The sequence below is a fragment of the Pseudomonas sp. DY-1 genome (assembly GCF_003626975.1).
GTDB lineage: Bacteria > Pseudomonadota > Gammaproteobacteria > Pseudomonadales > Pseudomonadaceae > Metapseudomonas.
Window position 1 is genome coordinate 111,740 of record NZ_CP032616.1, and the last position, 56,623, is coordinate 168,362.

Annotated in this window: 49 protein-coding genes (2 of these 49 cut by a window edge); 23 read left to right on the forward strand and 26 right to left on the reverse strand. The window is 63.4% G+C overall.

All coding sequences use genetic code 11. The features are described 5' to 3' along the window. The 10 genes from D6Z43_RS00860 to D6Z43_RS00905 all read right to left on the reverse strand — a co-directional run. A protein-coding gene (locus D6Z43_RS00860; protein WP_120649834.1) for a thermostable hemolysin crosses the window boundary here: on the reverse strand, positions 1-320 show its start. Its footprint begins 355 nt before the window's first position; only the first 320 of its 675 coding nucleotides appear in the window; its start codon is at positions 318-320; the stop codon falls past the left edge of the window. A gap of 100 nt (positions 321-420) precedes the next feature. Then, entirely contained in the window at positions 421-3,093 is a 2,673-nt protein-coding gene (locus tag D6Z43_RS00865; RefSeq protein ID WP_120649835.1) for an EAL domain-containing protein, read from the reverse strand. 99 nt (positions 3,094-3,192) lie between these two features. Next, positions 3,193-4,092 carry a GGDEF domain-containing protein gene (locus D6Z43_RS00870; protein WP_120649836.1) on the reverse strand — a complete coding sequence of 300 codons (900 nt, stop codon included), beginning with the start codon at positions 4,090-4,092 and terminating at the stop codon, positions 3,193-3,195. A gap of 409 nt (positions 4,093-4,501) precedes the next feature. Next, a complete protein-coding gene (locus D6Z43_RS00875) occupies positions 4,502-4,987 on the reverse strand; it encodes an adenosine-specific kinase (protein WP_120649837.1) in 486 nt (161 codons plus the stop codon). 145 nt (positions 4,988-5,132) lie between these two features. Next, positions 5,133-6,209, reverse strand: a complete 1,077-nt coding sequence (gene hppD / locus D6Z43_RS00880) for a 4-hydroxyphenylpyruvate dioxygenase (protein WP_120649838.1) — start codon at positions 6,207-6,209, stop codon at positions 5,133-5,135. 143 nt (positions 6,210-6,352) lie between these two features. Further along, complete coding sequence (gene maiA, locus D6Z43_RS00885; RefSeq protein WP_120649839.1) at positions 6,353-6,985, reverse strand: maleylacetoacetate isomerase; 633 nt, start codon at positions 6,983-6,985, stop codon at positions 6,353-6,355. A gap of 287 nt (positions 6,986-7,272) precedes the next feature. Beyond that, the gene (locus D6Z43_RS00890) at positions 7,273-9,363 is read right to left on the reverse strand and encodes an LTA synthase family protein (RefSeq protein WP_120649840.1); all 2,091 of its coding nucleotides are present in this window, start codon (positions 9,361-9,363) and stop codon (positions 7,273-7,275) included. Positions 9,364-9,582: 219 nt separating this feature from the next. Then, the gene (gene sigJ, locus D6Z43_RS00895; RefSeq protein WP_120649841.1) at positions 9,583-10,464 is read right to left on the reverse strand and encodes an RNA polymerase sigma factor SigJ; all 882 of its coding nucleotides are present in this window, start codon (positions 10,462-10,464) and stop codon (positions 9,583-9,585) included. A gap of 1 nt (position 10,465) precedes the next feature. Continuing rightward, the gene (locus tag D6Z43_RS00900; protein ID WP_120649842.1) at positions 10,466-10,897 is read right to left on the reverse strand and encodes a carboxymuconolactone decarboxylase family protein; all 432 of its coding nucleotides are present in this window, start codon (positions 10,895-10,897) and stop codon (positions 10,466-10,468) included. Positions 10,898-11,107: 210 nt separating this feature from the next. After that, complete coding sequence (locus D6Z43_RS00905) at positions 11,108-12,022, reverse strand: LysR substrate-binding domain-containing protein (protein WP_120649843.1); 915 nt, start codon at positions 12,020-12,022, stop codon at positions 11,108-11,110. A gap of 174 nt (positions 12,023-12,196) precedes the next feature. Here D6Z43_RS00905 and D6Z43_RS00910 point away from each other — a divergent pair, with 174 nt between their 5' ends. The 3 genes from D6Z43_RS00910 to D6Z43_RS00920 all read left to right on the forward strand — a co-directional run bounded on the left by D6Z43_RS00910 (position 12,197) and on the right by D6Z43_RS00920 (position 14,817). Further along, positions 12,197-13,522, forward strand: a complete 1,326-nt coding sequence (locus D6Z43_RS00910; RefSeq protein ID WP_120649844.1) for an MFS transporter — start codon at positions 12,197-12,199, stop codon at positions 13,520-13,522. Between the two features lie 82 nt (positions 13,523-13,604). Next, the gene (locus tag D6Z43_RS00915) at positions 13,605-14,333 is read left to right on the forward strand and encodes a class I SAM-dependent methyltransferase (protein ID WP_120649845.1); all 729 of its coding nucleotides are present in this window, start codon (positions 13,605-13,607) and stop codon (positions 14,331-14,333) included. A 163-nt stretch (positions 14,334-14,496) separates the two neighbouring features. Further along, entirely contained in the window at positions 14,497-14,817 is a 321-nt protein-coding gene (locus D6Z43_RS00920; protein WP_120649846.1) for a DUF2025 family protein, read from the forward strand. A gap of 42 nt (positions 14,818-14,859) precedes the next feature. Here the strand turns inward: D6Z43_RS00920 and D6Z43_RS00925 are convergent, their stop codons facing one another. Together D6Z43_RS00925 and D6Z43_RS00930 are read right to left on the reverse strand one after the other, a co-directional pair. Next, positions 14,860-15,186, reverse strand: a complete 327-nt coding sequence (locus tag D6Z43_RS00925; RefSeq protein ID WP_120649847.1) for a multidrug efflux SMR transporter — start codon at positions 15,184-15,186, stop codon at positions 14,860-14,862. Between the two features lie 64 nt (positions 15,187-15,250). Then, positions 15,251-16,249 carry an SLAC1 anion channel family protein gene (locus D6Z43_RS00930; RefSeq protein ID WP_120649848.1) on the reverse strand — a complete coding sequence of 333 codons (999 nt, stop codon included), beginning with the start codon at positions 16,247-16,249 and terminating at the stop codon, positions 15,251-15,253. Positions 16,250-16,365: 116 nt separating this feature from the next. Here D6Z43_RS00930 and D6Z43_RS00935 point away from each other — a divergent pair, with 116 nt between their 5' ends. Beyond that, positions 16,366-17,325, forward strand: coding sequence for a GlxA family transcriptional regulator (locus D6Z43_RS00935; protein WP_120649849.1), 960 nt, complete (start codon positions 16,366-16,368; stop codon positions 17,323-17,325). A gap of 43 nt (positions 17,326-17,368) precedes the next feature. Here the strand turns inward: D6Z43_RS00935 and D6Z43_RS00940 are convergent, their stop codons facing one another. Both D6Z43_RS00940 and D6Z43_RS00945 read right to left on the reverse strand, forming a co-directional pair. Further along, positions 17,369-17,653 (reverse strand): hypothetical protein, encoded by a 285-nt coding sequence (locus D6Z43_RS00940; protein ID WP_120649850.1) that lies wholly within the window; start codon positions 17,651-17,653, stop codon positions 17,369-17,371. Between the two features lie 120 nt (positions 17,654-17,773). Further along, positions 17,774-18,430 carry an isoprenylcysteine carboxylmethyltransferase family protein gene (locus D6Z43_RS00945; protein ID WP_120649851.1) on the reverse strand — a complete coding sequence of 219 codons (657 nt, stop codon included), beginning with the start codon at positions 18,428-18,430 and terminating at the stop codon, positions 17,774-17,776. A 105-nt stretch (positions 18,431-18,535) separates the two neighbouring features. Here D6Z43_RS00945 and D6Z43_RS00950 point away from each other — a divergent pair, with 105 nt between their 5' ends. Further along, complete coding sequence (locus D6Z43_RS00950; RefSeq protein WP_120649852.1) at positions 18,536-18,895, forward strand: hypothetical protein; 360 nt, start codon at positions 18,536-18,538, stop codon at positions 18,893-18,895. Positions 18,896-19,029: 134 nt separating this feature from the next. Here the strand turns inward: D6Z43_RS00950 and D6Z43_RS00955 are convergent, their stop codons facing one another. After that, positions 19,030-20,010 carry a GlxA family transcriptional regulator gene (locus D6Z43_RS00955; RefSeq protein ID WP_120649853.1) on the reverse strand — a complete coding sequence of 327 codons (981 nt, stop codon included), beginning with the start codon at positions 20,008-20,010 and terminating at the stop codon, positions 19,030-19,032. 105 nt (positions 20,011-20,115) lie between these two features. Between D6Z43_RS00955 and D6Z43_RS00960 the strand changes: the two genes are divergently transcribed. Then, a complete protein-coding gene (locus D6Z43_RS00960) occupies positions 20,116-20,673 on the forward strand; it encodes a cysteine hydrolase family protein (protein ID WP_120649854.1) in 558 nt (185 codons plus the stop codon). A gap of 63 nt (positions 20,674-20,736) precedes the next feature. On the opposite strand, the gene D6Z43_RS00965 is transcribed toward D6Z43_RS00960, so the two are convergent. Further along, the gene (locus tag D6Z43_RS00965) at positions 20,737-21,339 is read right to left on the reverse strand and encodes an NADPH-dependent F420 reductase (protein WP_120649855.1); all 603 of its coding nucleotides are present in this window, start codon (positions 21,337-21,339) and stop codon (positions 20,737-20,739) included. Positions 21,340-21,357: 18 nt separating this feature from the next. Beyond that, complete coding sequence (locus D6Z43_RS00970; protein WP_120649856.1) at positions 21,358-22,107, reverse strand: SDR family NAD(P)-dependent oxidoreductase; 750 nt, start codon at positions 22,105-22,107, stop codon at positions 21,358-21,360. A gap of 116 nt (positions 22,108-22,223) precedes the next feature. Here D6Z43_RS00970 and D6Z43_RS00975 point away from each other — a divergent pair, with 116 nt between their 5' ends. From D6Z43_RS00975 to D6Z43_RS00995, 5 genes are all read left to right on the forward strand, one after another. Continuing rightward, a complete protein-coding gene (locus D6Z43_RS00975) occupies positions 22,224-23,165 on the forward strand; it encodes a LysR family transcriptional regulator (protein WP_120649857.1) in 942 nt (313 codons plus the stop codon). A 41-nt stretch (positions 23,166-23,206) separates the two neighbouring features. After that, on the forward strand, positions 23,207-23,992 hold the full coding sequence (gene hisN, locus D6Z43_RS00980; protein WP_120649858.1) for a histidinol-phosphatase: 786 nt from the start codon (positions 23,207-23,209) through the stop codon (positions 23,990-23,992). A gap of 304 nt (positions 23,993-24,296) precedes the next feature. Beyond that, on the forward strand, positions 24,297-24,506 hold the full coding sequence (locus D6Z43_RS00985; RefSeq protein WP_077525815.1) for a cold-shock protein: 210 nt from the start codon (positions 24,297-24,299) through the stop codon (positions 24,504-24,506). A 200-nt stretch (positions 24,507-24,706) separates the two neighbouring features. Beyond that, positions 24,707-25,378 carry a methyltransferase gene (locus D6Z43_RS00990; protein WP_256660931.1) on the forward strand — a complete coding sequence of 224 codons (672 nt, stop codon included), beginning with the start codon at positions 24,707-24,709 and terminating at the stop codon, positions 25,376-25,378. Between the two features lie 105 nt (positions 25,379-25,483). Then, complete coding sequence (locus D6Z43_RS00995; RefSeq protein ID WP_120649860.1) at positions 25,484-26,110, forward strand: isochorismatase family cysteine hydrolase; 627 nt, start codon at positions 25,484-25,486, stop codon at positions 26,108-26,110. A 273-nt stretch (positions 26,111-26,383) separates the two neighbouring features. Here the strand turns inward: D6Z43_RS00995 and D6Z43_RS01000 are convergent, their stop codons facing one another. After that, positions 26,384-30,511, reverse strand: a complete 4,128-nt coding sequence (locus D6Z43_RS01000) for a sulfite reductase subunit alpha (RefSeq protein WP_120649861.1) — start codon at positions 30,509-30,511, stop codon at positions 26,384-26,386. Between the two features lie 605 nt (positions 30,512-31,116). Between D6Z43_RS01000 and nirB the strand changes: the two genes are divergently transcribed. Together nirB and nirD are read left to right on the forward strand one after the other, a co-directional pair. Then, positions 31,117-33,678 carry a nitrite reductase large subunit NirB gene (nirB, locus tag D6Z43_RS01005; RefSeq protein WP_120649862.1) on the forward strand — a complete coding sequence of 854 codons (2,562 nt, stop codon included), beginning with the start codon at positions 31,117-31,119 and terminating at the stop codon, positions 33,676-33,678. Beyond that, positions 33,678-34,052 carry a nitrite reductase small subunit NirD gene (gene nirD, locus D6Z43_RS01010; protein WP_120649863.1) on the forward strand — a complete coding sequence of 125 codons (375 nt, stop codon included), beginning with the start codon at positions 33,678-33,680 and terminating at the stop codon, positions 34,050-34,052. The genes nirB and nirD overlap by 1 nt, the downstream gene beginning before the upstream one ends. Before the next feature lie 457 nt (positions 34,053-34,509). Here the strand turns inward: nirD and D6Z43_RS01015 are convergent, their stop codons facing one another. Continuing rightward, entirely contained in the window at positions 34,510-35,169 is a 660-nt protein-coding gene (locus D6Z43_RS01015; RefSeq protein WP_120649864.1) for a gamma-glutamylcyclotransferase, read from the reverse strand. Between the two features lie 466 nt (positions 35,170-35,635). Here D6Z43_RS01015 and D6Z43_RS01020 point away from each other — a divergent pair, with 466 nt between their 5' ends. Then, a complete protein-coding gene (locus D6Z43_RS01020; RefSeq protein WP_120649865.1) occupies positions 35,636-36,313 on the forward strand; it encodes a response regulator transcription factor in 678 nt (225 codons plus the stop codon). On the opposite strand, the gene D6Z43_RS01025 is transcribed toward D6Z43_RS01020, so the two are convergent. Continuing rightward, positions 36,310-37,839: a sensor histidine kinase gene (locus tag D6Z43_RS01025; RefSeq protein WP_120649866.1), complete on the reverse strand. Its 1,530-nt coding sequence runs from the start codon at positions 37,837-37,839 to the stop codon at positions 36,310-36,312. The two genes, D6Z43_RS01020 and D6Z43_RS01025, sit on opposite strands and share 4 nt — an antisense overlap. Positions 37,840-37,910: 71 nt before the next feature. Here D6Z43_RS01025 and D6Z43_RS01030 point away from each other — a divergent pair, with 71 nt between their 5' ends. The 5 genes from D6Z43_RS01030 (at position 37,911) to D6Z43_RS01050 (ending at position 47,980) form a co-directional block, all read left to right on the forward strand. Then, complete coding sequence (locus D6Z43_RS01030) at positions 37,911-43,877, forward strand: peroxidase family protein (protein WP_120649867.1); 5,967 nt, start codon at positions 37,911-37,913, stop codon at positions 43,875-43,877. Between the two features lie 347 nt (positions 43,878-44,224). After that, positions 44,225-44,881: a DUF3313 domain-containing protein gene (locus tag D6Z43_RS01035; RefSeq protein WP_120649868.1), complete on the forward strand. Its 657-nt coding sequence runs from the start codon at positions 44,225-44,227 to the stop codon at positions 44,879-44,881. Between the two features lie 189 nt (positions 44,882-45,070). Then, entirely contained in the window at positions 45,071-45,409 is a 339-nt protein-coding gene (locus tag D6Z43_RS01040; RefSeq protein ID WP_120655158.1) for a DUF3302 domain-containing protein, read from the forward strand. Between the two features lies 1 nt (position 45,410). Then, positions 45,411-46,370, forward strand: a complete 960-nt coding sequence (locus D6Z43_RS01045; protein WP_120649869.1) for an HlyD family secretion protein — start codon at positions 45,411-45,413, stop codon at positions 46,368-46,370. A gap of 98 nt (positions 46,371-46,468) precedes the next feature. After that, positions 46,469-47,980: a transglycosylase SLT domain-containing protein gene (locus D6Z43_RS01050; protein WP_120649870.1), complete on the forward strand. Its 1,512-nt coding sequence runs from the start codon at positions 46,469-46,471 to the stop codon at positions 47,978-47,980. Positions 47,981-48,035: 55 nt separating this feature from the next. On the opposite strand, the gene D6Z43_RS01055 is transcribed toward D6Z43_RS01050, so the two are convergent. Then, positions 48,036-48,536 carry an outer membrane beta-barrel protein gene (locus D6Z43_RS01055; protein WP_120649871.1) on the reverse strand — a complete coding sequence of 167 codons (501 nt, stop codon included), beginning with the start codon at positions 48,534-48,536 and terminating at the stop codon, positions 48,036-48,038. A 40-nt stretch (positions 48,537-48,576) separates the two neighbouring features. Beyond that, positions 48,577-49,254 (reverse strand): DUF3313 domain-containing protein, encoded by a 678-nt coding sequence (locus D6Z43_RS01060; protein ID WP_120649872.1) that lies wholly within the window; start codon positions 49,252-49,254, stop codon positions 48,577-48,579. A gap of 285 nt (positions 49,255-49,539) precedes the next feature. Between D6Z43_RS01060 and D6Z43_RS01065 the strand changes: the two genes are divergently transcribed. Beyond that, positions 49,540-50,397, forward strand: coding sequence for a winged helix-turn-helix domain-containing protein (locus tag D6Z43_RS01065; RefSeq protein ID WP_120649873.1), 858 nt, complete (start codon positions 49,540-49,542; stop codon positions 50,395-50,397). After that, positions 50,394-50,864, forward strand: a complete 471-nt coding sequence (locus D6Z43_RS01070) for a hypothetical protein (protein ID WP_120649874.1) — start codon at positions 50,394-50,396, stop codon at positions 50,862-50,864. The genes D6Z43_RS01065 and D6Z43_RS01070 overlap by 4 nt, the downstream gene beginning before the upstream one ends. 19 nt (positions 50,865-50,883) lie before the next feature. Here the strand turns inward: D6Z43_RS01070 and D6Z43_RS01075 are convergent, their stop codons facing one another. Further along, positions 50,884-51,063 (reverse strand): hypothetical protein, encoded by a 180-nt coding sequence (locus D6Z43_RS01075; RefSeq protein ID WP_120649875.1) that lies wholly within the window; start codon positions 51,061-51,063, stop codon positions 50,884-50,886. A gap of 606 nt (positions 51,064-51,669) precedes the next feature. On the opposite strand from D6Z43_RS01075, the gene D6Z43_RS01080 reads away from it, so the two are divergent. Beyond that, positions 51,670-52,746 (forward strand): hypothetical protein, encoded by a 1,077-nt coding sequence (locus D6Z43_RS01080; protein ID WP_120649876.1) that lies wholly within the window; start codon positions 51,670-51,672, stop codon positions 52,744-52,746. Then, on the forward strand, positions 52,746-53,168 hold the full coding sequence (locus D6Z43_RS01085) for a hypothetical protein (protein WP_120649877.1): 423 nt from the start codon (positions 52,746-52,748) through the stop codon (positions 53,166-53,168). Before D6Z43_RS01080 ends, D6Z43_RS01085 begins: the two co-directional genes overlap by 1 nt. 4 nt (positions 53,169-53,172) lie before the next feature. Here the strand turns inward: D6Z43_RS01085 and D6Z43_RS01090 are convergent, their stop codons facing one another. The 3 genes from D6Z43_RS01090 to ssuD form a co-directional block, all read right to left on the reverse strand. Beyond that, positions 53,173-54,294, reverse strand: coding sequence for a sigma-54-dependent Fis family transcriptional regulator (locus D6Z43_RS01090; protein ID WP_120649878.1), 1,122 nt, complete (start codon positions 54,292-54,294; stop codon positions 53,173-53,175). Continuing rightward, positions 54,291-55,475 (reverse strand): acyl-CoA dehydrogenase family protein, encoded by a 1,185-nt coding sequence (locus tag D6Z43_RS01095; protein WP_120649879.1) that lies wholly within the window; start codon positions 55,473-55,475, stop codon positions 54,291-54,293. Before D6Z43_RS01095 ends, D6Z43_RS01090 begins: the two co-directional genes overlap by 4 nt. Positions 55,476-55,544: 69 nt before the next feature. Then, positions 55,545-56,623, reverse strand: the 3' portion of a protein-coding gene (gene ssuD / locus D6Z43_RS01100) for an FMNH2-dependent alkanesulfonate monooxygenase (RefSeq protein ID WP_120649880.1). Its footprint extends 70 nt past the window's final position; 1,079 of the gene's 1,149 nt are visible here — the last part of the coding sequence; the start codon falls outside the window, past its right edge; the stop codon is at positions 55,545-55,547.

The following is a 56,623-nucleotide window of genomic DNA, read 5'->3' on the forward strand; positions in this document are numbered from 1 at the left end:
CGCCGTACCGACTGGCCCGCTAGATCGGCGATCAGCGATTCCGCTGGCCGCTCCAGGTATTGCTCGAGGAACAGCGGTCCGTGTTCGGCGAGGCGAATGCCGGTCGCGGCGCTGAGTGCCCCGTGGTGATTGCGCAGGCTGAGCAGCTCCGGCATGAACTGGCGGATATCCGCGCCATGGGCGCTGAGGAACCGACGATGGACGAAATCCTCGACCTGACTGCGTCCTGGAACGCCGGGCAGCAGAAGGGACAGGGAGTGTTGTTGCGAATTCAGACCGAAATGGAATGGGAACAGGGCGCTCCACTCGTCGCTGTTCATCAGTAGCCCTCCAGGAGCTTTGCGGATGGAGGGCAGTATCTGCGGGAAGTCTTAAGGGACCCTGAAGATGGCGGTGATGCGCGTTTACAGGAAAGGGCTGTCAGCTACTGAACTTCAGGGCGCTTTCGAGGCTTAGCCACTCATCGGTGTGCTGCCAGTGGGTTGCCCAGATTGCCAGTTGGTCTGCGGGCATGGGGCGGGCGATGCCATACCCCTGGGCCAGGTGACAGCCCATTCGCCGCAGCTGTCGGGCATGCTCGCGCGTTTCCACACCTTCGGCGATGACATCGAGCTTGAAGGTGTTCGCGAGCTGAATCACTCCTTCCACGATGCCGAGGTCTTCCGGATCGATGAGCATGTTGCGTATGAAACTCTGGTCGATCTTCAGAATCTGGACCGGCAGTTTGCGCAGGTAGGTGAGTGATGAGTAGCCGGTGCCAAAGTCGTCGATGGCAAAGCGCACACCCAGCGATCGACACAGTCGAAGCACGTCGATGGCTTGATCCATATCCGCTATGGCCGCGCTTTCGAGTATTTCGAGTTCGATGTGTCCGGGAGGAAGGGTGGCGTGATTGGCCAGGGTCTGGCGCATCAATTCGTGAAAGCCGGGATGCAGCAGCTGGCTGGCGCTGACATTGATGCTCACGCTGATATCCAGGTGCATGTCGTACCAGCGCGCTGCCTGGGCTACCGCCTCGCGGATCACCCACTCACCGATGGGACGCTCCAGATCGCTGCCATGGACGGAGGGCAGGAACTCGCTGGGGGAGCGCATCCCCTGTAGTGGGTCATGCCAGCGCAGCAGCGCCTCTACACCCAGGAGCTGACCGTTCTGCAGGTCCACCTGGGGTTGGTAATAGAGGCGGAACTGATTGCCGTCCAGGGCGGCTCGCAGGTGTTCCAGTTGGGTGCGGCGTTTCTGGGCCTTGCGATCACTTTCCGGGTCGAACAAGTGATAACGGTTCTTGCCCGCCTGCTTGGCCAGGTACATGGCCTGGTCGGCGTGACGGAGCAACGTGTCGGGGTCTGCCTGGTCGTTCGGATACAAGCTAACGCCGATGCTGGCGGAAACGCTGAGTCGCTTGCCGCCCACGTCCACCTCCTTGCTGGCCGCAGCAAGCATGCGATCCAGGGCCAGGGCACATTCCTCTGGCGAGGCGATATCCGAGAGCAGCAGCGCGAACTCGTCGCCACCCAGCCGCGCCAGCGTGTCGTCACCGCGTAGTACCTGCCTGAGATTTTCAGCGATGCCAATCAGGAGGGCATCGCCGTTGATTGGGCCGTAGTCGTCGTTGATGGCCTTGAATCCATCCAGATCCATGAAACACACCGCAAGGGTCTTGTTGCTGCGCGCGGCGCGCATGACTGCCTGCTGGAGACGGTCTGTGAGCAAGCGGCGATTGGGCAGGCCCGTGAGTGGATCGTAGTGGGCGATACGGTCGAGCTCCGCTTCGTGGGCCTTGATCTGGCTGATGTCGGTGAACACACCGATGTAGTGCTGCACGCCCCCGCTTTCGTTCCGAGCCACCGAGATGGACAGAATCTCCGCATAGATCTCGCCGTTCTTGCGCCTGTTCCAGATTTCTCCCCGCCAGAATCCGTCGTGGTCGAGGTTGCCCCACATCTTGCGATAGAACTCTGGACCGTGAACGCCGGACGACAGCACTTTTGGCGACTTGCCCAGCACTTCGTCAAGGGCATAGCCGGTGATGCGGGAGAAGGCTGGGTTGACCTTGGTGATGGACTTCCGCGGACTGACCATCATGATCCCCTGATGGCTGCTCTCGAACACCACGGCAGCCTCCGCAAGGTCCCGCTCGATGCGCTTGCGCTCGGTGATGTCGCGAGATATCCCGAACAGCCCGACACCCTGGCCATTCGCGTCGAGCATCGGCCCTTTGGTTACCAGGAAATCCAGTGCCTTGCCGTCTTCGGTGACCAGGTGTTCCTCATGGGTCACCGTGGTACCGGCCGCCATGACCTCCTTGTCCTTGGAGACGATCTCGTGAGCGGAGTCCGCGGGAAACAATTCGAAGTCGTCATGACCGACGATAGCCGCGGGGGGTTTGCCGACATAACGCGCGGCAGCATGGTTGACCAGCAGGTAGCGACCGCGCCTGTCCTTGACGAATACCGCGTCGGAGGTTCCGGAGACCACCGAGTCGAGAAGCCGGCGTTGGAGGTTGGCCTTGCGCAGGGAGCGTTGTAGGGATTCGGCGAGCAAGCTCACGATCAGGCCGTTGAGCACCAGTGCGCCCAGTTGTACCTGGTCGTCGGGGAGGTTTATGTAGAAGCTGTGACTGGGCTCCATCGTTAAATTACCGATCCCGAATGCGGAGAGTCCGGTGGCCAGCAGGCCCGCGCCCAGCCCACCGATCAGCGCGCTCATCACGATTGGCAGCATGAACAGAATGAGCAGCGACCTCTCGCCGAATGCTGAAGCCAGATGCTCCCGCGCAGCCAGCATGGCCAGGCTGAGTGCCCCGGCGAACAGGTAGGTCAGCCAGCGTGGATACCGGCGCTGGCCCGCACTCACGGTCACCGTCGGTGCGTTACCTGATTGCGCGGGGGGAACGGTATTGAGGGCGAAGTAGAGCAGGAAGCTGGTCGACAGGACGAAGAACGCACCTTTGCCAACGGAAAGCCAGCTCTGGATCTGGCCCTCCGTCAAGGTGAACAGCAGCCGGTCGGAGAGGGCGATCCACGTCAAGGCAAGCAAGCCGTAGCAAGTGGTGACCATCCAGATGAAACGGCGTCTTGGTGGCGTAACCATACGGGCTCGACCTTCCATTGATTGACTACAGGTCCAGGAGAACAATGCAGGTCGCAGGCCAGGCAGATTCTCGCCGGGCGCCTCACCGTTACTAGTGGTCTAGCTCGATAATTGGCTATTCGCCATCATGTGGGCGTTTCCCCCTCGTTGTTTCACCTGATACATCGCGGCATCCGCCGCCGCAAGAAGCGCTTCCGGGGCGGTACCGTTCTCGGGATAGCGTGCAATGCCGATGCTTGCACTGAGGGCGCAGGTCCGCCCGTCGATTCGATAGGGGCGGGCGATGCGCCGAACCAGGCCTGCCGCCAGGGCCTCCAGATAGGGCACCTCTTGTGGGCCGAGTATCAGAATCACGAACTCATCACCGCTGAGCCGGGCGACCAGGTCGCTCTTTCGTACGCCGCTACGCAGACGACCGGCAACGGCTATCAGCAGTTTGTCGCCGTAGGAATGGCCGTAGGCGTCATTGACCGGTTTGAACTTGTCCAGGTCGATGAACATCACGGCCAGTGCGACGCTGCTCTGCTTTGGGTCCTGCAGCACTTGCGCCATGCGATCAAAGAGCAGGCGCCTGTTCGGAAGACGGGTCAGTGCATCGTGCCTGGCTTCGAAGTTCACCAGGGATCGCTCGTGGTCGGCCTGGGTGAAGCTGTGCTGGATGGCCAGCAGGTGGCTCACCTGGCCCTGGTCATCCATCAGCGGCGTGATGACCTGGTTCACTCTGTAGTGATGCCCATCCCTGGCTCGCTCCAGTAGTTCTCCCTGCCAGGGCTCGCCTTTCAGCACGGTGTTCCAGAGTTGCTCATAGAACTCAGGGGGCTGTGCTCCCGAGTTGAGCAAGGCTGGCGTCTTGCCCAGCAACTCGTCGAGCGAGTAGCCGCTGTGCCGGCAGAAAGCCGGATTAGCCCATTCAATGCGTCCATTGCGGTCGGTGATCAAGATGGCATTGGCGGCGCCTTCCATAGCTTCGGCCAGTAGTTGCCTGTCGTACTCGTTCAAGAGAGGTACTCCAGCACGGCAAGAGGCTGTGTCTGTCTTCAACTCTAAGCGGTGGACAGTGAGATTTTTTTGACCGGCATCAGGGGATGGCACAGGGCCATTACCCGTCTGCGTGGGTGTGTCCATCACGGAAGGGCGTTTCCCGGGGTGCACTTGGCCAACGCGGGGGGGCTGACTTTGGCTTGCAGCGATTTGGTCATCGAATGGTCATGCGCATTGGTCATCCTGCAGGCAGGAACAGAAAGGGCACAGGAAGTGCCAGGGTGCAAATTGAAGCTGCCGGCGATGGCAGCTTTTTTTTGCTCGCGGCAAGGCGTAGGAGCGAGCTTGCTCGCGAAAGAACGCGTTCGGAAGGTTCGCGAGCAAGCTCGTTCCTACAAGTTGCGCGTCGAGCGTTACGCAGCCCTCATCAAAGCTTGTAGCCGATCTGCCTGAGCAGGCCCTTGCGCCAGGCGATGTCGTCTTCGCCTTCGATGCCCCTGGGTGAAAATCCGTCCACGACGCCGAGCACACCACGGCCCTGCTCGGTCTCGACGAGAATGACCTGGGTGGGATTGGCGGTGGCGCAGTAGATGTGGCAAATCTCCGGCACCAGCTTCAGGTTGTTGAGCACATTGATCGGGAAGAAGCCTTCGCCGAGGAAGACGATGAAGCTGTGCCCGGCACCTATGTTCAAGGCGTTGTTGCGGGCGAGTTCGAGCATCGCCTCATCGGTGCCCGAGCAACGCACCAGGCAGCTGCCGGAGGCTTCGCAAAAGGCCAGGCCGAAGCGGATGCCGGGCACGCTGCCCACCAGGGCTTCGTGGATGTCTTCGACGGACTTGATGAAGTGGGTCTGGCCGAAGATGAAATTGATCGATTCCGGCTTGTCGATGCTGACGCTGATGAGTTGCATGTGTGCGTCTCCAGCCCCCATGGCACAAGCATAGTCAGGGGATAGCCCGGTATCGGTCGGATATGCGTGGCAGCAGACCGTTCTGCGTTCGACCTGAAAAGCAGAAAACCCGGCATTGGCCGGGTTTTTTGCAGAGGTTGGCGCCTTATTCGGTACTCAGCACGCCGCGACGGATCTGGTCGCGTTCGATGGATTCGAACAAGGCCTTGAAGTTGCCTTCACCAAAACCGTCGTCGCCTTTGCGCTGGATGAACTCGAAGAACACTGGCCCCATGAGGGTTTCCGAGAAGATCTGCAATAGCAGACGCTTGCTGCCGCCTTCAGTGGTGCCGTCCAGCAGGATGCCGCGTGATTGCAGCTCGCCTTCCGGTTCGCCATGGTCCGGCAGGCGGCCCTGAAGCATCTCGTAGTAGGTGGCCGGCGGCGCGGTCATGAAGCGCATGCCGAGGGCTTTCAGTTCGTCCCAGGTCTTGATCAGGTCATCGGTGAAGAAGGCCACGTGCTGGATGCCTTCGCCGTTGAACTGCATCAGGAACTCTTCGATCTGGCCCGCGCCCTTGGAGGACTCTTCGTTCAGCGGGATGCGGATCATGCCATCCGGCGCGGTCATGGCCTTGGAGGTCAGGCCGGTGTACTCGCCCTTGATGTCGAAGTAACGGATCTCGCGGAAGTTGAACAGCTTCTCGTAGAAGTCCGCCCAGTAGGCCATGCGGCCGCGATAAACGTTGTGGGTCAGGTGGTCGATGAACTTCAGGCCGGCACCTTTCGGGTGGCGGTCGACACCTTCGATGAATTCGAAGTCGATGTCGTAGATCGAGGAACCTTCACCGAAACGGTCGATCAGGTACAGCGGCGCACCGCCGATGCCCTTGATCGCCGGCAGGCGCAGTTCCATCGGGCCGGTGGGAATCTCGATGGGCTGGGCACCCAGTTCCAGGGCGCGGGCGTAGGCCTGGTGGGCATTCTTCACGCGGAAGGCCATGCCGCAGACGGACGGGCCATGCTCGGCGGCGAAGTAGGCGGCCTGGCTCTTGGGCTCGTTGTTGAGGATCAGGTTGATCTCGCCCTGGCGATACAGGTGCACGTCCTTGGAACGGTGGGTGGCGACCTTGGTGAAGCCCATCATCGCGAAGACGGGCTCCAGGGCATTCGGGGTGGGGGACGCGAACTCGATGAATTCAAAGCCCATCAGGCCCATGGGGTTTTCGAACATGTCAGCCATTTTTTGGCACCTCAAGCAATTGATTGGAAGTTATAGGTCAATGCGAGGTGGCAGCCGGTGGCGCGCAGGAAATGCCGCGTACGCTGCGGGCGAGGTAGTCGCCGATGGTGACTTTGAATCCGAGGCTTTGCATGGACGTTGCCTCAGGCCGGTTTATCGGCTTGCTGGTCGGGGTGCGCCTGGATGAAGGCTGGATGCTCGAGGGCGAGGCCTTCTACCCGGGCGATCTTCGGATAGTGTGACAGGTCCAGCTCGAAACGGCGGGCGGCATAGACCTGCGGTAGCAGGTAGACGTCAGCCAGCCCCGGTTCGCCAAAGCAGAATCCTTCGTTGCCTATGAGGGCTTCGACCGCGCTGAAGCCTTCCGCGATCCAATGACGAATCCAGTTCATCACCTCGGCTTCCTCCACATTGAGGCCGCGCAGGCGGTTGAGCACCGCGACGTTGTGCAGCGGGTGGATATCGCAGCCGATGATGGCCGCCACCGCGCGCTGGCTGGCGCGTGCTTCCAGGCCCTGCGGCAGGAGAGCCGGCTGGGGATGGCGTTCTTCCAGGTATTCGATGATGGCGGGCGACTGGGTCAGTACCTGGCCGTCGTCGGTGCGCAGGCTGGGCACGCGACCCTGGGGATTGAGTGCCTTGTATTCGGGGCTGTGTTGCTGGCCGCCGTCCTGGATCAGGTTGACCGGGATATGCCGGGCTTCCAGTCCCTTCAGGGCCAGGGCGATGCGCACCCGGTAGGAAGAGGTGGAGCGGTAATAGGTGTAGAGGTCCATGGCAATCGCTCGGCGGCAGGCGTTCCGGTGTGAGGTCCCGGTGCCGGCATTATTGTTTTCGTAATCAATTTACACTTTGCGTAATTTGCGGGCTGGGGGCGGGGCTGTCAAGCGCGACGCTACGAGGGCACGGCCTTGTAGGAGCGATTTCAATCGCGAATCGAGCCGCAGGCACCGAAGGGTGCCGGGGTGCACCTACACGCGGCGCGTCGCGAATGAATTCGCTCCCACAATGGCGCCGGAAAAAAAGGCCCCGCATCGAGCGGGGCCTGTTCGTCAGTGGATCATCACTGGTTCTGCTTGGCGTCCTGTACGCCCGCCGTGTTGTTCAACAGACTGCCGGTGGCCGTTTGCAGGAAGGCTTCCAGGTACTTCTGCAGATGCGGGTCGCTGTCGCCGGGGACGCGCTCGACCTTGGCATCGGCACCCAATTGGTATTGGTACAGACGCGCCGGGAAGTCCTTTGGCTGCACCAGGATGCGGTCGCTGCTGACAATGGCCACGGTCTGGTCGCTGCCGGACGGCTTGATCACGCCGATGCCCGGATCGCCTTCCGGCAGGTTGAGCAGGTCGCGACCCCAGCACTGGTGGCGTACATCACCGCCCAGGCGGCCCATGATGGTGGGCACGACGTCGATCTGGGTGCCGACGGTGTGGTTGAGCTCGCCGAACTTTTCCTGCACGCCGGGGCCGATCAGCAGCAGCGGCACGTTGAAGCGGAACAGGTCCATCTCGGTGAGTTGCTTGTCGCTGCCGAAACCATGGTCGCCCACTACCACGAACAGCGTGTCCTTGAAGTAGGGCTCCTTGCGCGCCTTCTCGAAGAACTGGCCCAGGGCCCAGTCGGAGTAGCGCATGGCGGTCAGGTGCTCGTCATGGGCACCGTGGCCGGTGACCTTGTCCACCGGCAGATCTACCGGCAGGGCATAGGGCGTGTGGTTGGAAAGGGTTTGCAGCAGGGCGTAGAACGGCTTGTCTGTGGGCATCTTCGCCAGCTCGGCGGCGCCCCGGTCGAACATGTCCTGGTCGGATACGCCCCAAGTCTTGTCCATGAATACCGGGTTGACGAAGTCTTCGCGGCCAATGAAGCGGGTCATGCCCTGGTTGCTGAAGAAGCCGGACTGGTTATCCCACTGGAAGTTGCCGTTGTAGACGTAGAGGTCGTTGTAGTCGCGAGTGCTGAGCAGTTGTGGCAGGCCGGAGAACTTGTGCGCACCCTCCGGGGTACGCATCAGGTACTCGAAGCTCGGCAGGTTGGGGAAGCAGGCCATAGTGGCGAACATCCCCTGATGGGTATGGGTACCGTTGGAGAAGAAGCGGTCGAACAGCAGTCCCTCCTTGGCCAGCTTGTCGAAGTAGGGCGTGATACCCGCATCGCTGCCCATGGCACCGACCCAGCGGCCGGCGAAGCTCTCCATCAGGATCACCACCACGTTCTTGATCGGCAGGGTGCCTTCAACTGGTGGGGTGAAATCACGACGGATGGCGGCGGTGTCGGCGTCCACCAGCTTGTCGTTGGGGGTCAGCAGCATCTGGCGCACGGTGGCCAGGGCTTCATCCTCGGGCAGCGTGGACTTCCAGGCGTTGTCGCGGTGGGAGGAGAAGCTGTTCTTGGCCGCGTCTACCAGGGTCAAGGTGCCGTTCAGCCCCAGCTGGTTGGCGAACATCGAATCGGTGGTGAAGGCATCACCCCAGCGCAGCGGCGGACCCTGGCGCAGGTGGCCACGGACGGCGACCACTGCGATCACCAGGCAGACCATGAAGATCGCCACGCGGCTGAACCAGGGTGCGGTTGCACGGTTTTTTGGCCGGGTGTTCACGACGCTGGACGCGCGCGGACGGCTGATCAGGTCCAGGCCACGGAACATCAGGTACAGCAAGGTGGTGGCAAGGGCCCAGGCGATCAGGTAGCGACCCACCGGGAAGCCGTTCCAGATCATGCTGGCAACTGTGCCCAGGTCTTCCTGCAGGTACTGGAACACCAGGCTGTTCAGGCGCTGGTGGAACTCCCGGTAGAAGTCCAGCTCGCTGATCCCGAGGAACAGGGTGAGGCTGGCGAAGAAGGTCAGCCAGAGCCGGTGCAGGCCACGGGCGGCCATGGCGGGGACGCTGAGCAGCGATAGCAGCAGCGGAACCAGGGCGAACACCACTACCCGCATGTCGAAGCGCAGGCCGTTATAGAAGGCTTCGACGAAGACCGAGGCCGGGCTATCGCCGATCTGGTCACTGTTGTACGTCAGCAATGCCACCCGGAGCAGGGTGTACATCAGCATCAACGCGACGGCGCTGAGCAGGGTGAAGGCCAGGTGGCTCTTGACGGTGGGGGTGTCCAGGTTGAACGAGGACTGCCGGGTGGCTACAGGTTCCTGTGCGGTCATGCGATCAAGCATCCATTGGTCTACTCAGGGCGGGGCGGCACCTTTGGAGGTGAACGATGCCGGGGGTCAAGTAGATCACCTGATGGCACATTGGTTCCAGTTAGGTCCGCCGAAAGGGCCGGACATTGCCAGAGGGAATGTGAAGAAAACGTCGAATGGCGTCGTGCGGCGACGCCGAGATGTGTCGGGTTGTTTCGTCGGATCGGGGCCAGGTGACTGTCAGTCGGGCGTCCTGAGGCCCGCCAGTTTCTCTGGATTGCGCACGATGTAGATGTTACTGACTCGACCTTCGTCGTCGTAGGCGAAGGTGACTGAGGCCGCGATTTCGTCGCCGTGTACGAGGATCACCCCACGCCCGCCATTGAGCTCGGTGGGCAACCAGTCGTAGTCGCTCCAGTAGCCGCGCAGGGAACCGAAGATGAACGCCAGCACCTCGGCCTTGCCATGCAGCATGTGGCCCAGGGTCGGCACCTTGCCGCCGCCATCGGCGCACAGCTCCACCTCTTCCGAGAGCAGGGCGGTCAGCCCGGCGGTGGCGCCGCTGGCGATGGCCACCTGGAAGGCTTCGAGCAATTGCTCCTGGCGTTCGCGCGGCGGCTGGTGGCGCACCTTGCCTCCGGCCAGGCCCGTGCGGGCGCGGGATACCAGCTTGCGGCAGGTCGCGTCTTGCACGCCGATGGCGCGGGCTACGTCCGGGTAGTCCAGGTCGAAAATCTCGTAAAGCAGGTAGGCCGCCCGCTCCCGTGGCGTGAGGCGTTCCAGCAGCAGGAGGAAGGCGGTGGATAGCGAGGAGGAGAGTTCCAGCAGGATTTCCGGGGACTCCGTGACTTCGCTGTGGATGGGCTCTGGCAGCCAGGTGCCGACGTACTCCACTCGTGCCCGGTGGCCAAGGCGCAACTGGTCGATGCAGTGGCGAGTGCAGAGAGTGGTCAGCCAGGCGCGCGGGCTGTCCAGCGATTCGGGATCGCTCTCGCGCCACTTGAGGAAGGTTTCCTGTACCGCGTCCTCGGCGTCGCTGCGCGAGCCGAGAATGCGGTAGGCCAGGTTCAGCAGGTAGCGGCGACTGTCTTCGAAGACAGCCGTGGCATCGGCGGTTGTCACGTCAGTGCCTCGATATCTGGATGCGGTTCCAGAGGTTGATCATCGCCACGGTGGCGGTCAGCGCGCCGATTTCGACTTCGCTGAAATGCTCGCGCAGGTTGGTGCGCAGGGCAGCATAGTCGGTGCGTCGGTCGAGCTGCGTCAGCGCTTCGGTCCAGGCAAGGGCCGCTTTTTCACGCGGGGTGAAGTCGTTGCAGTGATCCCAGACCACCAGGCGATCCAGGCGCTCACTGGTTTCGCCGTCTTCACGCGCCTCGCGAGTGTGCATTTTTACGCAGAAGGCGCACTGGTTCAGCTGTGAGGCGCGCAGTTGCACCAGGTGATGCAGGCTGCGTTCGAGGCCGAGGGCATCCAGCGGCGTGTGCACCTCGCCCATGGCGTTTATGACGTCGGGGATGACCTGCTGGTAGTTGAGGGGGCTTGCGGGGCTCATCTGGTGTTCCTCATTCGGGGCTGAAAGGGGTTACACCTTCACGACGAACCAGGGATTCGAGTTGTGACATGCCCTCGTGAATTCTGCTGTCAGCAGCGTGAAGTCGGAATTCATGTAGGAGCGAGCTTGCTCGCGAAAGATCGCGCTCGGACTATTCGCGAGCAAGCTCGCGTCTACACGTTTGTCTTCCTTGGCTCGCCAGTCCTGTGTTTATTCCACCCGGCGTTCCCGGATGGCTGCGGCTTCACGGGTCACCAGGTCAATGAACGACAGTGCCAGCGGTGAGCGCTCGTCGCGTCGGCGTACCAGCCACACAGCAGTGGTGGCGCCGGGGTCCAGCAGGGTGCGGTAGACCACGCCGTCGACGCGGGTGCGGCGGAACGATGCGGGCAGCACCGACACGCCAAGCCCGGCCGATACCAGGCCGATGATGGTCATGGCTTCGCTGGCCTCCTGGGCGATGCGGGGCAGGAAGCCGGCATTGCGGGCAAGCGTGAGCATCTGGTCATAGAGGCCGGTACCAAAAGTGCGCGGGAAGAATACGAAGGGCTCATTCGCCAGCGCGCCGAACTGGATGCCTTCTTCGCTGCCGGCGGCCAGTGGGTGGTCGGCGCGCAGGATCGCCACCAGCGGCTCGCTGAATAGCTCCACCGCAAGCAGATTGTCCGGCAGGCTGAGGGGACGAATCACGCCCACCTGCAGGCTGTCTTCCTGCAGCGCCTTGACCGTTTCCGCGCTACTGCCTTCGGTGAGCTCCAGGTGCACGTCGGGGTAAGCCAGGCGAAAGGCGCGGATGCTGCGAGGAATGGTGGAGGTGAACGGCGCCGAGGAGGTGAAGCCCACCTTCAGCTCTCCCAGTTCGCCTCGGTGAGCGCGGCGCGCCAGCTGCACCGCCTTGTCCACCTGCACCAGTACCTGGCGAGCCTCATCGAGGAAGCGCCGACCGGCTTCGGTCAGCTCGACCCGGCGATTGGTGCGTTCCAGCAAGCGTGCACCGATCTCTTCTTCCAGCGCCTGGATCTGCTGGCTCAGCGGGGGCTGGGAAATGCCCAGTTGCTCGGCTGCCCGACCGAAATGCAGCTCTTCGGCCACGGCAATGAAATAGCGCAGGTGCCTGAGTTCCATGGGGAAATCCTTCGATATTTAAAACGTATCAAATGTGTCGAACAATATATTGGAGATAATATAAACCGCTCGATATCCTTCGGCCCATAACCCCAACAACGAATATCCCCAGCCCCTGATCCAGGCGGTACGGCCTCGTTGTGCCTGCTCGCCGCAGAATTTCGAAGGTGCCCCGTGAGCAATTCCCAAGCAGTACTCAAGACCGAAGACGAGCCCGCGTTTAGCGAGGCGGCCCGTGATGCAGCCAACGAACTGCCGGACGCCGCCGCCAACGACCCGGAGATATCCACCTACATCCGCAAGGGCACGCCGCAGTTCATGCGTACGTCCCTGGCGCTGTTCTCCGGCGGCTTCGCCACCTTCGCGCTGCTGTACTGCATCCAGCCAATGATGCCGGTGCTGTCCAAGACCTATTCCATCACCGCGGCCCAGAGCAGCCTGGCCCTTTCGGTATCCACCGCGATGCTCGCCCTCGGCCTGTTGGTGACCGGTCCGCTGTCCGACGCCATCGGCCGCAAACCGGTGATGGTGGTGTCGCTGCTCGCCGCGGCGCTGTTCACCCTGGCCAGCGCGGCCATGCCGACCTGGGAGGGCGTACTGCTGATGCGCGCCTTGGTGGGCCTGGCGCTGAGCGGTCTGGCCGCAGTGGCCATGACTTATCTCAGTGAGGAAATCCATCCCAGTCATCTCGGCCTCTCCATGGGCCTGTACATCGGCGGTAACGCCATCGGTGGGATGAGTGGCCGCCTGATCAGCGGGGTGCTGGTGGACTTCGTGTCCTGGCACGTGGCAATTGCCGTGCTGGGTGGCTTGGCGCTGGTCGCCGGGCTGGTGTTCTGGCGCGTGCTGCCGGAGTCGAAGCACTTCCGTCCGCAGCCGCTCAAGCCGTCCACTCTGGTGGAGGGTTACCGCATGCATTTCCGTGATGCCGGCCTGCCCTGGCTGTTCCTCACCGGTTTCCTGCTGATGGGCGCCTTCGTCACGCTGTTCAACTACATCGGCTACCGCCTGCTGGCTTCGCCCTACCACATGAGCCAGTCGCTGGTGGGCGTGCTCTCGGTGGTCTACCTCACCGGCATCTACAGCTCGGCCTGGGTTGGTTCCCTGGCGGACAAGCTGGGCCGGCGGAAGGTGCTTTGGGTCTCGATCCTGCTGATGCTGGGCGGCCTGGTGCTGACCCTGTTCAGCCCGCTGGGGATGATCCTGGCCGGCATGTCGGTGTTCACCTTCGGCTTCTTTGGTGCCCACTCGGTGGCCAGCAGCTGGATCGGCCGACGCGCCCTGCGCGCGAAGGGCCAGGCGTCCTCTCTCTACCTGTTCAGCTACTACCTTGGCTCCAGCCTCGCCGGCACCCTCGGTGGTTTGTTCTGGCATCACTATGGCTGGCAGGGCGTCGGCCTGTTCATCGGCGGTCTGCTGGTAATTGCCGTGGCGGTGGCCCTGCACCTGGCGCGACTGCCGGCACTGCCCGGCAACGCCATCGTGCAGCCGGCGCACTGAGACGGAGTCGGCCCGCCGACGTTCTTGTCGCCGGGTCGCTGAGCCACCAGAATCTGAGGTTTTTCGCAGGGAGCCAGGGAAAATGACCCAGAACATCTACGACAACCCTGACTTCTTCGAAGGTTATGGCCAGCTTGGCCGCTCTCAATTCGGACTTGCGGGCGCCCCGGAGTGGCCGGCTCTGCGCGCCATGCTGCCGGAAATGCGAGGTCGCCGCGTGGTGGACCTCGGCTGCGGCTACGGCTGGTTCTGCCGCTGGGCACGGGAGAACGACGCTTCTAAGGTGCTGGGGCTGGACGTGTCGGAGAAGATGCTGGAGCGGGCCAGGAACAGCACTGACGATCCCGCGATTCTCTACCAACGGGCCGACCTGGAACACCTGGTCCTGCCTGAAGGCAGCTTCGACCTTGCCTACAGCTCGCTGGCTTTCCACTATGTGGAAAACCTTGCCGGGATGTTCGCAGAGGTCTATCGCGCCCTGGTACCCGATTCCCGCCTGGTGTTTTCCATCGAGCATCCCATCTACATGGCGCCCGCCAACCCGGGCTGGGTGCTCGATGGCAAAGGGCGCAAGACCTGGCCGATCGATGGCTACCAGATGGAAGGCCCACGGGTCACTGACTGGCTCGCCAAGGGCGTGATCAAACAGCATCGCACCCTCGGTACCTTGCTCAACCTTCTGATTGGCACCGGTTTTCGCATTGCCCATGTAGAGGAATGGGGCCCCACCGACGAGGACATCGCCGTCATGCCCTTGCTCGCTGAAGAGCGCGAACGGCCGATGATGCTGCTGGTCGCGGCTGAGCGCTGACGGCTCGAAGACGTGCCACGGGTGCGACAAAGCGCCTCCCGTGGCGCTATCCCCCAAGTCGCTCGCGGCTGGCAGAATGGCCCGCCTACCCCACCGCGCAGAGTGGGGATATTCCTGCCTTTCATGCGTGCCCAACCCGCCGATCCAACCAGGGAAGTACAGCATGAGCATCACCTCCGCCGATATCTGCAATGCCGCCGATGCCCTCAAGGGCTTTGTCGGCTTCAACCGCAAGCTGGGTAAATACATCGTCCGATTCAGCGAGGATTCGTTCGGCATGGACGTGCCTGACGACAGCATCGTTCCGGCCTGTGAGTTCGTCTGGACATTGAAGACCGACCAGGTCATGACCTTGAGCCGCGAGTGTCTGCAGATCCTGTTGGAACAGAACATCAACGATCGCCTCAATCTGTGCGACGTGCTGTTGGTCTATCTGCGTCGCACCGACCTGGCGGAGATCAGTGCCGAACGCCGGCGTCTCTAGCTCGTACCGGCCGCGCCGGGGGCTTTCCCCGGCGACGGTCCCTCAGGGCAACCAGCGCAACCCCATCACCCCTCCCACTATCAGCCCCATGCAGGCCAATCGGCCGGCGGAGGCGGAATCCCCCATCCAGATCACGCCCGCCAGGGCGGTTCCCACTGCGCCGATTCCAGTCCATACGGCGTAGGCGGTGCCTACCGGCAAATGGCGCAACGCCAGGGTCAGCAGACCCAGGCTGCCGCTGAGTACCAGCAGGGTTCCTGCCAGGATCCATGGCCGTTGCAGGCCGTTGGCACTTTTCAGGCCCAGGGCAAAGGCGACTTCCAGCACGCCAGCGGCGAGCAGCATCAGCCAGGAGCTTGTCGGGGTCATCGGGGGCTCTCTACTCGAAGAAAAAACGAGCCCCGGAGGGCTCGCGAAGTGGGGGAGGAGTCTCTCAGCCGGCAAGCAGCTTGCCGCGTACCAGGTTGCTCAGGGTCTTGAAGGTCAGCACGGCCAGTGCAGCGCTGAGGAACAGCAGGCTGGCCCAGGCGATCAGCTGCAGCGGCAGGCTGCCTTGCTCATGGGCGTACTTGAGTGCCGCACTGGCCAGTGCCGCCAGGGGGAAGCTGATGGCCCACCAGGACGGGGCGAAGTGCACGTCGCGGCGGAATACCTTGAAGCCCACGACAATCGCCAGGAACAGGCCGAAGTAGAAGAGCAGGGCGGCGAAGCGGTCGATCCCGAACAGATTGGTGTAGGCCAGGAAGCCGACTTCGAAAGGTGCCACCAGGATCATCAGCGACGGGATCATGGGCTTGGCCAGCGCTTCCTGATGGACCAGACGCGGGAAGATGCTGGTGAAGAAGATCAGCGCCAAGGCCGCACCAATCGCCATTGCGAAGAGGTTCAGTTCGGCTGCCCAGGCCATGGGCATATGGCCGCCGGTGACCGCCACATCGAGGGTGGCGACACCGGGGATCAGCCACGCCGGCACAGCGTGCTGCAATTCCTGCTTGCCATTGAACAGGCGCGACAGCACCAGGCCACCGAGTAACAGGGTGAGCACGCTGCCTACGGTCCACAGGCCCTGGGCCAGCACTTCGCTATAAGGGCCGGCGACTACCGACAGCAGCAGGATCGCAATGACGATGGTACCGAAGAAGTTGCCGGCAATCGGATGGGTGAATTCGTTGATCACTGCCTGGCGGTGACGCAGCAGCTTGGCCAGGTAACCGACACCAAGGGCAACGAAAACCAGCGCGGCGAACAGGCCGATGGCTTCACCGATCAGCGGGCTCACGCCGAAGTACTGGTGGGCCAGGCGCCAGCCGAGTCCCAGGCCGGCCAGGCCCATGACGGAGCCAAACAGGTTGACCGGCAGGTTCTTGATCGAGGCGCTGCCGAGCGGCTTGACCTGGGCTTGCTCAAGCGGGGGAATGAAGGTGGTAGTCATGGCGGTCTCCGTTGGCTGGATTTGTCGTTGGAGATAGCTTCTGCCATGATGGATTTGACTGGAATAGACTTGTTGCGACGAATTCAGCCAGCCTCTCGACAGTGACGGACACACCCATGCGAATAGCCCTGCTGGCCTTTCCCCGCGTGCAATTACTGGACATCGTCGGCCCTGCCGACGTCTTCGCCGAGGCGGCGAAACAACTGGGTAATCCTCGTGCCTATCGAGTCGAGGTAATAGGTACCGAAGCCGGTCTGCTCCGGGCAAGCAATGGCTTGCGCCTGGCGGTGGATTCCACCGTGGAAACCCACAAGGGCAAGCTCGACACTCTGTTGGTGGCGGGCGGCCCCCGGGTCGATGACATCGCCGGCAATCCGGCGCTGCATCAGTGGCTGCGCCAGCAGGCGGGCTCGGTCAGGCGGATCGGGTCGGTATGCAGTGGTGCTTTCGTCCTAGCCGCCGCCGGCATGCTGCGCGGGCGTCGGGTGACCACTCACTGGAACAGCAGCGCACGCCTGTCGGAAGAGAATCCAGAAACCCAGGTCGAGTCCGACAGCATCTTCGTCAAGGACGGCAACCTCTATACCTCCGCCGGTGTCACGGCGGGGATGGACCTGGCCCTGGCCATGGTGGAGGAAGACCACGGCCGCGAGTTGGCGCTGCGCGTTGCGCGGGAAATGGTGATGTTCTTCAAGCGGCCCGGTGGCCAGTCGCAGTTCAGTGCCCACCTGGCGGCGCAGACCGCCGAGCGCTCGGTGATCAGGGACATCCAGGACCATGTGCTGGCCAATCTGAAGGGCGACCTTGGAGTGCCGGCCCTGGCCGCTCGGGCCGGCATGAGCGAGCGCAATTTCGCCCGGGTGTTCAAGCAGGAGGCGGGGTCCACACCGGCCGAGTTCGTCGAACTGGCGCGCATTGACGCCGCACGGCGCCTGGCCGAAGAGTCCGACGCTCCCCTGAAACGGCTCGCCGATGAGGTGGGCTACGCCAACGTCGATGGCTTCCGGCGCGCTTTCCAGCGCCGTCTGGGGGTAACACCCAGCGATTACCGGGCGCGTTTCAAGCTGGATGGTTGAGTTCGGCTGCATCCTGCGTGGACCGAATCTGGCCCCACTGGAGTCAGACGTAAGACTGGTCGCCGAAGCCCCGTGGCAGGCGCTGCTTTCCCGGCATCCTGGTCAGTTTCTCTTCCCAGAAATAGCGCCAGTCGTTAGCCGCACGGGCAACCTTGGCCCGGCGAGCTGCGCGTCGGGCGGCGTTTCGCGCATCCCGGCGCGCCTCCTTGAAGACCTCGGTGTTCTTGCAGTTGCGGCATTTCACCCGCGCCAGTTCGGTGCTGGCGAGCAGGTTGCTGCCATGTCGTCCACAGGCAAGGTTCTTGCCGATCTTGTAGTGAGTGATCATTTGCAGATCTCCTGAAACTCAACGCCTGGGTATCCGCCGATGGGGACCGGGGCGCCAGTGGGTTGCATGTGTTTTGACAGGATGCGAGTTCCCACGGTTCGAGTTGCTGGGCCGAACGGTCTAGTAGACCCCGGGAATCAATCGCGAAGTGCGCGCGCAATAGGCTTCGTACTCCTCGCCGAATTCGGTACGCAGCAAGGCTTCTTCCGCGTGGATGCGCGCCAGCAGCGGTGGTAGCGTCAAGGCCACCAGCATCAGGCCGACGCCGGAACGGAAGGCGAGGGCCCAGCCGAGCGACGCGATCATCAGGCCCAGGTAGCTGGGGTGGCGGATCAGCCCGTAGATGCCGTCGGTCACCAGGCGGTGGCCAGGCTGGATCGCCACCAGTCCACTGAAGCGGTTACCCAGCACGAACACCGGCCATATCCGCAGTACGCCACCGGCGGCGAACAGCAAGACGCCCAGCCAGCGGACGCCGTCGCCGCCGAAGGTCCAGACATCGAGCCGATCGGTGTAGGCCGGCAGGAAGGCGCTGAGCAGGCCGATGATGCCGAACACCGGGAGCACCCAGCGGTTGTGCCGGTCTTCCCGCTCGCCGCTACTGAGATTGCCCTCGGAGAAGGGCGCCAGGCCCGCCAGCATGAACAGCACCAGGGTCAGGGCCACCAGCGGCGGGTGCCCGAAGAAGACCGCGAACCCGCCCAGGCCCAGGATGGCCAGGCCCAGATAGGCGAGGATGCCGGCGAGGGTGACGAGCAGCAGGCGGGGCCGGGACATGGCGGAGCACCTCTCCGATCAGCGTCGACAAGGCATTGGACAGCGGGCCGCGAGGCCGGTGCTATAACTGAAAACCTTGGGGGATTCACCGTGGAGGGCATCGTCATGGGATGCCGCGGAATCCTGTTGCTGGTAGTGGTCGCGCCCTGTGTCTGGGGGGCCGGCTATGGCGATTCGTACTACGGGCTGGGACCTTATCTGGGCACGACCTACTACCCCAGCCCCCCGCTGCAACCCTATGTATCGCCACCCCCCAGGCCCTTCGCCGACCTGCCGCCGCAACCCTTCGTCGTGGTCCCCGAATACCACCGGTTTCGCGATGCCCAGCTCCCCCGCGTGAGCACTGAAAAGCCGCAGGTGCTGATTCGCACCTTCGACCCGGAGCTGGGCGTTTATCGAGATGTGGAAGTACGGGACGGGGAGGGGGGGCCGCCAACTTGTGAAGGGGACTACTGCAGCGATTGAAGCGGTTGGGTGCTTGTAGGGGCGATTTCATTCGCCAAGGGGCGCGCAGCGCCCCCGAGTAGTTTGCGGCCGGACCGTCGGCCCGTTTGGCGAATGAATTCGCCCCTACCGGGATCTATTCGACAGGATGACCTTCAGGTTTCCCCCTGGCTCCTGCGTCCGAACCGGCGTCGATAATCCGTGGGCGATAGCCCGACCATCTTGTTGAACACCTTGCGGAACGCCGCCGGGTCCTGGTAGCCGACTTCCCAGGCGATCTGGTCCACGGAGCGGTTGGTCAGTTCCAGCAGCTCGCGGGCTTTGGCCGCGCGAAGTTGCTGGCAGTACTCGGTTGGTCGTAGTCCGGTTGCCTGCTGGAAGCGGCGCAGGAAGGTGCGCTCGCCCAGCCCGGCCTCGGCGGCCATGGCAGGCAGGCTGACCTGGCGCGCGTCGTGGCGTTGAAGCCAGCGCTGCACCTTGAGCACCGCCTCGTCGCCGTGGGTGAGGCGCGGAGTGAAACGGCGAAAGTACTGCTGGGAGTGACGGGTCAGGTCGAGCACCAGGAAGCGCGCTGCTTCCGCGGCGATGGTCGGCCCCAGGAGGCGATCGACCAGGGCCAGACCCAGGTCCGTCCAGGCCATCACGCCCCCGGCGGTGATGATGTCGCCGTCATCCACCACCAGCTTGTCGGCATCCACTTTCACTTCGGGAAATTGCTGCACGAGGTCCTTGGCCAGGCTCCAGTGAGTGGTCAGGACGCGGCCAGCCAGCAGTCCGGTCTGGGCCAGCACGAAGGCTCCGGCGCACACCGAACTCAGGGTGACGCCGTTGGCGTGCTGACCTTTGAGCCAGTCGGCGAAAGGTTGCAGGGTTTCAGTGGGAGGCAGGGCGCCCAGGCAGGGCGGAAGGATCACCACGGTGGGCACGCTCTCGGCGTCCGGATGACTGTCATGGGTGCAGCGGATTTCGCCATTCTCGACGACCGTCCAGTGCTTGACCCGCAGCAACGGCAGATCAGCGTCGGTGTGCTCGGTGGCCATGCGGTTGGCCACGGTGAACAGGTCGGAGAGGCCATGGGCCGCCGCGAGCTGGGCGCCCGGATAGAGCAGGAGGCCGATCTCCAGCATGGTCTTCATTGTCAGTTTTTCCTGCGAATTTGTCGGTCGCGCCGATCCCCAACCCGCGTCCCGAAGTTCATCTTTGGCCCCACGTTTCCACCCCCACAACCTGAGGTGAACATCATGAGCAAACAAGCCGTTATCGTAGTCGACATCCAGAACGATTATTTCCCCGGCGGCCTGTGGACGCTGCATGGCGTCGATGCTGCGGCCGACAATGCTGCGCGGGTCATCGACGGTGCTCGCGGCGCCGGCGACCTGGTGGTGCATATCCGCCATGAGTTCCCGACTCAGGATGCGCCATTCTTCCGTCCTGGCTCCGAGGGCGCGCAGATCCATCAGAAAGTCATCAACACGCCTGACGAGCACGTGGTGCTGAAGAACTTCATCAATTCCTTCCGCGATACCGACCTCAAGGCGGTGCTCGATCGCAATGGCGTGGAGAAGGTCACCATCGTCGGCAACATGAGCCATATGTGCGTCGATGGCATCACCCGCGCCGCAGTCGACTACGGCTACACAGCCACCGTGATCCACGATGCCTGTGCCTCCAGGGATCTGGAATTCAACGGCAAGGTGGTGCCGGCAGAGCAGGTGCACGCCGCGTTCATGGCGGCCCTGGGTTTTGGCTACGCCAAGGTGGTTTCCACTGACGAGTACCTCGCACAGCAGGGTCGGTAACCCTGCCGCGGGTGCGGCTGCCATGTTGCCGGGCCCCAGCAGGGGCCCGGCAACCCGTGATCCTCAGCCGAAGCGCACCAGGTTGAGCGCCGGCAGCGGGCCACCGGGGAATTGCACCAAACGGCCACCGATGGCCAATTGGCCGAGGTCGATGGCGCAGAATCCCAGGCGCTCGATCAAGGCGCCGACTTCGGCCCTGGCACCAGCTTCATCACCAGAATGGAACAGCACGCGACGACCGCCTTCACTGGCCGGATTGCCCGACAGCAAGTGGGGTTGCAGGTGATTGAAGGCCTTCACCACCCGAGCGCCAGGCACCAGGTCGGTGAAAACCTCGCTGGACAGTCGGCCATGCAGATCCACCGGCTTGAACAGTGGTGCTTCGATGGGGTTGTTGGCGTCGATCACGATGCGTCCGGCGAAGTCCGGCAGGCCAGCCAGGGCCGTCGGCAACTTCGACCAGTTCACCGCCACCAGCACGATGTCCTGCGCCGCTGCGTGTTCGCGCGTACCTGCCCTGATGCCCGGGCCGAGTTCGCCGACCAGTTCTGCAAGGGATTGCGGCCCTCGGCTGTTGGCGATCACCGCTTCCACGCCCTGGCGGGCGAGGGCCCTGGCGAAGGCTGAGCCGATTGCGCCGGCACCAATGATTCCGATGCTTTTCATTGTCGCGTTCTCCAGGGTTCAGGCCGTGAAACCGCCATCGGCGATGATGTCGGCACCGGTGACGAACGACGCTTCCGGGCTGGCGAGGAAGGCCACCACATTGGCGATTTCTTCCGGCTTGCCATAGCGGCCGATGGCGATACCGGGTCCGACGATCTGGCTGACCGGGCCCCCGTCGGGGTTCATGTCGGTGTCGGTGGGACCGGGATGCACGGTGTTCACCGTAATGCCCCGTGGACCGAGGTCGCGCACCAGGCTGCGATTGAAACCGGCGATGGCGCCCTTGGTCAGGGTGTAGAGGGAGGCGGTCGGGAAGGCTGCGTAGTGGGTCATGGACGAGCCGATATGCACGATGCGACCACCGGCCGGCATATGGCGCATGGCTTCCTGGGTGGCGACGAATACGCCGGTGACGTTGACGGCCAGCATACGCTCGTAGGTTTCGAAGGCGATCTCGTCGATGGCGCCACCCAGGCCTAGTCCGGCGTTGTTCACCAGGATGTCTAGTCCGCCAAGGGATTCCACTGTTTCGGTAATGGCGGCGCGCACGGCGGCGGGGTTGCCGGCATCGGCCTGGATGGCGACAGCGCGGCCGCCGCTGGTCTGGATAGTGCGCACCACTTCAGCTGCCTTGTCGGGCGAGGCGCTATAGGTGATGGCGACGGCGGCGCCGTCGGCGGCCAGGCGCTTGGCGATAGCGGCGCCAATGGAGCGGGAGCCGCCAGTTACCAGGGCAATCTTGCCAGTGAGGGGAAGGGTAGTGGTCATGCGGGTTGTCTCCGGGGGTGGTGGGTTGGCTCAGGACCTACTATCCCTTCCGGATTCAGCGATGATTAGTGGGTAATGGCTTGAATGATTTTCAAGTATTGATATAAGTTCGGCCCATGGAAACCCTCGCCAACCTGGAATCATTCGTCCGCAGTGCCGAGACCGGCAGCTTCTCGGCCGCGGCGCGCCGCCTGGCCCTGACACCCGCCGCCGTCAGCCGCAACGTTGCCATGCTGGAGCGCAATCTCAGCGTGCGCCTGTTCCAGCGCTCCACTCGCAAACTCACCCTGACCGAAGCCGGAGAACGCTTTCTTGATGCCATCGGCGGCAACCTGGAAGCCCTCCAGGCGGCCATCGCCGCTGTTGGCAATGACCAGGGCGAGCCGGCCGGGGTGCTCAAACTGAGCATGGCGCCGAGCTTCGGAATGACCCACATCCTGCCGTTGCTGCCGGCCTTTCGGGCGCGTTACCCACAGGTACGCCCGGAATGGCATCTGGAAAACCGCCCGGTGGACCTGATCGCCGAAGGCTACGACCTGGCCATCGGCGGCGGTTTCGAACTGGCCCAGGGCGTAGTGGCACGTCCGCTTGCTCCAGCCCACATCATCCCGGTGGCGGCGCCGGCCTATCTTGCGGGCCGCGTGCTGCCCAGCGCACCGGCAGGGTTGCTCGAGTTCGACGGCATTGTCTTGCGCTCCGCGCGTTCCGGGCGGGCGCGACATTGGTCCCTGCGCGATGCCGCCGGCAACGAAACCGCCGCGCCATTGGCCGAGACCATCATGCTCAACGACCCCACCGCCATGCGCGAAGTGGCCCTGTTGGGGCTCGGCGTAGCCATGCTGTCGGTACCCGACGCGTTGCCTTGGCTCGAGCGAGGTGAACTGGTGCGTCTGCTGCCCAACTGGTATGCCGATGCCGGTACCATTTCCCTCTATTACCCCAGCCGCAGCCTGCTGCCGGCCAAGACCCGCGCCTTTATCGATTTTCTCGTCGAACACTTTCAGCGCGAGCGGCTGGACCGGCGCTTCGCCGCAACCCCCGGCGCGCAAACCGCCTGACCTATGCTGAATGCTGCTGAATGGCCCGAAACGGAGTCCCCATGAACGATCAAACCCTTCCCTCCGAGTACCTGGAATTCGCCGAAGAACTGGCTGACGCCGCGGCCCGGGTCACCCTGACGTACTTCCGCCTCCCGCTGGAGGTGGAGAACAAGGAGGCTGAGCGTTTCGACCCCGTGACCCTGGCCGACAAGGGCGCAGAGCGGGCCATGCGTGCGCTGATCGGCGAGCGCTATCCCGGTCACGGTGTCTTGGGCGAGGAAGAAGAGAACATTGCGGGCGAAGAGCCCTGGACCTGGGTGCTGGACCCGGTGGATGGCACTCGCTCGTTCATCAGTGGCATTCCGCTCTGGGGCACGTTGATCGCCCTCAACGACGGCACCCGCCCAGCGCTGGGCATGATGGATCAGCCCTTCACCCGCGAGCGCTTTGTCGGTGACGGCAGCAGTGCATCGCTCAACGGCCGGCCCATCCAGACCCGCGCCTGCGGCAAGCTGGCCGATGCGACGCTGATGGTCACCAGCCCCGAGCATTTCCAGCAGTCGCCGTACCGCGATGTGTTCGAAAAGCTTTCGAGCGAGGTACGCCTGGTGCGCTACAGCGGTGACTGCTACGCCTATTGCATGCTGGCTCTGGGGCTGGTGGACGTGGTCCTCGATCCTGGACTCAAGCCTTATGACATTCAGGCGCTGATGCCGATCATCCAGGGCGCCGGTGGAGTGGTTTCCCGCTGGGATGGTGGCGACGCGCAGGACGGTGGCGACGTCATCGCCTGCGGCGATTCGCGCCTGCATGCGCAGATCCTGGAGCTGATGCAGTCGCTGTGATGGCTGGGCGAGGGCGGGGAACCGGCGATTCGAAGAATCGCGCCTGCGGGCATTTCTGTGTTTGCCGCCTAAGCGTATGAATGCCAAGCGTATTCAGCCGGTCGAATTATTCGACGGAAAATAAACCTGTACTTCCTGGCTGAACCGCGTATAGTCCTGCCCACTGCACTGCAATTGTCTCTGCGATACTTGGCTCGATGTTCTGATTGAAGTTATTTCATCTCCTCGATTCGTTACAGCTTTAGCACTTCAGTAATTCCTGATTAATTATCAGGGTAGTTTCTTTTTATCCTGGAGATATGAAATGTCCAATCGTCAATCCGGCACCGTCAAGTGGTTCAACGATGAAAAAGGCTTCGGCTTCATCACCCCGGCAGAAGGCGCTGATCTGTTCGTTCACTACCGTTCGATCGAAAGCTCCGGCTTCAAGAGCCTCAGCGAAGGCCAGCAAGTGACTTTCGAAGTCGTACGTGGCCAGAAAGGCCTGCAAGCGGACAAAGTTCAGGTAGTCTGATACTTTTCCGTTCAAAGAGCCCCGCTATCGCGGGGCTTTTTTATTTATATCTCCCGAATATTTCAAATGGCTCTGCTGGCTTATATCGCTGGCGGGCGTTCTTTTGTCATTCATCGCCTCCATGAATCATTGATAGTTGCAAGAAAACTATTTGGTTCTGCGCTTCTGGCGGCATCACTCACTGTATTGGAGAGTTCTGCATGCCGGGCTATCAAGTCAGATTTCAGGATATATCAGTAGGGGATATGGACTTTCATATCCGCTCATTGCTCGACCATCAGCAGTATCACGATCCGGAACTCGAGGCGGAAAACCTCGGAATATCCCCCGAAAGTTGGCCATTGTTCGGTCAGGTCTGGCCGTCCGGACAGGTCCTGGCGCACACCATGCTGACGATGGAGTTGCAGGGTAAGCGCATCCTTGAAGTGGGCGCCGGCCTGGCCTTGGCCAGCCTTGTCGTACACCGGCGGGGCGGCAACGTTACGGCCAGTGACTACCACCCGTTGATCCCCGACTTTCTGGCGGAAAACCTGCGCCTGAACGATCTCGGGCCGATCAATTACCAGGTCGCCAAATGGTCCGACGTCAATGATGACCTGGGGCTGTTCGACATGATCATCGGCAGCGATGTCATTTACGAGCGTGAACAGCCGGCGTTGCTCGCCGACTTCATCGACCGACATTCGGCGGATCTGGTGGATGTCTACATCGTCGATCCCAATCGCCCGAACCGCTCGAAGTTCTGCCGGGAAATGGCCGAACTCGAATACGCGTCGCAGATCACCTGCATGAATCGCGTGATGAACAACGGCGAAGCCTATAAAGGTTCGCTGCTGCACTTCCAGCGCGATGACTCCCGCTTCAATCAATGAGGGGTTGCAGGGTCGTGGGCTGAACCGCCTTCGGCAGTCGCGGAGCGATTCAGCCAGGGCGCTCTACACTGGCACAGGTTATCGACTGCACTGAAGGGCGGCGTCATGACCTACCTACGTGAAAGCACCGGCCTGTTGCTGGTGGACCCATACAACGATTTCCTCAGCGAAGGCGGCAAACTCAACGGCCTGGCCAAACCAGTGGCCGATGCCGTGGGTACCCTGGATAACCTGCGTCGGGTCGTGGCTGCGGCGCGCAAGGCGGGCATCCAGGTGTTCTACGTTCCCCATCACCGGGCACGCCCCGACGACCTCAAGGGCTGGACGCATCCCAGCCCGTACCAACTCGGCGCCGCCCGCGCCCAGGTGTTCGCTGCGGGTACCTGGGGTGGTGAATGGCACCCGGACTTCCAGCCCCTTGACGGTGACGTGCTAGTGCATGAGCACTGGGGGGGCAGCGGTTTCGCCAATACCGACCTGGACTTCCAGCTCAAGCAACACGGCGTGCAGCAGGTGATCCTGGTGGGCATGCTGGCCAATACCTGCATCGAATCCACCGGACGCTTTGCCGCGGAGCTGGGCTACCACGTGACCCTGGTGACGGACGCGACGGCGGCGTTTTCAACGGAAGCCATGCACGCGGCCCATGAGCTGAACGGGCCGACCTATGCCCATGCGATCCTCAATACCGAGGAAGTGCTGGCGGCCCTCGCTCCCAACCCCTCTTCCTGAAGAGAAGAGGGGCTGACCGTGTTGGCTGGACCTTTCTGTGGGGGCGATTTCAATCGCGAAAGGAACTGGCATCGAGCTGACCCGAGACTGCCCTCACCTCAGCCCGATCGCTTCGCGCTCAGGGCGTGGTCAGGAGTAATCCGCGCTGGTGATTCGACATGCGCCGATTAGCAGGATGAACTCGGCTTTTCTGTAGGAGCGAGCTTGCTCGCGAAAGATCGCGCTCGGACTGTTCGCGAGCAAGCTCGCTCCTACCTACCTACCTACCTGCCCTCAATACACATCCCGCACATAGCGCTTGTCCCGCGCCATGGCGCTGACATAGGCCTCGGCCTGAGCGGCGTCCATGCCGCCATGTTCGCGCACCACCGCCTTCAGCGCGGCGTCCACGTCCCTGGCCATGCGGCTGGCATCGCCACAGACATAGAAGTGCGCACCATCCTCCAGCCAGCGCCAGAGTTCGGCTCCCTGTTCCAGCATGCGCTGCTGCACGTACACCTTTTCCGCCTGGTCACGGGAGAAGGCGGTGTCCAGGCGATGCAGGTGGCCGCTGGCCTGCCAGGCGTGCAGTTCATCGCGGTAGTAGAAGTCGGTCGATTCGCGTTGTTCGCCGAAGAACAGCCAGTTGCGGCCCTTGGCGCCGGAGGCTTCGCGTTCCTGCAGGAAGGCGCGGAAGGGAGCGATGCCGGTACCGGGACCGACCATGATCATCGGCCGTTGCGGGTCTGACGGCACGCGGAAGTGGGCGGATTTCTGGATGAAGACCGGTACGTCGGCCTGGTCGGCGCGATCGGCAAGGAAGGCCGAGCACACCCCGTCACGGTCACGCTCTTCACACCGGTAGCGCACGGTGGACACGGTCAGGTGAACTTCGTCCGGCGTGGCCAGTGGACTGGAGGCGATGGAATAGAGGCGCGGTTGCAGGCGCTTGAGAAAGCCCAGAAGTTCCTCCGCGCTGGCGCGGATCGGGAAGGCGCGCAGCAGGTCGGCCAGTTGCCTGCCCCAGAGCCACTGGTCCAGTTCCGACTTGTTCGCCGGTTCCAGCAGGCGTCGCAGTTCCGCACTGGCGGAGCGCTCGGCAATGAAGCGCAGCAGGTCGGGCGTGGGCCGGGCGATTTCGAAGTGCCGACCCAGGGCGTGCGCCAGCAGCATGCGGCCCTGGTCCTTCACCTCCACTTCCTGGCCGCCGTCCAGCTCCAGGGACGCCAGGACTTCCGTCACCAGCGACGGGCAGTTGCTGGGCCACACGCCCAGCGCATCGCCCGCCTGATAGCGCAGGCCGCTGCCCTTGAGGTCGAGGACGATCTGACGGGTTTCCTTGCCGGAGCCCGGCGAGTTCAGCACCGGGTTGCGCAGCAGGCGGCTGGCCAGCGGGCGTTGGCGGCTGTAGATGGGAGCGTCCGCATCCTCGGCAGGGCCTCCTACGGTCTCCATAACCGGTTGCTCGACCGTGGCTCCGGCCAGTGCCCCGAGGACGTTGGCCAGCCAGGCAAGGGCCGGTTCCTCGTACTCCGGTTCGCAGTCCACACGCGGCGCCATGCGGCGGGCACCGAGTGCTTCGAGGCGCGCGTCGAGCTTGCGGCCGAAGCCGCAGAACTGGTCGTAGTTGGAGTCGCCCATGGCAAGTACGGCGAAGTCCAGGCCGGCAAGCGAGGGCGCGTTATCCGCGTTCAGTGCGCTCCAGAGCGAGGCACCGTTGTCGGACGGATCGCCATCGCCGAAGGTGCTGGCGATCACCAGGGCGGTACCGGCGCTGGCCAGTTCGGCGAGCTGGATGTCGTCCATCGAGCGCACCGTCGCTGCGCGACCGTCAGCCTTGAGCCGTTCCGCACAGACAGCGGCGAAGCTCTCGGCATTACCGGTTTGCGAACACCAGAGCACCAGCAAGGGTTTCTCTGCGATGGCGGCGGGCGCCGATTGGGCCGCGGGTGCGTCCCAGCTGCGGGAGAACAGCCCGGCGAGGATGCCATCCAGCAGCAGGCGGGTATCCGCCGCCAGTGGCGCGCTGGCCGGCAGTGTGGGCACGCCACCTTGCTTGCGGCTCTCGTCGCTGCGCAGGCCGAGCAGATAGCCCTGCAGATAGCGCTGCTCGGTGGGCGCCAGGCAGAGGTCGGCGCTGGCCTCGAGGTTGAGTAGACGGGCGAAGGCGTTGATCGGCATGTCGGCGAGTTCCTCCGAAAAACCGGCAGCGTCGCTGGCCGCGACCGGTTCGACTTCCACCAAAGGGATGAGCTGGGGGCTGGTCGGAGCGACCGGCGCGAGGGCGACGGCGCTGTACTTGAACTCCGGCTGCAGCGAAATGGGGTCGATGGCGTCGCTGGTCACCGCGTTGATCGCCAGGTCCTCGCCGTAGCGGTCGTTCCAGTGGAAGGGCGCGAAGCAGTTGCCCGGTTGCACGCGGTCGGTGATTACCGCCGGCAGCACGGCGCGACCACGGCGCGAGCGCACCTCCACCTGGCCCTTGTCGACGATGCCGAGACGGCTGGCATCGCTCGGGTGAATTTCCAGGAAGGCGCCAGGGTTGAGCTTGTTCAGGGTGGTCACCTTGCCGGTCTTGGTCAGGGTGTGCCACTGGTGCTGCACACGGCCGGTGTTGAGCACCAGCGGGAAGGTATCGTCGGGCAGGTCCGCCGGTTCCATGTGCGGGCGGGCGAAGAACATACCCTTGCCATGCTCGGTGGCGAAGGCAATGGCCGGGCGGCTGCCGTCGGCGTTCAGCTTGAGCGCTTGGCTGACACCGTCATTGCGGTAGCGAATGGGATTGCGGGCGTTGGCTTCGCTGCCGGGCGGGCAGGGCCATTGCAGCGGGCCCTGGCGCAGCAGGTCGAAGCTGGCGCCGCGAATGTCGTAACCGGTCTTCGGGTTCCAGGCCTGTTTGATCTCTTCGAACACCTCGGCGGCACTGGCGTAGGTGAAGGCATCGGCAAATCCCATCGCACAGGCGACGCGGGCGATGATCTGCCAGTCCGGCAGGCTGTCGCCCGGGGCGTCCACGGCCTTGCGTGTGAGCGTGAGATTGCGCTCGGAGTTGATCATCACGCCTTCCGCCTCGGCCCACAGGGCACCGGGCAGGAGGATATCGGCATAGCGGTTGGTCTCGGTGTCGAGGAAAGCGTCCTGGGTGATCACCAGCTCGGCGGCTTGCAGCCCCTCGATGGCCAGGCGGCGATTCGGCACGGTGGCCACCGGGTTGGTGCAGATGACCCAGCAGGCCTTGATGTCCCCGGTACTCATGGCTTCGAACATGGCGACGGTGCCGTTACCGCCGTCCTGGCGCAGGTGTCCGCGCGGAAGTCGCCACAGGTCTTCGATGAACGCGCGATCGTCATCCACCAGCAGCGAGCGCTGGCCGGGCAGGCCGGGGCCCATGTAGCCCATTTCACGTCCGCCCATGGCGTTGGGCTGGCCGGTGATAGAGAAGGGGCCGCTGCCTGGACGGCAGATGGCGCCGGTGGCCAGGTGCAGGTTGCACAGGGCATTGGTGTTCCAGGTGCCATGGGTGCTCTGGTTGAGGCCCATGGTCCAGCAGCTCATCCACTCCGGCGCATCGCCGATCCACTGGGCGGCCTTGTGGACATCCGCCTCAGGCAAGCCGGTGATAGCGGCCACTCGCTCCGGCGAGTAGTCCTCGAGGAAGGCCGGCATGGCTTCCCAGCCCTTGGTGTGGGTGGCGATGAAGTCAGGATTGGTATGGCCGTTTCGATGCAGCAGGTGCAGCAGGCCGTTAAGCAGGGCGAGGTCGGTGCCGGGCTTGATCGGCAGGTAAAGGCTGGCCTTGTCGGCGGTGGCGGTACGGCGCGGGTCGACCACGATCAACTTCGCACCGGCCTTGACCCTGTCCATCATGCGCAGGAACAGGATCGGGTGGCAGTCGGCCATGTTGGCGCCGGTTACCAGGAACAGGTCGGCCTTGTCGAAGTCCTGGTAGGAGCCGGGGGGGCCGTCCGAGCCCAGGGAAAGCTTGTAGCCGCTGCCGGCGCTGGCCATGCACAGCCGCGAGTTGGACTCGATGTGGCGGGTGCGGATGAAACCCTTGGCCAGTTTGTTGGCCAGGTACTGCGCCTCAAGCGACATCTGCCCGGATACATAAAAGGAGATGGCGTCCGGGCCGTGGGTATCGAGCAGGGCGCGCAGGCGCCGGGCGGTGTCGTCGATGGCCTGGTCGATGCCGGTGCGCACCGGGTCGCGGCAGCGCTCGTGTCGCAGGTAGGCATGCTCCATGCGGCCGGAGTCGGTGAGCGGCTGGGCGCAGGTGTTGCCCTTGGTGCAGAGGCGGCCGAAATTGCTCGGGTGGTCCTTGTCCCCCGCCACCTTGATCACGCGGTCGTCAGCGACTTCCATGACGATGCCGCAGCCGACGCCGCAATAGGGACACACGCTTCGTACTGTCTTGTTCGCCATATCCGTTACCTGGAGCGCAAACGAAAAAGCGCCATGCCACCCTCCGTCGGAACGGGGGAGACACGGCGCCTTTGTCGTGGGGTAGGGCAATCGGCATTGATTGCCCTGGCGGCCTTATCGCAAGGCACATGCCAAGTTCTGTTCAACGGCCTCCAAGGCATAGTGGGACGGACCTTGTGGTCATTTTTCGAGGGTAATCAGCTTGGGGATGTCCGGCTTCAGGATGGGGCGCAAGGTGCGTTATCGCACTGTTTTGGTTCTCGGTCGGGCCTTCATGGAGGGGAGGCCTGAATTCAGCCGGCCGGACTTCGGGTAACCCCGCAGGCCCCGTCACTGCTGATTTACGGCATGCTGTCGGAGCCTCGGCTGGCGGGAGTTTTGCAATCTGGCACAGCCACTGCATAGGGAGGACCAGGCCCACCGCGAACAGTGTGGAGGGCGGCCCGGTAGATCAATGGCGATCACTTCCCCGGGCTGACAGGTGCGCCAGGCAGTGTGGCCCGGTGGCACCCATGAATGAACAGGCAAAGGCGCCTGGGACGATAAGTCCCAGGCGCTTTTTTTTGCCCCCAGAAAACGTGATTGGCTTGGGCCGGGTGCTACCTATGAACTCCAACGTCGCTTCCACTCCTGATGTGCAAACGCTGATCGTCATCGGCAACGGCATGGTCGGCCATCATTGCGTCGAGCAACTGATCGAGCGCGGCGCGCTGGACCGCTATCGCATCGAGGTCTTCAGCGAAGAGCCGCTGCGCGCATATGACCGTGTGCACCTGTCCGAATACTTCACGGGCCGCGATGCCGAGTCCCTGGCCCTGAGCGAAGCCAGCCTCTACCAGACGCCGGGCGTGACCCTGCACCTGGGCGTACCCGTGCTGGAGATCGACCGCGAGCGCAGCGAAGTGATCACCGCCAGCGGTTGCGTGCCGTACCACAAGCTGGTGCTGGCCACCGGCTCCTATCCCTTCGTGCCGCCCATCGAGGGTGCCGAAGGCAACTCGCGACTGGTCTATCGCACCCTGGCCGATCTCGACACCATCCGCGCCGCCGCTGCACAGGCGCGCCGTGGCGTGGTGGTGGGCGGTGGCCTGCTGGGCCTGGAAGCGGCCAACGCGCTGAAATCCCTTGGTCTGGATGCCCACGTAGTGGAGTTCGCTCCGCGCCTGATGCCGGTCCAGCTCGATGACCTGGGCGGTGCCGCCCTCAAGGCGCGCATCGAGGCGCTCGGCGTTGGTGTGCACCTCTCGAAAGCCACCCAGTCCATCAGTGCCGGTGATGACTACCGCTACCGGATGAACTTCGCCGGCGAGGACTTCCTCGAAACCGACCTGATCGTCTTCTCCGCCGGTATTCGCCCGCAGGACGCCCTCGCGCGCCAGTGCGGCCTCGAGCTGGGCCAGCGTGGTGGTGTGGCCATCGATGGCCAGTGCCTGACCTCGGATGCGGACATCTATGCCATTGGCGAGTGCGCCGCCTGGAACGGCAGCATCTTCGGCCTGGTCGCCCCCGGCTACCAGATGGCCCGCAGCGTTGCTGCGCAGCTCTGCGGTGAGGATGCCGATCCGTTCATCGGCGCCGACATGTCCACCAAACTGAAGCTGCTCGGCGTGGACGTGGGCTCCATTGGCGATGCCCATGGTGCGCTGCCCGGTGCGCGCAGTTACCGCTTCATCGACGAAGCCACCTCGAGCTATCGCCGCCTCGTGGTTTCCGCCGACGGCAAGCAGGTACTCGGCGCTGTGCTGGTGGGCGACAACAGCTACTACGACACCCTCCTGCAGTACGTGCAGAACGGCATCAAGCTGCCGGCCGATCCGGCCAGCCTGATCCTGCCGGCGGGCGAGGGCGCCCCGGCCCTGGGCGCCGATGCGCTGCCGGCCACTGCCACCGTCTGCTCCTGCCACAACGTCAGCAAAGGGGCGATCTGCTCCGCCATCGACAGCGGCTGCACCGATGTTGCCGGGGTCAAGTCGTGCACCAAGGCGGCCACCGGTTGCGGCGGTTGCGCGGCATTGCTCAAGCAGGTGGTGGAGCACGAGCTGTCCGCCCGTGGCGTGTCGGTGGACAAGAGCCTCTGCGAGCACTTCGCCTACACCCGCCAGGAGCTCTATGCACTGGTGCGCGTGGAAGGCATCGAGACTTTCGAGGAAATGCTCGCCAAACACGGCCGCGGCCATGTGGGCTGCGAGATCTGCAAGCCAGCCATCGGTTCCATCCTCGCTTCCTGCTGGAACCGGCCGATCCAGGACCCCTGGCTGGTACCGCTGCAGGACACCAATGACACCTTCATGGCCAACATGCAGAAGAACGGCACCTATTCGGTGGTGCCACGTATCCCCGGTGGCGAGATCACCCCGGAAGGCCTGATCGCCATCGGTGAAGTGGCGAAGAAGTACAACCTCTACACCAAGATCACCGGCGGCCAGCGCATCGACCTGTTCGGTGCCCAGCTCCACGAGCTGCCGGAGATCTGGGGTGAACTGATCGCTGCCGGATTCGAGACCGGCCACGCCTACGGCAAATCGACCCGTACCGTGAAGTCCTGCGTCGGCAGCACCTGGTGTCGCTACGGCGTGCAGGACAGCGTGAAGATGGCCCTGGATATCGAACACCGCTACAAGGGCCTGCGCTCTCCGCACAAACTGAAGTTCGCCGTCTCCGGCTGCACCCGCGAATGCGCCGAGGCGCAAAGCAAGGACGTGGGGGTTATCGCCACCGAGAAGGGCTGGAACCTCTATGTCTGCGGCAACGGCGGGATGCGCCCGCGCCACGCCGAGCTGTTCGCCACCGACCTGGATGACGAAACCCTGATCCGCTACATCGACCGCTTCCTGATGTTCTACATCCGCACCGCCGACAAGCTGCAGCGCACCTCGGTCTGGCGCGAGAACCTGGAAGGCGGCCTGGACTACCTCAAGGCGGTGATCATCGACGACAGCTTGGGTCTTGGCGCAGAGCTGGAAGCACAGATGCAACTGGTGGTGGACCGCTATGAGTGCGAGTGGGCCAACGCCATCCAGGATCCGGAGAAGCTCAAGCGCTTCCGCACCTTCGTCAACGACGCGAGCGGCGATCCGGATATCCATTTCGTCAAAGAACGTGGGCAGATCCGTCCGGCGTGGGCGGCTGAGCTCACCCTGATCCCTGTAGCAGAGGAGGTGGTCTGATGGCCCAGCAGAGCGCGCAACGCATCGAAGAATTCGCACAGTGGCGAGCCCTCTGCTCGCGCGGCGACCTGGTGCCAAACTCGGGTGTGGTGGCCTGGGTTGAGGGCGCCCAGGTGGCGTTGTTCTACCTGCCTGACGGAGAGCAGGGGCAGCAGCTGTTCGCGGTGGATAACCACGATCCCCATGCAGGCGCCAACGTCATCGGCCGCGGCATCGTCGGTCACCTCGGCGGAGACCTGGTCATCGCCTCGCCCCTGTACAAGCAGCACTACCGCCTGGAAGACGGCGCCTGCCTGGAGTACCCACAGCAACGCTTGCGGGTCTGGCCGGTGCGTCTTGTGGGGGATGTGGTGGAGATCGGGCTGGCTGCCTGACGTGGCGCAGGACAGGTAGGAGCGAGCTTGCTCGCGAAGCTCTTGAACACAGCTATTCGCGAGCAAGCTCGCTCCTACACAAAGGCACGCGACTTCAGCTGAAGCTCAGCGCACCCTGCTTGCAGCAGCGCACCAGTGATGCTCGGCGTTGATGCGTCTTGCGGGAAAGTGGTGGAAATCGGGCTGTGGCGCAGGACAGGTAGGAGCGAGCTTGCTCGCGAAGCGCTTGAACACAGCTATTCGCGAGCAAGCCCGCTCCTGCACAAATACACGCGACCTCAGCTGAAGCGCACCCTGCTTGCAGTAGCGCACCAGTGATGCTCGGCGTTGATGCGTCTTGCGGGAAAGTGGTGGAAACCGGGATTTGGCACAGGACAGGTAGGAGCGAGCTTGCTCGCGAAACTCTTGAACACAGCTATTCGCGAGCAAGCCCGCTCCTGCACAAAGACATGCGACCTCAGCTGAAGCTCAGTGCACCCTGCTTGCAGCAGCGCACCAGGGCTTCTTCCAGCTTGCGGTCGGGCATGGCGTGGGCGCGCAGGGTGCTCGCGGTTTTCTCCACGTAGTCCCGCGTGCTGCCGTAGTGGCCGCTTGCACCGTCGAACACCTGGCGCAGCACATGGTCCGGCAGGGCTCCGGCATAGCAGGCGAAGTCGCGGCGCAACACGAAGCCCAGGGCTTTCACCTGGGCACCGCCTTCCAGCTGGCAGTTGAGCCATTTCGGCTGATAGGCGGCGTCGGGCATTTCCCGTTGCCAGAGGGCGAACAGGTGTTCCTGTAGCTGTTCTTCCGGCAGGCGGTAGGCGAAGCCCGCGCAGGAGCCACCACGGTCCAGGCCAAGCACCAGTCCCGGCGTTTCCGGAGTGCCGCGATGGATCAGCGACCAGAGGTAGAGCCCACGGTGATAACCATGGATGCGCGCGCGGCGGGATTCCACCGTGGGGCATTCCGGTCGCCAGATCAGCGAGCCGTAGGCGAACAGCCAGACCGGCCCGCCGCGATGGCACGCCATGGTGTTTTCCAGGGAAGCGAGCAGTTCCGCGCGAGTGAGCTGAATCGGCTGCTCGAGCAGAGGCGGGTAGAGCGTGAAAGGTGTTTCTGGAGTGCTGCCGGCCATAAGTGAACTGCAATTATGGTGAGGTACGGACCCTTCCAGGGTACGGCTCCTGTTTTATCAGTTGGCGGGCTTTTGGCGAACTGGCGATCGTCGAATTCCGCACAAATTTCCAACTGCCGCAGCTGACCATGACTCATTGATGAAGGAAAGGAATTACCCGCCATAGGTTTATCGCCAGAGGCGATAACGCCTTTCTGCTGAGGCCTGCTGCCTCGGTGCCGGCGAGCTGCGCCGCAGCGTGCTTCGATGGGGTGGCCGACGGTCGCGCGGGCTACCGTTTGACCGGGAAAACCGTGCTTTCGGCGGGGGCTTTTCAGTCCGCAGCAACATCGGTCCCGGAGCGCTGCTACTACTCAGGAGTGTCGGGGGACGTTCGCCCCGCAATCGGGGCTGCCCCGAACCCGCCCGTTGCCGGCTTGCTGCCGCCGGTCTTGTGCGGCCTGTGTACGTCGGGGAGAACCTTATCGTGGAAGCCAGGATCAGGATCGGCATCGTCGACGACCATCCCCTGCTCAGGCAAGGCGTGGCCTCCGCACTCAAACGCATCGGAGACTTCCAGGTCGTGGAGCAGGGAGGCTGCTCGGAAGATGCTCTGGACATTGCCCTGCGCCTCCAGCCTGACGTTCTGCTGATGGATGTGAACATGCCGGGCGACTGCTTCGCTGCCGTGCGCCGGATCACTGCCGAAGCGAATGGGGTGCGGGTGCTGATGCTGACCGTTTCGGAAAGCGAGGACGATGCCTACGCCGCACTGGAGGCCGGTGCCCAGGGCTACGTGCTCAAGGGGGTCAGTGGGCCAGAGCTGGTGCAGGCGATCCGCACCGTCGCCGGCGGTGGCAGTTTCATCACGCCAGCATTCGCCAGCCGCCTGCTGGGAAGAATGCGGCGGCGACAGGATGTTGAGCGACACCGGATCGAGCTGACCCACCGCGAGGAACAGATCATCCGCGAAGTGGCCAACGGCCTGACCAATCGCGAAGTGGCCGACAGGCTCAACCTGAGCGAGAAAACCGTGAAGTACTACATGACCAACGTGATGCAGAAGCTCCACGCACGCAATCGCGTGGAGGCCGTCACAGCCCTGCGGCGCCAATGGGATGAAGACAACGTGCAATCGCTCGATGTCCAGGGCAAGGCACGTTAGCGGATCACGTCCTCCTCCATCCGGAAGCGAGCGCTGACAAGGGTGCCTTCGCCCGGTTTGGACTGGATGTCGAATTGCCCCCCCAACGCTTCCACGCGATAACGCATGCCGGCGAGCCCGAGTCTGCGCCGGCCTTGGCCATTGCTGGCCTGGTCGCCAGGGATGAAACCGTTGCCGGTGTCCGCCACCTGCACTTCCAACTGCCCGTCGCGCATCCGGGCCGAGAGCTTCTGGCCCTGGCCGCCGGCGTGCATCACGGCATTGTTCAGGGCTTCCTGTGTAAAGCGGTAGAGGCAGATCTTCAGCGACATCGTGGCGTTGGCCGGTAGCGGCTGGATGTCCAGCTCCACCTGGGTATCGGTACGCTGTTCGTGGCGCTGCACCACCAGGCGCAGGACTTGTTCCAGACTCAGTTCGTTGATCTCCGGTACCGCCAGTCCGCGGGAAATGTCGCGAATCTCCCGAAGGGCGTCCTGGCCTGCGCTGCGCAGGGTTTCCAGGGCATCGCTGTCGAGGGATTCGTCCTGCTGTTGCAGGCGCTCGCGCAACTGGGCGAGTTCGTCCAGGCGCACCAGGATGAGTGTCAGCAACTGTGCCGGACCATCGTGCAGGTCGGCACCCAGGCGCCGCAGGGTCAACTCGCTGATGCGCGAGAACTCCTGGTTGGCGGTCGTGATGCGGCGCTGTAACTCGGCGTTGTGGGCATGCAGGCTTACCTGTTCGGCCATTCGCTGTTTCAACGCCAGTTGCTGATGTTCGATGATGCGTTCGCCACGGCGCACCACGAAGAAGAGCAGCCCCAGCATCGCCAGCGTGGCCGATCCTACGACCGCCCAAACCTGCAGGCGCACGGTGTGGATTTCCTGCTCCAGCTGATCGGCCCGCTCATAGAATTCGCCAACCGCCACCACCTTGCCCGAGCCGGTTTCCCTTAGCGGTGCGTAGATCTCGTAGAGAGGGACCTTGAGACCGCGTTCGAAGGCGTTCTCCTCCTGGCCCAGGTCTTCCAGGTTGGTGACGATGGCGCCCTTGAGCGCCTCGTCGATCTCATCGGTAGGAAATTTGCGGTGCACCACCGACTTGTCGGTGCTGTAGATCACGGTGCCGTCAGGGCGCCAGATCTTCACCGAGGCCACATGGCGATTGAGGCTGCTGTTGATAATCAACCGGTCGATGGCCGCCGCGCTTTCCGGGGGGATGTCCTGGGTCCGCGCCAATTCCTGCACGAAGGGTTCGAGGAAGTTTTCCATGTACAGCGCACCGGCCTGCGCCGCCGACTGCACCGCGGCCCGTTCGATGCGCTGGCTCACCAGATTGCCCACCAGGCTCATGGTCAGGCCGAGGATCAGGGCGGCGGCAATGACGAACTGGGTGGAGCGCTTGAACTGGCGGATTCGTTGGCGCAGGCGCCTCCCCCAGGAGGGCTGCTCACTGGACGTTGGTCCAGGTTCCGATTGGACTAAAGTCGGGTCGTCGTCTTGACCCAAGGTCCGCTGATTTGGTTCGACCTTCGCATCTGCGGGCATTCGCCGGACTCCTCGATGCTTTCTCCCAGGCCCTTGGAAATGCCTGCCCGAATGGGTAGCGGGAGAAAGCCATGTACAGCCTGAAAAGCTTCACGCTCAACCTGAAGGATATTAGCTACTTGCAGCAGCAGGTCAGCTTCCCCACGCTGCGCGTGGTGGGTTACACCGTCGTGGGTGAACCCCTGTTCGGCTACACCGGCTCCGATGGCACGGTGCACGTGCTGGGTACAGACGGCAGTTTCGATCCACTGGCCATCCCAGCTGGGGAGAGCGTCTGGTACAACGGCGCGCGCGACCCCATCGGCCTGCGCAACGTGTCCGGTTACTTCAATAACCTCACTCACGATGGCCATGCCTGGGGCAGCTTCGGGCAAGACTTCATCCGCCTGACACTGCCCGACTACAGCCAGTACGTGCAGCAGAACGCCGGCAATGCGGCCTGGCAGGACTACCTGTCCAGTCACCCCGACGCCCAGCTTGGCGCACCAACGTCCTACGCCGATCCGACCGCGTCGCTGGTGGACTACACGCCGAGGATGATCAGCCAGACCATCGTCAGCGGCGGGGTGGTTTTCGCCCGCGACGCCCAAGGCCACATCCTGCATGACGCCAACGGCGTCGCGGTGGTCAGCGATCCGGGTCTGCTCGGGCAACTGGGTGAAGCCGACCCCACGTCACCCAGCAGCGGCCAATACTTCATCCGCAACCTCAACACCGTCTCTGGCGACCCCTCGACCACGGGCTGGTTCACTCTGTTCGGCCAGTTCTTCGACCATGGCCTGGACTTCATCGACAAGCCGAGCAAGACCGCCACCATCACCATTCCCCTGGCGCCCGACGACCCGCTCTACGGCTCAATTGGCCCGGACGGCCAGCCAGTGCATTCGCTCACCATCCACCGGGCCAGCGTGGGCAGCGTCGACGCCGCCGGCAATCCGCAATACCGCAACCTGGATTCGCCCTACATCGATCAGAACCAGACCTACGGTTCGGATGCTTCTGTCACCCAGTTGCTGCGCGAATGGGTTGCCGACCCGGCCAATCCTGGCCAGTTCCGTGCGGGGGCACGCCTGTTCGATGGCACCACCCTGAGCGACGAGGCTGCCTGGACGCTCAATGGCGTACTCACCCATCAGACCTTGCCGACCCTCAACGAGCTGCGCGCCCACATCGTCGCCACCGGACGTGACGACCTGACCTGGGACGACCTGGCCAACTTCCGCGTACGTGATGATGCAGGCCATGTGCTGGACGCCGACTCGTCCACCCCTGGTGTCCAGGTAGTCCTTACCCGCGAAGCCCTGCTTCTGGACATGAACCCGCACTTCGATGACGCGCACATTGATGTGGCTCGTCTCATGGCCCTGGACAGCCACCTGGTGAGCGTGACCTTCGACCCGACGAACCCCTACGGGATCTTGTTCAACTACGACAACGGCCCGAGCAAGTCCCTGTTCGGCCTGGTCAATCCTGCCGATTTTTCCATCTTTGCCGATCCGGACACGGCCGATTACGCGGTCGCCAACGAACTGTTGCTGGAGTCGGTGGGCGACCACTACATCGCCGGCGATGGCCGCGCCAACGAGAACTACGGGCTGACTGCGATTCACCACGTGTTCCATGAGGACCACAACGTACAACTGATCAACCTGCAGCAGGAAATCCTCCAGGCCGACGTGGGTGTGCGGCACAACTGGCAGGTGGGTATCGCCAATGGCGTTGGCGGCTTCTACAGCGACGCCGCCGGCAACTACACCCTCGCCGACGGCGTGACGCTCTCCTGGGACCAGGACAAGCTGTTCACCGCCGCCAAGCTGGCTGTGGAGATGGAGTACCAGCACGTTGCCATCGACCAGTACGCCCGCCTGATCACGCCGGACCTGCCGGAGTTCGTCACCTACGACTCCGGCATCAACGCCAATATCTCCCTGGAGTACGGCCAGGCCGCCTTCCGTTTCGGTCACTCGCAGTTGCGAGAAACCATCGACGCACTGGAGCGCGATGCCAGCGGTGCCTATGACTTGACCGGCGCCATTACCCGCTATGCGCTGGAGAAAGCCTTCCTCAATCCCGGCGGCTTCGCCGATATCGGTCCGACCGCCATTGCCCTCGGCATGACGCGACAGGTCAGCAACGAGATCGACGAGCTGGTCACGCCGGCACTGCAACAGGGCCTGCTGGGACAGCCGCTGGACCTGGCCACGATCAACCTGGCACGTGGCCGCGACCTGGGGCTACCAACCCTCAACGGGGCGCGTCAGCAGATCCATGACGCGCTGATTGCCGAGCGACAGACGCCGGCCGGCTCCCAGCACCACACCAACCTGATCGTGGATGCGCTGACGCCTTATACGAGCTGGAGCGATTTCGCCAACAACATGATCCACCCCGAGTCTCTGGTGAACTTCATCGGCGCGTACTCCTTCGACGGCGACGTGGCCCATGCCCAGGCCATCATCGATGCTGACCAGACCGGGCTGGACGTGACCTGGGCCGGTGGCGTGGTGACCGCCGAAGACGCGGCGCGCTTCCTGTCCAACGCCGCAGACCAGAACGGCAACTTCGTCGCAGGTTCGGATGGCTTCAACCACATCGACCTGTGGATCGGCGGACTGGCCGAGAAGCATGTCTACACCGGCCAGCTCGGTACCACCTTCAACGCCATCTTCGAAGACCAGATGGAGCGTCTGATGGATGGCGACCGCTTCTATTACCTGTTCCGCCTGGACCTCGGCCTGCCAGGCATGACCAACCTCAATGAGCAAGTGGTCACCGAGCAGTTCAAGGACATCATCGAGCGCACCACCGATGCCCGGCACCTGGCGGGCGACGTGTTCGGTTACATGGACAGCTACATCGAGCTCAGTTACCAGGACTCCGGGGCGACTGCCACCGCCTACAAGAGCGAGCACAAGTACGGCCGGTTGGTGGATGCCAACCAGATGGGCGTGTACTCCACGGGCGGCGCAGGCGGTATCGGCGGCAACGGCTTGTTGATCAACCTGATCAACCCGGAAACCCATGTTTCCAGTTCATTCATCCGTGACTACCGTCCTGACCAGGGCGAGAACCCGGATGGCACCGCAGCGGTAGGCTACAACTCGCACGAGGTGGTAGCCGGAACCGACTACGCCGACTGGCTGGACCTGGGCGATGGCGATGACACCGGCTATGGCGAGGATGGCAACGACATCCTCGACGGCAAGGCCGGCGCCGACCACCTCTACGGCGGCAACGGCAACGACGTGATCTATGGCGGCGACATCGAGGACTTCCTGGACGGCGGTGACGGCGATGACATCGTCTACGCCGGCACCAGTGCGGGTGCCATCGACATCGTCATAGGTGGCAACGGCAATGACCATCTCTACGGCGAGGCCGGGATCGACGAGCTCTACGGCGGCGCGGGCAATGACTACATCGATGCCGGTGGCGACACCGACCTGGTCCACGGCGGTGATGGCAGCGACGAAATCTACGGCGGAGACGGGCCCGACATCCTTTTTGCCGAGGCCGGGGATGACATCATTTCTGGCGGCTCGACCGGTGACCAGCTGTTCGGTGAGGAGGGCGACGACATTCTCCTGCCGGGGATCGGCGGTGCACCGGGGCAAGGTGACGGGGACGAAGCACTCGGCGATGTCGGCTTCGATATCGCGGCGTTCAGCGATGTGAACATCCAGCTGGATGCCGCCGCCGACCTCAACCAGCAGAACATCATCGCGGCACCCGGTACCAACGTGATGTTCCAGCCGTTCAACGCCCTGCTGGCAAACATCGAAGGCCTGGTCGGCTCGCGCTTCAGTGATGCACGGGCCAATCCAGCCAGCCCCGCCAACCCGACGGCGGGCCTGATCGGTGACGGCAACGAGAACTGGCTGGTAGGCGGTAGCGGCGACGACGTGGTGCAGGGCAATGCCGGCAACGATGTGCTGGTGGGCGACTCCATTGGTCTGGCCGACCTCAACCATCTGCTCGCCTCGCAGGGATTCGCCCAGCACTTCACTGGACTGCAGGCCGCGCGGTCAGGCTTCGTGCTCGGCGACAACCACGCCGGCGGAACAGCGGATGGCGCCGCCGATGAGGCGGTCTACAGCGGTAACTTTGCCGACTACAGCATGACCCTGATCAGCGATACCAATCCGGGAAGCAATGAGATTCGGGGCTTCAGGATCACGGACAAGCGTGTCGGTGCCGCCAACCTGGACGCAACCGACCTCCTGGTCGGCGTCGAGAAAGTCCGCTTCGCGGATCGCACGGTCACGCTCGACGTCAACAATCAGCTCGCAACAGGCAAGCCGCTGGTGACCGGCTATGCCACTGCCCCGACCACCCCTAGCCGGCCATTGCCGACGCAGTACCGCCTGACCGCCAGCACCGTTGCCATCCAGGACGCCGATGGCATTCCCTCCGGTGCTGGTGCGTTCAGCTTCCAGTGGCAGGTACTTTCGGGGGCCGTCTGGGCCGCGATCAATGGCGCTACTGCTTCGACCTACGCGCCGGTGGCTGCGCAGGTGGGCCAGCAGTTGCGGGTGGCAGTCAGCTTCACGGACAACCATGGCGTAGTGGAGACGGTCTACTCCGATCCCACTGAAACGGTCGGGCGGTTCATCGAGGGCACCACCTTCAATGACAACGGCCTGGGCGGCTTCCTCGACCGTGCGGCTCTGGTGGGGACCGCCTTCCAGGACGTTATCCTCGGCAACGCCGGCAACGATGTGCTCAGTGGTGGCGACGGCAGCGACCTGCTGGACGGCGGGACCGGCAATGACAGCATGAGCGGTGGGGCGGGTAACGACACCTACGTCGTCAACACCACGGGGGACGGCGTGACCGAAGCCCTGAACGGTGGGATCGATACCGTACGGTCTTCGGTGAGCTTCAACCTTGCTGCCAATGTCGAGAACCTGACGTTGACCGGCACCGCCAACATTAACGGCGTCGGCAATGGACTGGACAACTGGCTGGTGGGTAACGCCGGCAACAACCGGCTCGTCGGCCAGGCCGGCAACGATAGCGTGGAAGGCGGCGGTGGAAGCGACACCCTCGTGGCTACGGTGGGCGACGGCAATGACCACTATGACGGCGGCGAAGGCGTAGACACCTACGACCTGTCCGGTACTGCTGCCAACGCCAGCGTCGACCTGGCTGCCGGTACCGCCAGCAGCGCCCAGACCGGCAATGATGTGCTGGTGTCCATCGAGAATGTCCTGGGCAGTAGTGGCGCCAACCAGATCATGGGTAACGCTGCGGACAACCGCCTCGAAGGACTCGGTGGCAACGACAGCCTGTCCGGCGCGTCCGGAAACGACACCCTGACCGGAGGGCAGGGCAACGACAGTGCCAGTGGCGGTGTGGGTGACGATCGCTTCGTGGCGGGCCTGTTCGACGGCAATGACATCTACGCCGGTGACGACGGACTGGATACCTACGACCTTTCCGCCACCGGAGCGGCAGCCGTGGTCAACCTGACCACTGGAGTGGCCGGCAGCAGTCAGATCGGTAACGACCTGTTGAGCGGCATCGAGAGCGTTGTGGGCGGGACGGGGGCCGATACCCTGACCGGTGACTCACTGGCCAACCAGCTGGCCGGCGGCAGTGGCGACGACAGTCTCAATGCCGCGGCCGGCGCCGATGTCCTCACCGGCGGTGCAGGGCGCGACCTGCTCACCGGTGGCGCGGATGCCGACATCTTCGCCTTCGCCGCGCTCAACGAATCGGGTACCAGCGGCGGTACTCGGGATGTGATCAACGACTTCCAGCTCGGGGTCGATCGCATCGATCTTGGCCAGATCGATGCGAGGACTACAGGGCCTGGCAATGCGGGGAACCAGGACTTCAGCTTTCTTGGCGAATGGAATGGTGCCGGCAACGAGTTCAACGGACAGGCTCAGCTGAGGTTCCACTACGTCAACGTCGGTGGTGTCGAGCACACCTATGTGGAGGGCAACGTGAACAACAACAACGCCGCCGACTTCCAGATCGACCTCGTTGGGCATGTCGCCCTGGCAGCGGGTGACTTCATCGGCGTGGTCTGAACGCCAACCACCCTGCGTCCCGCCGGAGGACAGGGCGCAGGCAAAGTTTCAACTCCATTCCATCTCCTCATGCAACCCGGTGCCGCCCGTACCGGGTTGTTTTTCGCAGGCGAACCCAAACGGCCAAGTGGCTACCTCATCCGCGTCCGAGAGGCCTCCTCGACTGGCGATGCGCCATACGGATCGACATCTTTTGTTGCAAGGAACTGGGTCACGTTGTCATGAAATGCGAAATTTTTGTCGTGAAATGCGAAGAGCTGACAGGAAGCTGTCCCTAGGCTTTGCGACCCGGTCCCAAGGGGTGGAGAGCCGGTTGCGCCCGCCCCGATAAACTCCTGGAGTCATTCATGGCGAAACCGCTTTGCACCCTTGCGCTGGCAGGGCTTGTCCTGCTCGGCAGCGGCTGTTCCAGCAAGATCACCCAACCTGAGGAGTACTCGGGTTTCCTGGGGGATTACTCGAAGCTCGAAGAAACCATGTCCGCCAGCGGTGAGCCTGTATTGCGCTGGACCGCGCCGGACTTCGACCCCAAGCGCTATGGCACGCTTCTGGTGGAGAAGCCGGTTTTCCACCCAGCCCCGGCCCCCAGCGACCAGATGAGCCAGCAGACCATGGACCAGATCGCCACCTACATGCGACTGGCGCTGCAGCGCGAGCTGATAGGCAGGGCACGTCTGGTCGGCACGCCGGAGGCAGACACCCTGGTGCTGCGCCCGTCCATCTCCGCGGTGGCGATCTCCACCGAGCACCTGAAGGCCTACGAGGTCATCCCTATCGCCCTGTTGGCAGCCGCCACCACCACGGCGGCGGGTATCCGCGATCAGGAAGTGGCCATCTATGCCGAGCTGGAGGCGGTGGACGCAACCAGCGGCAAGCCCGTCGTCAGGGCGGTGCGCAAGGGCCAGGGATTGAGCCTGGAGAACCGCAAGACACCGTTGGTGCTGGACGACCTCAAGCCCGTGCTCGATGACTGGGCGCGGGACGCGCGCAACTTCAGGCCATGACCGGATTCCTCCGGGTCAATCCATCGTAAGGCCCGAACCGGCGAGCAGCCGGTTCGCCTTCATCCATGCCAGCTCTTCGCACTGCGGAGCGGCCTGGCCACCTATCCGAATCCGCCCCGGCATTGGACGCAGTCTGACCGGGCGCGGAACTCCTACTGCCAACCAGGTGATGCAATGCTCAATGACGGAATTCTCGATTACTTCGCCTTAGGCGTACTGTTCTTCGTCGTGATCGTGCTGTTCTACGGGATCATCGTGTTGCACGACATTCCCTACGAAATCTCCAAGCGCCGTAACCATCCGCATCAGGACGCCATCCATGCTGCCGGCTGGGTGAGCCTGTTCACCCTTCACGCGCTGTGGCCGTTCCTCTGGATCTGGGCGATGTTGTATCGCCCGGATCGGGGCTGGGGCTTCAGTACGACCCACGCGGGACTGGAGCAGCAACTGGCCGATATGCGCCAGCGCCTCGAACATCTGGAAGGCCGGGCTGCGCCCCGTTCCAGGCCTCTGGCAGAGGAGGCGTGACATGGACCTGTTGCTGATCCTTACCTACACGGCCATCTGCGTCGCCATCTTCAAGGTCTTCAAGATCCCGCTGAACAAATGGAGCGTGCCCACCGCCGCGCTGGGCGGCGTGGTGCTGATCGGTACGCTGATCTTCCTGATGAACTACAACCACCCATACTCGGAAGTGGCGCGCAGCTATTTCGTGTCGACCCCGGTGATTCCAACTGTGAATGGGCAGGTGGTGGAGGTCCCGGTCAGGACCAACCAGCCGCTTGAGAAAGGCGATGTGTTGTTCCGCATCGACCCGACGCCGTTCGAGAACCGGGTGAAGTCCATCAAGGCGCAATTGGTGTCGGCCCGCGCCGACCAGACCCGTGCCCGTGAACTGGCTGCTCGTAACGTCGGCAATCGCCGCGACGTGGATCTGACCACGGCGCGGGTGGACGACCTGCAGGCGCAGCTGAACATCGCCCAGTTCGACCTTGACCACACTGTGGTTCGTGCCCCCAGCAAAGGCTTCGTCACCCATGTCTCGCTGCGTCCGGGGATGATGGCGACCAAGTTGCCGCTGCGCCCGTCCATGGTCTTCATCCCGGACGAGGGACATTACTTCGCCGCCTGGATGCGACAGAACAGCCAGTTGCGCCTGACTCCTGGCGACGAGGCGGAAATGGCCTTCGACGGGATTCCCGGTCGGGTGTTCAAGGGCAAGGTGAAGCAGGTGATCGGGGTGATTGGCGAAGGCCAGGTGCAGCCGTCGGGTACCTTGCTCAGCTTCACTGGCGCGCCGCCCGCGGGCCGGGTGCCGGTGATCATCGAAATCACCGACCCGGACTACGCGAAGTATGCGGCGCAGATGCCGGGCGGTTCCTATGGCCAGGCGGCACTCTACAGCGAGCATTTCCACCATGTGGCGGTGATGCGCAAGATCCTCCTGCGCATGGCGGCCTGGATGAATTACATCTTCCCCTTCCATTGATTGAGCGTTGCAGCTGCCTTCCGCCCCAGGTCCCCTTGTCGGGGGGCGGAGCGACGGGCGCGCCGGGGGCGGATCCGAATTCGAACACAGGAACTCCCATGGCAAATCGAACAGGGCGCAACTTGCTGCGCTCGCTCCCGGGCGCGATCGCCCTGCCTGCCGGCCTGCTGCTGGGCGTACTGCCTCTGGCCGAAGCCATGCAGCAGGAAGTCGTGCCGATCGCGACAACCATGCTCGCGCCCGCTCCGCCGCCCAATCGAACCGATGACTTCGAGTGCATCCGTGAGCGCCGCACCATCCGCATCCTGGTCCCTTACAGCCGCACCTTCTTCCACATCGACCAGGGTCGCCAGAAGGGCGTGAGCCACGAAACCGGGCTGGCATTCGAGCGTTGGCTCAACCAGCGGTACCCGAGCCGGAAGGGGAGTGCGCGCTGGCACGTGATCTTCATCCCGGTAAGCCGTGACCAGTTGCTGCCCAGCCTGATTCGCGGTGTCGGCGACATTGCCGCAGGTGGCCTGGTGGAAGGCGAGCGTGCAGGTTTCGATGGGCAGGTGGTCATGGCGTCCGGCGAGTTCCGTACCGAGCCGGTACTGGTGATCGGGCCGGCCGGCGAGACCATTGCGAGCCTCGATGACCTGGCCGGCAAGGAGGTCGCGGTACCCGCGCTGAGCAACGACTTCTGGGGGCTGGTGGAACTGAGCCGGAGCCTCAGCGAGCGTGGCCTGGCGCCGATCCGCCTGTTGCCCCTGGCCGAAGGCATCGAGGCGGAGGTTTTGCTGGAACGGGTGAACGCCGGTGCGCTTTCCGCTGCAGTGGTGGATCGGCGGGTGGCAAGGGCCTGGAAGCCGACCCTGGACAGCATTGCGATCCAGCCCCTCGAATTTTCCTGGGGAGGTCACTACGCCTGGGCCGTGCGCAATGGCAACCCCGAGTTGCGTGGCGTACTGGCGGCATTCTTCAACGATCAGCAACACGACAGCCGTCTGGTGCGGGCCCTGGATGGAGACCGGCTGGCGGCCGGACATTTCCTCGATGAGCCGGCTTCGGCCGACGAGCTGCGCCGCTTTCGCCGCCTCAATCAGGCCTTCATCGAGTCCGCCGAACGCCATGGCCTGGACCCGCTGATGCTGATGGCCCAGGCGTTCCACGAATCGAGGTTTGACCAGCGTGCGCGCAGCAACCGGGGGGCGGTGGGGGTGATGCAGGTCCTGCCGAGCACCGCGGCGGACCCCAACGTTCGGGTTTCAGGCGTGGGCAGCAGTGCGGAGAAGAACGTCGAAGCCGCCAGCAAATACCTGCGATTTCTCGCCGACACCTACCTCGACGATCCGGCGCTGACCTCGGACAACCGCATATTTCTGCTGCTGGCGGCGTACAACGCGGGGCCTGGCAATCTGCAGAAGATCAGGCGCATGGCGCGGGAGAACGGCCTCGACCCGGATCGTTGGTACGGCCATGTGGAGAAAATGGCGGCCAGGGAGTTGGGGCGTGAGACCCTCGATTACGTGAGCAACGTGTACAAGTACTACGTCGCCTACCGCTTCGCCCAGGAGCGGGAGGAAATGCAATCGGAAAGCGTGCTGGGCAGGCTGGAAAAACGGGGCTGAGATGCAGCCCCTGGGAAAAAGCGGCTCGCTGCCGAGGCAGAAGCCGCGAGGGGAATCAGAACAGCAGGTAGGCGCTGGCGCTGGTCTGGTCCAGCTCGATGTCGCCGACCTTCAGGACTTCCTGCTCCAGGCGCACGCCGATGTTGCGGAACACGTCCAGCTCGACGCCCACGCCGTAGGTCAGGTCCAGGTCGCTGCTGTCACCAGCGGTGTCTTCGTCGGCATCCCAGGCATGCACGCCAGCGCTGGCGAACAGGCGCAGACGGTCGCCTACGGGCACGCCGAAGTGGGCGGCGGCTTGCAGGGAGTGGCCATCGAAGTCGCCACGCTCGCCAGAGAAGCTGCCGAGGTCGACCCAGGCGCCTTCCACCGCCAGGTAGGGGTTAAGGCGGTAGCCGACGTAGGCCTTGTAGCTGTTGTCTTCGTCGCCGAGGGTGTGTTCGTCAATTTCCACCCGGGTCACGCCGCCGCCCAGGTACAGGCCGCGGTCATCCGCGATGGCGCTGAGGGAGTTGAATGCCAGGAGGGCGGCTGCGAGTTGTTTGCCGAATTTCATCGTTTGTCCTGTGTGGTTGGTTGGATTGGAGTGGGCGGGATCAGGCCGGTCCCTTGTGCTGGAACTCTCGGTCCAGGCGTTCGCGAATCTGCAGTGCGGAAGCGTCGAGGGCGGGGTAGATGTCCTCGACCACGGGCTTGTCGGACTGTCCGATGTTCCGGCCTTTGGCCCGGTCGACAGCGCGAGCGAGGGTTTCGCCGCTCCTGCCGTCGCTGACCTCGCTTTCGAAGAACACGTAGAGGGTTTCATCGCGCACGCCGGTGACGTGCAGCGAGAGGCCGATGAGCATGCCGATCGGGATGTACTCCGTGACGTTTGGATCACGGGGTTTGCGCTTCAGATCGGAGATCGATACGCGCAGCGACAGGGCCCCTGGAGTGGGCCGGTCCACCAGGCGATAGCCGGCCGCGGACAGTTGCCGTTCCAGCTGGCCACGGAAGTGGCGGAGCAGTTTGTTGATATCCGCGTCGGACTCAGTCAATGCCTGTCCGTTAGTGGCGAATGATTTGGGCAAGTCGATGAATACCGACTTGTCGTGGTCACTTGAAAGGGGTGCTGGATATTTCTTCCAGGCAATGGTGCCTTCGTCTCTTTCAATGACGCGCAGTGGCGCATTGGCAGGTTGTGTAGATATATCGGTCGTGTCGATGGCGGGAGCCATCGAACAGCCGCACAGGACCATCGAAAACGTGAGGATGGAAAGTTCTTTGATATGCATGGGGATTCCTGTTGGAGGCGCGCCGACCGGCCCGCCGGATGCGCTGCGTATTTGCAGGCAGGAAGGCGATCCGCCTTGCCTTCGGGTGGTTCGCCTGAAGGGGAGAGCGCACGAAGCTTTGCTTTCGCGCCCTTTCCGGCGCCCTTCTACTCTGGGCTACGGGCGGCCAGAACAAGAATCAAAAATCGTTATTTGTGCCGTGAGGTGCGCAGCAGGAAGGCGATGTGCGAGACAATCCGCATCATCTCCTGTGGTTAATGAAATTTATAAACTCAGAAAATATTCATGAAAAACCAGTTCAAGTTCTTCCTGAAAAGTGGCGGCGCAGTATTGTTCGATGCCGCAAACAATCAGTTGCATATAAGTTCGAATCTAGGTGAGCCGCGCGCGGTGACACTCTCCTATTCGGAAACACGATTGTTGCAACTTCTGCTGGATAAACCGGGGGAGACCCGGAGTCGCAACGAAATAATGGAATATGCCTGGGACAATCGTGTGGTTGCCGCCGGAAGTCTGAACCAGGCGATATTCACCCTGCGTAACCTGATCGAAGACGGCACTGATCACGAATTGCTTCAGACCGTCCCGCGCCGCGGTTATCGATTCAACGCACAGCAGGTCGCTGACGAGTCCACGCCAGAACCCGCATCGATGCCCGTATCGGGCGTCGTGGAGGCTTTGGCGGGTGGGGGCGCGCAGCGGACCTCGCTTGCCGAGGGGGCGACACCTGCCGCGCCACGGCGTCGGTTGGCAGGGCTGCTCCGCTCGCCAAAGCTGCTGCTGCCTGCCTATGCGGGGATGTTCTGCCTGCTCGCCCTGGTGGCGCTGTATCGCCTGGGCATCTTCGATGACGTCGCGTCGGAGCTGGTGATCGAGGACGTGGCGGCAGGGCCCATGACCTACCACTTCACCGGCGACAGCGCCGAGGAGAACGCCAGGATTATCGAGGCTTTCAAGCTGGCGCTGGATACCCGCGAGGAGGGCCTTGCCGGGCATATCTGGATCAACCGCTCGAATCGGCTCTACGACCTGGCCTGCGTGCGTGCGGATGGCACGACGCAGAACCTGATCTTTCTCGAGGACAACAAGATGGCCAACCTGCAACTGGAAATGGTCCGTCGCTGCATGAGGGGCTGGCCATGATGCTGCGCCGCTACAAACACGCCTTCATCCTCGGCGGGCTGGCCTTGCTGGCCGTAGCCGGCCTGGTGTTCGACCGTCCTGCCTACAGGCTCGGTGTTTCCTACCATGGCACCAGTGACATCGTGCTCAACGATGGCGCACGGATTCGCCTGGAGGAGCGGCTGATCATCGGCGAAAAGATAAGTTTTGCGGCCATGGAGCGGGTTGCCTCGGAGGTCAACTACGCGTCCCTGGTGGCGGACGTCCTGCACTTTGGGCCACGTAGCATCGATGTCCGCTTGCAGAAGGCCCAGACCAGCCGCGCCAGGCCGATGGAACGGATGAGTGAAATCCCCGACGTGCTGTTCGGTCGTCAGTACGGTCTGGCGACTGGCGCGACGATGCGTCTGGAGTTCCTGCCGGCACCGGATGGTGCGATCTGCTACTACGCGCGGGAGATCGATAACTTCCGTTGTCTGAACCGTTGAGTTCCGGCGCCTGCACCTGTCAGGCGCTTTCCGGCAGGTGAAGCTCGGTCCGTTCCTTGAGCTTTCCGTCCAGGGTGTGGGTTTCCACGCTCAGGATGACCATGGGCCGCTCCGTGCGAACGACCTTGATGCGAGTGAGGGTATCCGGTGTGTTCTGGATGACCAGGGTTTCCCCGATGTTGCGACACAGGACCAGCATTTCAGGCACTCCGTTGAAGTAGTCACGGTGTCGATTTTCGAAGTCGGCACAGGCCTGATGCGAATCAAAAATGTTCATTGGCTGGGCAGATGCTGCGTCAGGTGTTGCCGGGAAGTCCTGAGCGAAGCTGCTTGCCGAGTTCTCTGGGGCCTTCGCCTTCAATGTGCTCGTGCCAGCCTGAGGCGGCCCTCACCCCCGGCCCCTCTCCCATAGGTAGAGGGGTGACTCGCGCCGGCGAGGGACGCCCCCCTCTCGCCGTGCCCCCGGCGCAACGATGGAGCGAGGTGAGTTCGGCGAAGCCGAACCCGGATGCAGGGGCAAGCCCTTTTGGTTTCTTTTGGGGCGATTGCCAAAAGAGACTCGCCGGGCAGCGAAACCAGAAATATAAGCAGAATTCGGCAAGCGGCTTGGCTCAGCCGTTTCCACTCGCGTCCGCGCCTCCTGCCATCCGCAGGCAACGTACTGCTAACGGCAAATGAAGATTGCTGATTTTGATTTCCCCATCCCCCCGCCAAGAATCCGCCCGTCCCGAGGTCGACGACCCGAGGGAGGCTCTCGCCTTCCCGGAGCATCCGGGGCCTGTCTTGATACGAGAAGGGGCGTTGAATGAAGTTCGTACCTGTCATCCGGCTGATCTGCTGGATCGTCTGTTCGGTCCTGGTTGCCGTGTCGTTCGGGGTCATGCGCGACTCCGTCATCGGCGGATTGCTGATGCTCTGCGGTGCGATCTGGTTGTGCCCCGCCTGTTGGCGGGCAATCGAAAGCCTTACCGGGAAAGGGGGCAGCAGCATCGCAGTGGTATTGCTCTCGGTGCCGCTTTTCCTGCTGGGCGTGCACATCGCCACCACTACCCGCGAACTGGCCGGGGCTCCCGCGCCGCAGCGCTTTCACACGGAAGGCGAGGCCGCATCGCGCCAGGAGGCGGTTGACCATCCTGGGGTGAATCCGGGGGCCCTGAATTTCTTTCGGCACATCATGGAGCAGGATTACCTGGTCGCACTGGAGGGTGGGAAGTCGGCGCTGAACGAGCTGGCGATGGTCAATCCGGTGGAACGCATGCCCAGCTCGCGCCTGGCACAGTTCTATGAAGGTGACGAGGAGGCGGTGGACCCGTTCTTCAAGGGCCGCAAGCTCATCGTCACCGGGGAAGTCCTGGGCGTGCGGGTCGACTATGCCGATGACGTGGTCCTGGAACTGCCCGGCGCCAATCCAATGTTCAATGTGCAGGCGGAGCTCCACAGCGATCCGCGCAAGTACTCCGAGCCGCTGGTCGAAGGGAAATACGTGGATCTCTACTGCACCGTCTTCGGCAAGGTCACCGACGACAGCGCCAGCAGCCTGTATCTGAAGGACTGCACCGAAGTCGATTTCACCCCCGACGCCAAGGCCTATGCAGACAACCTCACCGAAGCCCTGCGCGGCTGGCTGCGAACTGGCGGTAAACACATCTTCCCCTCCGACAACGCGGCGACCTACTTCCTGGTTTCCTACCTGGCGGGCACCCAGTTGCCACCCGACAATCCTTGCCTGAGTGAGGATGCAGCGCTGGAGGACTGCTTGAAGTCCCTGGACAACATGCAGACCGGCGCACTGTTCGAGAATGCGCGCGGCGACCTGCAGCGCTGGCAGGAGTGGCTCGGCCTGCCGACACCGGAAGGCTACGGTCAACTGAGCAGCCGCTGATGCGCGTCGACTTCCGTCATCTGGTGCTCTGCTGCCTGCTCGGGCTGCTGGCAATCGACCCGGCGCACGCGGCGGACGTTCACCTGCGCGGGCATTGGCAGCAGTTCATAGACGAAGAAGACAGCCTCGTCGGTGTGCTGAGCCGCGACGAGGAAGGTGATGCGGTGGCTGCTGAACTGCATCTGCAGGCCTACCGCAATGGCGTCGCCATTGGCGAGGAGGTGCACCGCTTCGCGCTGCCGGAAACGGTGCGGCTGTTCGCCATTCCCCTGGAGGACGATGTCGATTGCTACCGGGTTCTGGGCGTGATTGGCCTGGATGCCGAGGGCGAACGGGTCAGCACCAAAGATGATTCCCCATCCGCCAAGGATGAATGCGATGCCCCGGAGTCACTGCCCGTCGGCGTGTTGCAGCCGATCTGAGCGGTCAGACCGACAGCTGCACTTCGCGCTGGCCGTCGATGCGCTGCGCGCCACGCCGACTCACCACCAGTTCGCCGATGGCGATCAGCCGGCTGCGGGTGACGTTGCGGCTGAGGCCCAGCAGGTTGGCGGTATGCACCTGGTTGTAGTGGCAGTGGCGATAGGCCGCGCGCAGAAGCGCGTCTTCGACCTTCTGGTGGAGGTCGCAGGCAGGTTCCTCAAATAGGCGCTGGAAGGCCTGTTGCAGCTGCGCCTCGGCACCACCTTCGGCTCCACGCGGTTCCTCCGGGCGGTCGATGCGCAGGTTGGACAGGTGCAGGTCGGCTGCCTGGATCACACCGTCGCGGCAGATCAGCAAGGTGTGGTGAATGACGTTTTCCAGCTCGCGGATGTTGCCAGGCCAGGAGTAGCCGCGCAGTTTGCGTTCTGCGTCCGGACTGAGCTCGCTGCGGCCATAGCCGAGGCGTCGGCTGTACTCGTCGATGAAGTGGCGGGTCAACGGCAGGATGTCGCCGGGGCGTTCGCGCAGCGGGCTGAGCTCCAGGCTGACGACGTTGAGCCGGTAGTAGAGGTCCTCACGGAAATGCCCGGCGTTGATGGCCTTTTCCAGCTGCACGTTGGTCGCGGCCAGTACGCGCACGTCAATGGGAATGCTCTTGCGTGAGCCCAGGCGCACCACTTCGCGCTCCTGAAGCACGCGCAACAACTTGACCTGGATCGGCATGGGCAGGTCGCCGATCTCGTCGAGGAACAAGGTGCCGCCATTGGCTGCTTCGAACCAGCCGGCCTTGGCCGACAGGGCGCCGGTGAAGGCGCCTTTTTCATGGCCGAACAACTCGGCTTCCACCAGGGATTCGGAGAATGCGCCGCAGTTGACCGCCACAAAGGGGCCGTCGCGGCGACCGCTGAGGTTGTGCACGTGTCGCGCTACCAGCTCCTTGCCGGTGCCGGTCTCGCCGATGATCAACACGCTGGCCTCGCTTGGCGCCACCTGCTGGAGATGCGCCAACAGGGACTGGGACCTGGGGTCCTCGAACACCTGGGCGGTGGCCCTGACCGACGTGGCCAGACTTGGGGAGGGGGGCAGGGTGAGCAGGCTGGAAGAGGCTTGGCGCGGTGCTTTCATGAGTAGAAGGTCGGCTTTGGCAGAGTCTGGTTGAGGGCCCACTCACCCAGTTCGCGAACCTTGTAGTCCACCGGGTCGTGCAGGGTCTGGGTGCGCAGATTGCGCCAGTGACGGTCCAGGCGCAGGGCCGCGTGGGTGGAGCGTGCGCCGGTGACTTCGAACAGGCGGCTGCACAGGTCGAGGCCGGTGCGGGTGGCGGCCACCTTGGCTGTGGCGATGGCCAGTGCCAGTTCGCCGCGCTGGGCTTCGCCGAGGTCAGGACCCTGGTTCCACGCGGCATCGAGCAGGGCGCAGGCCCGTTGCACCAGGGCGCGAACACCTTCCAGTCCGACCCAGAACTCGCCGTAGTGAGCCAGTACGTAGGGGTCCTCGCCGATGTGGCTGGCCGGCGACTTGAACCAGGGCCGCGCCTCCTTGAGGGTGTAGGCGCGTGCGTCCTCGAAGGAGCCTTCGGCGATGCCCAGGTAGATGTTGGTGAAGATCAGTTGCGCGATCAGCGGACGCAGGCAGGCGAAGGGCGTGCTCAAGGGGCCCGGGTCCAGCAGCAGTTCGTTTTCTTCGACCCGCACTCGCTCGAAGATGGCACTGCCGCTGTCGGTCTGGCGCTGGCCCATGTTGTCCCAGTCATCCGCCAGGCTGATGCCGCTGCGTGCGGTGGGGATCGCGGCGATCAGCAACTTGCCGCTTTCTTCGTTGAGGCCGGAGGCGATCAGCATCTGCGAATCCAGCGCGCCTGAGCAGAAGCTCTTCTTGCCGGAGAACTCGCGCCAGCCAGTGAACTTCTTCACCGTGGTGCGGGTATCCAGCGGATTCAGGGCGTTGCCCCAGAACCAGCGGTTGCGCGCGGTGAGCTGGAACCAGGGCTGCCATTGCTCGGCGCGGGAGAACAATCTCACTGTGGCGAGCATCAGGTGCTGGAAACCGAAGACATGGGCAATGGAACTGTCCACGCGGGCGAACTCACGTATCACTTCCAGGGTGGTTTGCCAGTCGTGACCCAGGCCGCCGTGTTCCTGGGGAATGATCAGTGACAGCAGGCCGCTTTGGCGGATGGCGTCCCGCTCGGCCTTGGGCGTGCCGCCACGGGCGTCGCGTTCAGCCGCGGTTTCGGCGAAGCCGGCCGCCAGCTCGCGGGCGATCTGCAGCGGTGTGGGGAGGGTGAGATGCTGCGGGGCATTCACGCGGATTACCTCTTCAGGTGGATTTCTTGTCGTTGAATCGCCCCTTCGCCGGGAAGGGGCAAGGGCGATTCAGCGCGCAGCGGCGGTCTTGGGCAGCACGTCGTTGGCAATCATTTCGCCGAAGGGGCCGGTGAGGTTGGTCACGCCGCGTCCGGCCAGGCTCGCGTAGGGCTCGGGCAGCAGCGGGAACACCAGCTCGGCGAAGCGGTAGGCCTCTTCCAGGTGCGGATAGCCGGAGAAAATGAAGCTCTCGATGCCGAGGTCCGCGTATTCCTTGATGCGCTCCGCCACCTGTTGCGGGTCGCCTACCAGGGCAGTACCCGCACCACCTCGCACCAGGCCGACGCCCGCCCAGAGGTTGGGGGCGATTTCCAGGTTGTCGCGGCGGCCGCCGTGTAGCGCGGCCATGCGCCGTTGGCCTTCGGAATCGAAGCGGGCGAAGGATTGCTGGGCGGCGGTGATGGTGTCGTCGGAGATGTGCTCGATCAGCTTGCTGGCGGCTCGCCAGGCTGCTTCGGCGGTTTCACGAACGATCACGTGCAGGCGGATGCCGAACTTCACCGTGCGGCCGTGGCGGGCGGCGCGTTCGCGCACATCGGCGATCTTCTTCGCCACCGCTGTCGGCGGTTCGCCCCAGGTCAGGTAGACGTCCACTTGCTCGCCAGCCAGGTCATGGGCTGCGTCGGAGGAGCCGCCGAAGTAGAGCGGCGGGTAGGGCTGCTGGAGCGGCGGGTAGAGCGCCTTGGCGTTCTCCACCTGGATGTGCTTGCCCTTGAAGTCGACCGACTCTCCCTGCAACACGCGACGCCAGATGCGCAGGAATTCGTCGGTGACTTCATAGCGCTCGGCGTGGCTCAGGTGGATGCCGTCACCGCGGTTCTCGTCGGGGTCACCGCCAGTGACCACGTTGATCAGCAGACGGCCGCCGGAAAGGCGGTCGAGGGTCGCGGCCATGCGCGCGGACACGGTGGGGGAGATGATCCCAGGGCGAATCGCTACCAGGTAACGCAGGCGTTCGGTCAGCGGCGCCAGGGCTGAGGCCACCACCCAGGAGTCCTCGCAGGAGCGGCCAGTGGGGATCAGCACGCCGTAGTAACCGAGGCTGTCGGCGGCCTGCGCTACCTGTTTGAGGTAGGGCAGCGAGACCG

Excerpts from the sequence above, each read along its gene's own strand:
- D6Z43_RS00865 (WP_120649835.1), bottom strand. The coding sequence starts at position 3,093 with ATGGTTACGCCACCAAGACGCCGTTTCATCTGGATGGTCACCACTTGC.
- D6Z43_RS00875 (WP_120649837.1), bottom strand. The coding sequence starts at position 4,987 with ATGCAACTCATCAGCGTCAGCATCGACAAGCCGGAATCGATCAATTTC.
- hppD (WP_120649838.1), bottom strand. The coding sequence starts at position 6,209 with ATGGCTGACATGTTCGAAAACCCCATGGGCCTGATGGGCTTTGAATTC.
- maiA (WP_120649839.1), bottom strand. The coding sequence starts at position 6,985 with ATGGACCTCTACACCTATTACCGCTCCACCTCTTCCTACCGGGTGCGC.
- D6Z43_RS00890 (WP_120649840.1), bottom strand. The coding sequence starts at position 9,363 with ATGACCGCACAGGAACCTGTAGCCACCCGGCAGTCCTCGTTCAACCTG.
- D6Z43_RS00900 (WP_120649842.1), bottom strand. The coding sequence starts at position 10,897 with ATGAGCCCCGCAAGCCCCCTCAACTACCAGCAGGTCATCCCCGACGTC.
- D6Z43_RS00905 (WP_120649843.1), bottom strand. The coding sequence starts at position 12,022 with ATGGAACTCAGGCACCTGCGCTATTTCATTGCCGTGGCCGAAGAGCTG.
- D6Z43_RS00915 (WP_120649845.1), top strand. The coding sequence starts at position 13,605 with ATGACCCAGAACATCTACGACAACCCTGACTTCTTCGAAGGTTATGGC.
- D6Z43_RS00920 (WP_120649846.1), top strand. The coding sequence starts at position 14,497 with ATGAGCATCACCTCCGCCGATATCTGCAATGCCGCCGATGCCCTCAAG.
- D6Z43_RS00925 (WP_120649847.1), bottom strand. The coding sequence starts at position 15,186 with ATGACCCCGACAAGCTCCTGGCTGATGCTGCTCGCCGCTGGCGTGCTG.
- D6Z43_RS00930 (WP_120649848.1), bottom strand. The coding sequence starts at position 16,249 with ATGACTACCACCTTCATTCCCCCGCTTGAGCAAGCCCAGGTCAAGCCG.
- D6Z43_RS00935 (WP_120649849.1), top strand. The coding sequence starts at position 16,366 with ATGCGAATAGCCCTGCTGGCCTTTCCCCGCGTGCAATTACTGGACATC.
- D6Z43_RS00940 (WP_120649850.1), bottom strand. The coding sequence starts at position 17,653 with ATGATCACTCACTACAAGATCGGCAAGAACCTTGCCTGTGGACGACAT.
- D6Z43_RS00945 (WP_120649851.1), bottom strand. The coding sequence starts at position 18,430 with ATGTCCCGGCCCCGCCTGCTGCTCGTCACCCTCGCCGGCATCCTCGCC.
- D6Z43_RS00950 (WP_120649852.1), top strand. The coding sequence starts at position 18,536 with ATGGGATGCCGCGGAATCCTGTTGCTGGTAGTGGTCGCGCCCTGTGTC.
- D6Z43_RS00955 (WP_120649853.1), bottom strand. The coding sequence starts at position 20,010 with ATGAAGACCATGCTGGAGATCGGCCTCCTGCTCTATCCGGGCGCCCAG.
- D6Z43_RS00960 (WP_120649854.1), top strand. The coding sequence starts at position 20,116 with ATGAGCAAACAAGCCGTTATCGTAGTCGACATCCAGAACGATTATTTC.
- D6Z43_RS00965 (WP_120649855.1), bottom strand. The coding sequence starts at position 21,339 with ATGAAAAGCATCGGAATCATTGGTGCCGGCGCAATCGGCTCAGCCTTC.
- D6Z43_RS00970 (WP_120649856.1), bottom strand. The coding sequence starts at position 22,107 with ATGACCACTACCCTTCCCCTCACTGGCAAGATTGCCCTGGTAACTGGC.
- D6Z43_RS00975 (WP_120649857.1), top strand. The coding sequence starts at position 22,224 with ATGGAAACCCTCGCCAACCTGGAATCATTCGTCCGCAGTGCCGAGACC.
- hisN (WP_120649858.1), top strand. The coding sequence starts at position 23,207 with ATGAACGATCAAACCCTTCCCTCCGAGTACCTGGAATTCGCCGAAGAA.
- D6Z43_RS00985 (WP_077525815.1), top strand. The coding sequence starts at position 24,297 with ATGTCCAATCGTCAATCCGGCACCGTCAAGTGGTTCAACGATGAAAAA.
- D6Z43_RS00990 (WP_256660931.1), top strand. The coding sequence starts at position 24,707 with ATGCCGGGCTATCAAGTCAGATTTCAGGATATATCAGTAGGGGATATG.
- D6Z43_RS00995 (WP_120649860.1), top strand. The coding sequence starts at position 25,484 with ATGACCTACCTACGTGAAAGCACCGGCCTGTTGCTGGTGGACCCATAC.
- D6Z43_RS01000 (WP_120649861.1), bottom strand. The coding sequence starts at position 30,511 with ATGGCGAACAAGACAGTACGAAGCGTGTGTCCCTATTGCGGCGTCGGC.
- nirB (WP_120649862.1), top strand. The coding sequence starts at position 31,117 with ATGAACTCCAACGTCGCTTCCACTCCTGATGTGCAAACGCTGATCGTC.
- nirD (WP_120649863.1), top strand. The coding sequence starts at position 33,678 with ATGGCCCAGCAGAGCGCGCAACGCATCGAAGAATTCGCACAGTGGCGA.
- D6Z43_RS01015 (WP_120649864.1), bottom strand. The coding sequence starts at position 35,169 with ATGGCCGGCAGCACTCCAGAAACACCTTTCACGCTCTACCCGCCTCTG.
- D6Z43_RS01025 (WP_120649866.1), bottom strand. The coding sequence starts at position 37,839 with ATGCCCGCAGATGCGAAGGTCGAACCAAATCAGCGGACCTTGGGTCAA.
- D6Z43_RS01030 (WP_120649867.1), top strand. The coding sequence starts at position 37,911 with ATGTACAGCCTGAAAAGCTTCACGCTCAACCTGAAGGATATTAGCTAC.
- D6Z43_RS01035 (WP_120649868.1), top strand. The coding sequence starts at position 44,225 with ATGGCGAAACCGCTTTGCACCCTTGCGCTGGCAGGGCTTGTCCTGCTC.
- D6Z43_RS01045 (WP_120649869.1), top strand. The coding sequence starts at position 45,411 with ATGGACCTGTTGCTGATCCTTACCTACACGGCCATCTGCGTCGCCATC.
- D6Z43_RS01050 (WP_120649870.1), top strand. The coding sequence starts at position 46,469 with ATGGCAAATCGAACAGGGCGCAACTTGCTGCGCTCGCTCCCGGGCGCG.
- D6Z43_RS01055 (WP_120649871.1), bottom strand. The coding sequence starts at position 48,536 with ATGAAATTCGGCAAACAACTCGCAGCCGCCCTCCTGGCATTCAACTCC.
- D6Z43_RS01060 (WP_120649872.1), bottom strand. The coding sequence starts at position 49,254 with ATGCATATCAAAGAACTTTCCATCCTCACGTTTTCGATGGTCCTGTGC.
- D6Z43_RS01065 (WP_120649873.1), top strand. The coding sequence starts at position 49,540 with ATGAAAAACCAGTTCAAGTTCTTCCTGAAAAGTGGCGGCGCAGTATTG.
- D6Z43_RS01070 (WP_120649874.1), top strand. The coding sequence starts at position 50,394 with ATGATGCTGCGCCGCTACAAACACGCCTTCATCCTCGGCGGGCTGGCC.
- D6Z43_RS01075 (WP_120649875.1), bottom strand. The coding sequence starts at position 51,063 with ATGCTGGTCCTGTGTCGCAACATCGGGGAAACCCTGGTCATCCAGAAC.
- D6Z43_RS01080 (WP_120649876.1), top strand. The coding sequence starts at position 51,670 with ATGAAGTTCGTACCTGTCATCCGGCTGATCTGCTGGATCGTCTGTTCG.
- D6Z43_RS01085 (WP_120649877.1), top strand. The coding sequence starts at position 52,746 with ATGCGCGTCGACTTCCGTCATCTGGTGCTCTGCTGCCTGCTCGGGCTG.
- D6Z43_RS01090 (WP_120649878.1), bottom strand. The coding sequence starts at position 54,294 with ATGAAAGCACCGCGCCAAGCCTCTTCCAGCCTGCTCACCCTGCCCCCC.